Annotated in this window: 51 protein-coding genes and 5 pseudogenes (2 of these 56 cut by a window edge); 30 read left to right on the top strand and 26 right to left on the bottom strand. The window is 60.2% G+C overall.

Annotation, left to right across the window (positions count from 1 at the left end; all coding sequences use genetic code 11):
• The 3 genes from gabT to FIU28_RS05415 all read right to left on the bottom strand — a co-directional run.
• On the bottom strand, positions 1–701 hold the 5' portion of the coding sequence (gene gabT / locus FIU28_RS05425) for a 4-aminobutyrate--2-oxoglutarate transaminase (protein ID WP_143571995.1). Its footprint begins 577 nt before the window's first position; only the first 701 of its 1,278 coding nucleotides appear in the window; the start codon lies at positions 699–701; its stop codon lies beyond the left edge, outside the window.
• Between the two features lie 191 nt (positions 702–892).
• Positions 893–1,918, bottom strand: a complete 1,026-nt coding sequence (locus FIU28_RS05420) for a histone deacetylase family protein (RefSeq protein WP_143571994.1) — start codon at positions 1,916–1,918, stop codon at positions 893–895.
• Entirely contained in the window at positions 1,915–2,622 is a 708-nt protein-coding gene (locus tag FIU28_RS05415) for a GntR family transcriptional regulator (RefSeq protein ID WP_143571993.1), read from the bottom strand. The genes FIU28_RS05420 and FIU28_RS05415 overlap by 4 nt, the downstream gene beginning before the upstream one ends.
• A 122-nt stretch (positions 2,623–2,744) precedes the next feature.
• Here FIU28_RS05415 and FIU28_RS05410 point away from each other — a divergent pair, with 122 nt between their 5' ends.
• The 6 genes from FIU28_RS05410 to FIU28_RS05385 all read left to right on the top strand — a co-directional run bounded on the left by FIU28_RS05410 (position 2,745) and on the right by FIU28_RS05385 (position 9,715).
• On the top strand, positions 2,745–3,518 hold the full coding sequence (locus FIU28_RS05410; protein WP_210245480.1) for a class II aldolase/adducin family protein: 774 nt from the start codon (positions 2,745–2,747) through the stop codon (positions 3,516–3,518).
• A 51-nt stretch (positions 3,519–3,569) separates the two neighbouring features.
• Positions 3,570–5,120, top strand: a complete 1,551-nt coding sequence (locus FIU28_RS05405; RefSeq protein WP_143571992.1) for an ABC transporter substrate-binding protein — start codon at positions 3,570–3,572, stop codon at positions 5,118–5,120.
• 217 nt (positions 5,121–5,337) lie between these two features.
• A complete protein-coding gene (locus tag FIU28_RS05400; protein ID WP_143571991.1) occupies positions 5,338–6,309 on the top strand; it encodes an ABC transporter permease in 972 nt (323 codons plus the stop codon).
• On the top strand, positions 6,306–7,145 hold the full coding sequence (locus FIU28_RS05395; RefSeq protein WP_143571990.1) for an ABC transporter permease: 840 nt from the start codon (positions 6,306–6,308) through the stop codon (positions 7,143–7,145). Before FIU28_RS05400 ends, FIU28_RS05395 begins: the two co-directional genes overlap by 4 nt.
• Before the next feature lies 1 nt (position 7,146).
• The gene (locus tag FIU28_RS05390; protein WP_143571989.1) at positions 7,147–8,763 is read left to right on the top strand and encodes an ABC transporter ATP-binding protein; all 1,617 of its coding nucleotides are present in this window, start codon (positions 7,147–7,149) and stop codon (positions 8,761–8,763) included.
• Between the two features lie 4 nt (positions 8,764–8,767).
• A complete protein-coding gene (locus tag FIU28_RS05385) occupies positions 8,768–9,715 on the top strand; it encodes a 2-hydroxyacid dehydrogenase (protein ID WP_143571988.1) in 948 nt (315 codons plus the stop codon).
• A gap of 186 nt (positions 9,716–9,901) precedes the next feature.
• Here the strand turns inward: FIU28_RS05385 and FIU28_RS27175 are convergent, their stop codons facing one another.
• Entirely contained in the window at positions 9,902–10,027 is a 126-nt protein-coding gene (locus FIU28_RS27175) for a hypothetical protein (protein WP_256365981.1), read from the bottom strand.
• A 98-nt stretch (positions 10,028–10,125) separates the two neighbouring features.
• Here FIU28_RS27175 and FIU28_RS05380 point away from each other — a divergent pair, with 98 nt between their 5' ends.
• Entirely contained in the window at positions 10,126–10,947 is an 822-nt protein-coding gene (locus FIU28_RS05380; RefSeq protein ID WP_143571987.1) for an aldo/keto reductase, read from the top strand.
• 185 nt (positions 10,948–11,132) lie between these two features.
• Here FIU28_RS05380 and nikR read toward each other — a convergent pair whose 3' ends face one another.
• Positions 11,133–11,588, bottom strand: a complete 456-nt coding sequence (gene nikR / locus FIU28_RS05375; protein WP_143571986.1) for a nickel-responsive transcriptional regulator NikR — start codon at positions 11,586–11,588, stop codon at positions 11,133–11,135.
• Positions 11,589–11,681: 93 nt separating this feature from the next.
• Here nikR and FIU28_RS05370 point away from each other — a divergent pair, with 93 nt between their 5' ends.
• The 4 genes from FIU28_RS05370 (at position 11,682) to FIU28_RS05355 (ending at position 17,970) form a co-directional block, all read left to right on the top strand.
• The gene (locus tag FIU28_RS05370) at positions 11,682–13,976 is read left to right on the top strand and encodes a TonB-dependent receptor (protein WP_143571985.1); all 2,295 of its coding nucleotides are present in this window, start codon (positions 11,682–11,684) and stop codon (positions 13,974–13,976) included.
• 262 nt (positions 13,977–14,238) lie between these two features.
• Entirely contained in the window at positions 14,239–15,963 is a 1,725-nt protein-coding gene (locus tag FIU28_RS05365) for a cation:proton antiporter (RefSeq protein ID WP_143571984.1), read from the top strand.
• Positions 15,964–16,139: 176 nt separating this feature from the next.
• The gene (locus tag FIU28_RS05360) at positions 16,140–17,447 is read left to right on the top strand and encodes an ATP-binding protein (RefSeq protein ID WP_246660880.1); all 1,308 of its coding nucleotides are present in this window, start codon (positions 16,140–16,142) and stop codon (positions 17,445–17,447) included.
• A complete protein-coding gene (locus FIU28_RS05355) occupies positions 17,437–17,970 on the top strand; it encodes a response regulator transcription factor (protein ID WP_143571983.1) in 534 nt (177 codons plus the stop codon). The genes FIU28_RS05360 and FIU28_RS05355 overlap by 11 nt, the downstream gene beginning before the upstream one ends.
• A 73-nt stretch (positions 17,971–18,043) precedes the next feature.
• Here the strand turns inward: FIU28_RS05355 and FIU28_RS05350 are convergent, their stop codons facing one another.
• Positions 18,044–18,976 (bottom strand): LysR family transcriptional regulator, encoded by a 933-nt coding sequence (locus tag FIU28_RS05350; RefSeq protein WP_143571982.1) that lies wholly within the window; start codon positions 18,974–18,976, stop codon positions 18,044–18,046.
• A gap of 103 nt (positions 18,977–19,079) precedes the next feature.
• On the opposite strand from FIU28_RS05350, the gene FIU28_RS05345 reads away from it, so the two are divergent.
• Complete coding sequence (locus FIU28_RS05345) at positions 19,080–20,597, top strand: CoA-acylating methylmalonate-semialdehyde dehydrogenase (protein ID WP_143571981.1); 1,518 nt, start codon at positions 19,080–19,082, stop codon at positions 20,595–20,597.
• Positions 20,598–20,807: 210 nt separating this feature from the next.
• Here FIU28_RS05345 and FIU28_RS05340 read toward each other — a convergent pair whose 3' ends face one another.
• From FIU28_RS05340 to FIU28_RS05320, 5 genes are all read right to left on the bottom strand, one after another.
• Complete coding sequence (locus FIU28_RS05340; RefSeq protein ID WP_441351272.1) at positions 20,808–22,148, bottom strand: aspartate aminotransferase family protein; 1,341 nt, start codon at positions 22,146–22,148, stop codon at positions 20,808–20,810.
• A 33-nt stretch (positions 22,149–22,181) separates the two neighbouring features.
• Positions 22,182–23,246 (bottom strand): phosphotransferase, encoded by a 1,065-nt coding sequence (locus FIU28_RS05335; protein WP_210245479.1) that lies wholly within the window; start codon positions 23,244–23,246, stop codon positions 22,182–22,184.
• A gap of 379 nt (positions 23,247–23,625) precedes the next feature.
• Complete coding sequence (locus FIU28_RS05330; protein WP_143571980.1) at positions 23,626–23,883, bottom strand: hypothetical protein; 258 nt, start codon at positions 23,881–23,883, stop codon at positions 23,626–23,628.
• Between the two features lie 475 nt (positions 23,884–24,358).
• Entirely contained in the window at positions 24,359–25,648 is a 1,290-nt protein-coding gene (locus FIU28_RS05325; protein WP_143571979.1) for a PQQ-dependent sugar dehydrogenase, read from the bottom strand.
• On the bottom strand, positions 25,638–26,096 hold the full coding sequence (locus tag FIU28_RS05320; protein WP_246660879.1) for a DUF2231 domain-containing protein: 459 nt from the start codon (positions 26,094–26,096) through the stop codon (positions 25,638–25,640). The genes FIU28_RS05325 and FIU28_RS05320 overlap by 11 nt, the downstream gene beginning before the upstream one ends.
• Positions 26,097–27,503: 1,407 nt before the next feature.
• On the opposite strand from FIU28_RS05320, the gene FIU28_RS05315 reads away from it, so the two are divergent.
• Positions 27,504–28,367, top strand: coding sequence for a DUF3800 domain-containing protein (locus tag FIU28_RS05315; protein ID WP_143571978.1), 864 nt, complete (start codon positions 27,504–27,506; stop codon positions 28,365–28,367).
• A gap of 448 nt (positions 28,368–28,815) precedes the next feature.
• Here FIU28_RS05315 and FIU28_RS05310 read toward each other — a convergent pair whose 3' ends face one another.
• A complete protein-coding gene (locus FIU28_RS05310; RefSeq protein ID WP_246660878.1) occupies positions 28,816–30,045 on the bottom strand; it encodes an IS3 family transposase in 1,230 nt (409 codons plus the stop codon).
• Between the two features lie 419 nt (positions 30,046–30,464).
• Between FIU28_RS05310 and FIU28_RS05305 the strand changes: the two genes are divergently transcribed.
• Positions 30,465–31,193 carry a reverse transcriptase domain-containing protein gene (locus FIU28_RS05305; RefSeq protein WP_143571977.1) on the top strand — a complete coding sequence of 243 codons (729 nt, stop codon included), beginning with the start codon at positions 30,465–30,467 and terminating at the stop codon, positions 31,191–31,193.
• 111 nt (positions 31,194–31,304) lie between these two features.
• Here FIU28_RS05305 and FIU28_RS05300 read toward each other — a convergent pair whose 3' ends face one another.
• Positions 31,305–32,387, bottom strand: a complete 1,083-nt coding sequence (locus FIU28_RS05300) for an IS5 family transposase (protein WP_143571976.1) — start codon at positions 32,385–32,387, stop codon at positions 31,305–31,307.
• Between the two features lie 274 nt (positions 32,388–32,661).
• Positions 32,662–33,453 (bottom strand): hypothetical protein, encoded by a 792-nt coding sequence (locus FIU28_RS05295; RefSeq protein WP_143571975.1) that lies wholly within the window; start codon positions 33,451–33,453, stop codon positions 32,662–32,664.
• Positions 33,454–33,943: 490 nt separating this feature from the next.
• Here FIU28_RS05295 and FIU28_RS05290 point away from each other — a divergent pair, with 490 nt between their 5' ends.
• Positions 33,944–34,705, top strand: a complete 762-nt coding sequence (locus FIU28_RS05290; protein WP_246660877.1) for a DNA N-6-adenine-methyltransferase — start codon at positions 33,944–33,946, stop codon at positions 34,703–34,705.
• Between the two features lie 276 nt (positions 34,706–34,981).
• Entirely contained in the window at positions 34,982–35,617 is a 636-nt protein-coding gene (locus tag FIU28_RS05285) for a hypothetical protein (RefSeq protein WP_143571973.1), read from the top strand.
• A gap of 768 nt (positions 35,618–36,385) precedes the next feature.
• Here the strand turns inward: FIU28_RS05285 and FIU28_RS05275 are convergent.
• A complete protein-coding gene (locus tag FIU28_RS05275) occupies positions 36,386–37,204 on the bottom strand; it encodes a hypothetical protein (protein ID WP_143571971.1) in 819 nt (272 codons plus the stop codon).
• A 219-nt stretch (positions 37,205–37,423) separates the two neighbouring features.
• Positions 37,424–38,047 carry a hypothetical protein gene (locus tag FIU28_RS05270; RefSeq protein ID WP_143571970.1) on the bottom strand — a complete coding sequence of 208 codons (624 nt, stop codon included), beginning with the start codon at positions 38,045–38,047 and terminating at the stop codon, positions 37,424–37,426.
• Positions 38,048–38,227: 180 nt separating this feature from the next.
• Here FIU28_RS05270 and FIU28_RS05265 point away from each other — a divergent pair, with 180 nt between their 5' ends.
• Both FIU28_RS05265 and tnpB (FIU28_RS05260) read left to right on the top strand, forming a co-directional pair.
• Entirely contained in the window at positions 38,228–38,764 is a 537-nt protein-coding gene (locus FIU28_RS05265) for a hypothetical protein (RefSeq protein WP_441351651.1), read from the top strand.
• A gap of 70 nt (positions 38,765–38,834) precedes the next feature.
• Positions 38,835–39,116, top strand: coding sequence for an IS66 family insertion sequence element accessory protein TnpB (gene tnpB / locus FIU28_RS05260; protein ID WP_441351270.1), 282 nt, complete (start codon positions 38,835–38,837; stop codon positions 39,114–39,116).
• Between the two features lie 1,690 nt (positions 39,117–40,806).
• On the opposite strand, the gene FIU28_RS26645 is transcribed toward tnpB (FIU28_RS05260), so the two are convergent.
• Both FIU28_RS26645 and FIU28_RS26815 read right to left on the bottom strand, forming a co-directional pair.
• Positions 40,807–40,992 carry a DUF2188 domain-containing protein gene (locus FIU28_RS26645; RefSeq protein ID WP_210245478.1) on the bottom strand — a complete coding sequence of 62 codons (186 nt, stop codon included), beginning with the start codon at positions 40,990–40,992 and terminating at the stop codon, positions 40,807–40,809.
• 350 nt (positions 40,993–41,342) lie between these two features.
• Positions 41,343–41,483, bottom strand: a pseudogene (locus FIU28_RS26815) (IS3 family transposase); the annotation flags it as partial.
• Positions 41,484–41,487: 4 nt separating this feature from the next.
• Here FIU28_RS26815 and FIU28_RS26810 point away from each other — a divergent pair.
• Positions 41,488–41,676 (top strand): annotated as a pseudogene (locus FIU28_RS26810) (integrase core domain-containing protein); the annotation flags it as partial.
• Between the two features lie 316 nt (positions 41,677–41,992).
• The gene (locus FIU28_RS27170) at positions 41,993–42,118 is read left to right on the top strand and encodes a hypothetical protein (protein WP_256365963.1); all 126 of its coding nucleotides are present in this window, start codon (positions 41,993–41,995) and stop codon (positions 42,116–42,118) included.
• Positions 42,119–42,191: 73 nt separating this feature from the next.
• Here FIU28_RS27170 and FIU28_RS05250 read toward each other — a convergent pair whose 3' ends face one another.
• The 3 genes from FIU28_RS05250 to FIU28_RS05240 form a co-directional block, all read right to left on the bottom strand.
• Entirely contained in the window at positions 42,192–42,932 is a 741-nt protein-coding gene (locus tag FIU28_RS05250) for an outer membrane protein (protein WP_143576047.1), read from the bottom strand.
• 325 nt (positions 42,933–43,257) lie between these two features.
• Entirely contained in the window at positions 43,258–43,506 is a 249-nt protein-coding gene (locus tag FIU28_RS05245) for a DNA-directed RNA polymerase subunit alpha C-terminal domain-containing protein (protein ID WP_143571969.1), read from the bottom strand.
• 408 nt (positions 43,507–43,914) lie between these two features.
• Complete coding sequence (locus FIU28_RS05240; protein ID WP_143571968.1) at positions 43,915–44,103, bottom strand: DUF3606 domain-containing protein; 189 nt, start codon at positions 44,101–44,103, stop codon at positions 43,915–43,917.
• Positions 44,104–44,359: 256 nt separating this feature from the next.
• On the opposite strand from FIU28_RS05240, the gene FIU28_RS05235 reads away from it, so the two are divergent.
• The 3 genes from FIU28_RS05235 to FIU28_RS05225 all read left to right on the top strand — a co-directional run bounded on the left by FIU28_RS05235 (position 44,360) and on the right by FIU28_RS05225 (position 46,288).
• Positions 44,360–44,629: a hypothetical protein gene (locus tag FIU28_RS05235; RefSeq protein ID WP_143571967.1), complete on the top strand. Its 270-nt coding sequence runs from the start codon at positions 44,360–44,362 to the stop codon at positions 44,627–44,629.
• Between the two features lie 53 nt (positions 44,630–44,682).
• Positions 44,683–45,063: a YkvA family protein gene (locus FIU28_RS05230; protein WP_143571966.1), complete on the top strand. Its 381-nt coding sequence runs from the start codon at positions 44,683–44,685 to the stop codon at positions 45,061–45,063.
• 64 nt (positions 45,064–45,127) lie between these two features.
• Positions 45,128–46,288, top strand: a complete 1,161-nt coding sequence (locus FIU28_RS05225) for an IS30 family transposase (protein WP_210247753.1) — start codon at positions 45,128–45,130, stop codon at positions 46,286–46,288.
• A gap of 12 nt (positions 46,289–46,300) precedes the next feature.
• On the opposite strand, the pseudogene FIU28_RS05220 reads toward FIU28_RS05225, so the two are convergent.
• Positions 46,301–46,558: pseudogene (locus tag FIU28_RS05220) on the bottom strand (transposase); the annotation flags it as partial.
• A 668-nt stretch (positions 46,559–47,226) separates the two neighbouring features.
• Here FIU28_RS05220 and FIU28_RS05215 point away from each other — a divergent pair.
• The 4 genes from FIU28_RS05215 (at position 47,227) to FIU28_RS26290 (ending at position 50,033) form a co-directional block, all read left to right on the top strand.
• Positions 47,227–47,766 carry a hypothetical protein gene (locus FIU28_RS05215; protein ID WP_143571965.1) on the top strand — a complete coding sequence of 180 codons (540 nt, stop codon included), beginning with the start codon at positions 47,227–47,229 and terminating at the stop codon, positions 47,764–47,766.
• Between the two features lie 143 nt (positions 47,767–47,909).
• Positions 47,910–49,118, top strand: a complete 1,209-nt coding sequence (locus tag FIU28_RS27430; RefSeq protein WP_246660875.1) for a hypothetical protein — start codon at positions 47,910–47,912, stop codon at positions 49,116–49,118.
• Positions 49,119–49,147: 29 nt separating this feature from the next.
• Positions 49,148–49,675, top strand: coding sequence for a hypothetical protein (locus FIU28_RS05205; protein ID WP_143571964.1), 528 nt, complete (start codon positions 49,148–49,150; stop codon positions 49,673–49,675).
• 211 nt (positions 49,676–49,886) lie between these two features.
• Positions 49,887–50,033 (top strand): hypothetical protein, encoded by a 147-nt coding sequence (locus FIU28_RS26290; protein WP_168202866.1) that lies wholly within the window; start codon positions 49,887–49,889, stop codon positions 50,031–50,033.
• Between the two features lie 1,519 nt (positions 50,034–51,552).
• On the opposite strand, the pseudogene FIU28_RS05200 reads toward FIU28_RS26290, so the two are convergent.
• The 3 genes and pseudogenes from FIU28_RS05200 to istA form a co-directional block, all read right to left on the bottom strand.
• A pseudogene (locus tag FIU28_RS05200) lies at positions 51,553–52,236 on the bottom strand (IS3 family transposase); the annotation flags it as partial.
• A 195-nt stretch (positions 52,237–52,431) separates the two neighbouring features.
• Entirely contained in the window at positions 52,432–53,226 is a 795-nt protein-coding gene (gene istB, locus FIU28_RS05195; protein ID WP_143571963.1) for an IS21-like element helper ATPase IstB, read from the bottom strand.
• Complete coding sequence (istA, locus tag FIU28_RS05190; RefSeq protein ID WP_143571962.1) at positions 53,223–54,722, bottom strand: IS21 family transposase; 1,500 nt, start codon at positions 54,720–54,722, stop codon at positions 53,223–53,225. The genes istB and istA overlap by 4 nt, the downstream gene beginning before the upstream one ends.
• Before the next feature lie 113 nt (positions 54,723–54,835).
• On the opposite strand from istA, the gene tnpA reads away from it, so the two are divergent.
• The 3 genes and pseudogenes from tnpA to tnpC all read left to right on the top strand — a co-directional run bounded on the left by tnpA (position 54,836) and on the right by tnpC (position 57,180).
• Positions 54,836–55,213 (top strand): IS66-like element accessory protein TnpA, encoded by a 378-nt coding sequence (tnpA, locus tag FIU28_RS05185; RefSeq protein WP_143571961.1) that lies wholly within the window; start codon positions 54,836–54,838, stop codon positions 55,211–55,213.
• Complete coding sequence (tnpB, locus tag FIU28_RS05180) at positions 55,210–55,557, top strand: IS66 family insertion sequence element accessory protein TnpB (RefSeq protein WP_143571960.1); 348 nt, start codon at positions 55,210–55,212, stop codon at positions 55,555–55,557. Before tnpA ends, tnpB (FIU28_RS05180) begins: the two co-directional genes overlap by 4 nt.
• Positions 55,558–55,638: 81 nt before the next feature.
• Positions 55,639–57,180, top strand: a pseudogene (gene tnpC / locus FIU28_RS05175) (IS66 family transposase).
• Between the two features lie 29 nt (positions 57,181–57,209).
• On the opposite strand, the gene FIU28_RS05170 reads toward tnpC, so the two are convergent.
• Positions 57,210–57,401: the 3' portion of a hypothetical protein gene (locus FIU28_RS05170; protein ID WP_143571959.1), read on the bottom strand. The gene runs 126 nt beyond the window's last position; the window shows 192 of its 318 coding nt (coding positions 127–318); the start codon falls outside the window, past its right edge; the stop codon is at positions 57,210–57,212.

The following is a 57,401-nucleotide window of genomic DNA, read 5'->3' as shown; positions in this document are numbered from 1 at the left end:
ATGCCGTTCTCGTCGCAGATTTTCCGCAACGCGCGCATCAGTTCCGGCGGCGCCTGGTGGAAGCCACCCTCGCCCTGCACCGGCTCGATGATGATCGCAGCCACGCGCGCCGGATCGATGTCGGCCTTGAACATGAAGCCGAGATATTTCAGCGATTCTTCCACGGTGACATCGAGCTGCGGCGCGGGGAACGGCACGTGCCAGACTTCCGGCAGAGCGGCGCCAAAGCCCTTCTTGTAGGGAAATACCTTGCCGGTCATCGTCATGGTCAGCGCGGTGCGGCCATGGAAGCTGCCGGTGAAGGCGATCACGCCGGCACGGCCGGTGGCGGCGCGCGCTATCTTGATGGCGTTCTCGGTGGCTTCGGCGCCGGTCGTGAAGAACGCGGTCTTCAGCGGGCCGTCGATCGGGGCCAGCTTGTTGAGGCGTTCGGCCAGCGTGACGTAGGGTTCGTACAACAGCACCTGGAAGCAGGTGTGGGTGAAGCGCTCCATCTGCTCGCGCACCGCGGCCATCACATGCGGGTTGCAGTGGCCGGTATTGAGCACGGCGATGCCGCCGGCGAAATCGATATAGCGCTTGCCCTCGACGTCCCAGACTTCCGAATTCAGCGCGCGCTGCGCCGAGATCGGCGTGGAGTGGCCAATGCCGCGCGGCACGGCGGCTTCACGGCGGGCGAAGATTTCAGCATTGGTGGGCATGGGATTTCCTGGTGCTTCTAGGTGGTTTAAAAGAACGATCAGTGTGTAGCCCGGATGGAGCTTCAGCGTTCGCGCGTAGCGCGAAGGCGGAAGCGCAATCCGGGGCCGGCCTATCGGTGGAGCGGCAGGCCCCGGATTGCGGCATCGCGGCGCTGCGCGCCGCGATGCCGCAATCCGGGCTACGCATGGAGTTATCGCGCGGCTTCAAATCCCTTCAGCGTCGAGGTGAGGTTGGCGCCTAGGATGTCGGAGAGGTAGCCGCCCTCCTGGACGAGAACGGTGGGCAGGCCCAGCCGCGCCAGCTCGGCGCCGATGCGGGCGAAGCCCGGGGTGGTGATTTTAAGCGCCGCGAGCGGATCCTGTTCGGAGGCGTCCAGCCCGAGCGCCACGACCAGCGCGGTAGGCGCGAACGCCTGGATGGTTTTGGCGGCGATCTGCATCGCCGCGATGTAGCCATCGTCGCCGGTGCCGATCGGCAAGGGGATGTTGAGGTTGGTGCCGAGGCCGTTGCCCTCGCCGCGTTCATGGGCGTAGCCCCAGACGAATGGATAGTAGCTGGTCGGATCGGCATGGATCGACACCGTCAGCACGTCGGGCCGCGAATAAAAGATACCCTGGGTGCCGTTGCCGTGATGCACATCGACGTCGAGGATCGCGACGCGCTCGTGCTTCTGCCGCAGATGCTCGGCGGCGATCGCCGAATTGTTCATGAAGCAGAAGCCGCCGGCGAGATCGCGATAGGCATGGTGGCCGGGCGGCCGGCACAGCGCGTAGACGGCGTCCTCGCCGTCCAGCACCATCTGCGCGGCGGTGGTCGCCGTATCGGTGGCGGCGCAGGCGCCGGCCCAGGTGCCCGGCCCCATCGGCGCCGACGTATCCACCGTGTGCCAGCCGAGCTTGCCGACGATGTGCGACGGATAGCTGCCCGGCACCCGCACCGGATGCATGTTGGGGATCATCTCGGCGCCGGCGTCCGGCAGCCTCTGCCATTCGTCCCAGGCGTCTTCGAGGAAGCGCAGATATTCCGGCGAATGCACGCGCGCGCGCGGCCCCTGGCCGAATTCGGTGGGGGCTACGATCGTATGCTGGCCGTCGTGAAGGCCCTTGAGCAGGCGCACCGCGCGCTCCGGCTGTTCGGTGGTCCGCTTGATGACGCCGCGCACCAGATAGAATTGCGGGTCATGGCTCGAGTGCTTGTCGCTGTAGACGGCTTTCACGAAGAGGCTCCGTTGCTGGATTGGGGAATGTCGCGGACCAGCCGGGCGACTTCATGCCAGGCAGCCCCGATGTGGTAATCGATCCGTGCGTTGATGATGTCGGGATGGCCCTGCACCAGAGCATCGAGCACCGCTTCATGCGTCTGGGCGATGCGGCGCGGATCGTCATAGAGCCGGCCGATCAGGCCGATCACCATGCGCAGTTCGGACGCCAGATCGTCGAACAGCCGCAGCAACCGCGCGGAGTCGGCGATCTCGCAGATCATGCGGTGAAATTTGTAGTCTTCCTCGACCTGTCGCGCGGGCTCGTCGAGATCGGCGCTCTCATACATCACGTCGATCTGCCGCCGCAGCGCATCGCGCGCCGCGGGAGTCATGTTTCTGGCGGCTAATACCGCGGCGTGGGATTCGACGCAGATGCGCAGGTCGTAGATCTCGTCGATGTCGCGCGCCTTGAGCTTGCGCACGAAAAAGCCGCGGCGCGGATGCGATACCAGCAGGCCCTGCTGCTCGAGCAATCTAGCTGCCTCGCGCACCGGCGCGCGGCTGATGCCGAGTTCGCGCGCCACGCCGGCCTCGACCACCTTGGTGCCCGGCTGCAACTGCCCCTGAATGATCGCCTGCGTCAAAATCCGCGCGACCTGGCCGACCAGATCGGTATCCGCGAGGGCCGTCAGCCCGACTGGTGGCGTAATCAGACGCATGGAGTGAGAAGACCCTTTCAGCGGCTGTACAAGATTTAAGCGCCGATTGTCGACAGTTTAATCTTGCGACCTGCCATGCGTTTGTGTCTTCTGCAGACACCTTAGAAACCGGGATTGCGCTCGTGAATATCCATGCAAGCATTACGCCGACCGTCTCCGATCTTCAGCAGACCCGCATCGATCTGGCAGCCGCCTATCGCCTGATTCACCGGCTCGGCCTCGACGACAGCATCTACACGCACATCTCGGTGCGCGTGCCCGGCACGCAGAATCGCTTCCTGATCAATCCCTACGGCATGCGCTTCGAGGAAGTCACCGCGTCGAACCTCGTGACCGTCGATGTCGATGGCAAGGTCGTCGATGATCCGCTCGGCCTCGGCATCAATCCGGCCGGCTTCACCATTCACAGTGCAGTGCACGCGGCGCGTCACGATGCGCACTGCGTGCTGCATACGCACACGGTCGCGGGCGTCGCCGTATCGTGCCAGAAGGACGGGCTGCTGCCGCTCAACCAGTGGTCGATGCAGTTCACCGAGCGGCTCGCTTATCACGATTATGAAGGCATTGCGCTCGACCTGTCCGAGCGCGAGCGCCTGGTGCGCGACCTCGGCGACAAGATGGTGCTGGTCCTGCGCAACCACGGCATGCTGACCTGCGGCCGCTCGGTTGGCGAAGCCTTCAAGCTGATGCACAATATGGAGCGGTCCTGCCGCGCGCAGTTGGCGCTGCAGGCCGCGGGCGCCGAGATCGTGATGCCGTCGCATGCAGTGGCTCTGCATACCGCGAGCCAGTACGATCGCGGCTACCAGAAGATCGAGGTCGAAGGACAGCCGGACAGCGAGTGGGCGGCATTCAAGCGCATGCTGGATCGCACCGATCCCGGCTACAAGAACTGAGCGACTTCACAACACGTTGTAAAAACGCGCCATTAGGGCTGGGGGAATACCATGCTGAAGCACTTCTTGTTGGGGCTGGCTTTGACGAGCAGCCTGTGTACGGCGGCGATCGCGCAGCAGCCGAAAATGGGCGGCGTCATCAACGCGGTGATTCAGCCGGAGCCCCCCGGCCTGATGCTGGCGCAGGTGCAGAACGGCCCGACGCAGATGGTGTCGGGCAACATCTATGAGGGCCTGCTGCGCTACGACCAGAAACTGGTGCCGCAGCCCGGCCTCGCCGATAGCTGGACCATTTCTGACGACCGCAAGACCTACACTTTCAAGCTGCATCCCGGCGTCACCTGGCACGACGGCAAGCCGTTCAGCTCGGCCGACGTGCTGTTTTCGATCGAGATGCTGAAGCAGACCCACGCGCGCGCCCGCAACAATCTGGTGCAGCTCGACAAGGTCGAGGCGCCCGACGATCTCACCGTGGTGTTCACGCTGAAGCAGCCGTTCGGCCCGTTCCTCGGGATTTTCGAGGTCGGCTCGATGCCGATGGTGCCGAAACATCTCTATGAAGGCACCGACTTCAAGACCAATCCGAACAACAATACGCCGATCGGCACCGGCCCCTTCATGTTCAAGGAATGGAAGAAGGGCTCGTTCATCCGTCTGGTGAAAAACCCGAACTACCACGTCAAGGGCAAGCCCTATCTCGACGAGATCTACTGGCAGATTATCCCGGACGCCGCCGCGCGGTCGGTGGCCTATGAGACCGGCAAGGTCGATGTGCTGCCGGGCGGCTCGATCGAGAATTTCGACGTGCCGCGCGTCTCCAAGCTGAAGAACACCTGCATCACCGGCGAGGGCTGGGAGTTCTTCTCGCCGATGGCCTGGATGTGGCTCAACAACCGCCAGGGCCCGACCGCCAACAAGCTGGTTCGCCAGGCCATCATGTACGCGGTGGACCGCGAATTCGCCCGCGACGTGATCTGGAACGGTCTCGGCAAGGTCGCCACCGGCCCGTCGGCCTCGACCATCAAGTTCTACACCGACGACGTCAGGAAATATCCGTTCGATCCCGCCAAGGCCAAGGCGCTGCTCAAGGAAGCCGGCTACAAGGGCGAGAAGCTGCGCATGATGCCGCTGCCTTACGGCGAGACCTGGCAGCGCTGGGCCGAAGCCATCAAGCAGAACCTGCAGGATGTCGGCATCAACATCGAAACCATCGCTACCGACGTGCCGGGCTATAACCAGAAGATCGGCGAATGGGATTTCGACATCTCGTTCAGCTATCTCTACCAGTACGGCGACCCCGCGCTTGGCGTCGGCCGCAACTACGTCTCCAGCCAGATCCAGAAGGGCCAGCAGTTCAACAACGTCGAGGGCTATTCCAACCCCGAGATCGACCAGTTGTTCGCCGATGGCGCAATCGCAACCCCGGATTCCAAGCGCAAGGAGCTCTACGACAAGGCGCAGAAGATCCTGGTCGAGGACGTGCCGATCGCCTGGATGCTCGAATTGCAGTTCCCGACCATCACCAACTGCAAGGTGAAGAACCTGATCACCACCGGCATCGGCGTCAATGACGGCTTCCGCGACGCCTGGATGGACAAGTAAGACGCGCCTGCGTGGCTTCCTGCGATGACGGGCGGAGACCTCTCCCCGTCATTGCGAGGAGCCACTTGGCGACGCGGCAATCCAGAGGCCGCAAGCTCGGCAAGTGCTGGATTGCTTCGTCGCTCCGCTAAGAGGAAAGTTGGCAAGCCAACTTTCCTTGGCCTCGCCATGACGGGGAGAGGCCTATTCAAAACATGACCTTTAAATTGGACCTCTGATGCTGTCATTTGTTGCCCAGAGGATCGTGAAGGGCGTCGTCGTCCTGTTGGCGATCGTCGTGATGAACTTCTTCCTGATCCGCCTTGCGCCCGGCGATCCCGCCGTGGTGATGGCCGGCGAGGCCGGCGCTTCCGATCCGCAATTCGTCCAGCAATTGCGCGAGAAATTTTCGCTCGACAAGCCGCTGCCCGAGCAATTGGCGTCCTACGTCAAGGGCATCGTCACACTCGATCTCGGCTTCTCGTTCCGCCAGCAGATGCCGGTGTCGAAGCTGATCTCGGAGCGGATCGGCGCGACCCTGCTGCTGACGCTGTCGGCATTCGGCATCTCGCTGGCGCTCGGCATCTTCTTCGGCACGCTGGCGGCGCGTTTTGCGGGGAGTTGGGGCGACAGTGCGATCACCGCCGCAGCATTGATCTTCTATGCCACGCCGATCTTCTGGCTGGCCCTGATGGCGATCCTGTTGTTCTCGGTCTATCTCGGCTGGCTGCCGAGCTTCGGCTACGACACCGTCGGCGCCAATTACACCGGGCTGGCCTATGTCGGCGACGTCGCTTTGCATCTCATCATGCCGGCGATGACCATCGGCCTGTTCTTCATGGCGACCTATACCCGCATGACCCGCGCCTCGATGCTCGAGGTGAAGCGGCTCGATTTCGTCAAGACCGCGCGCGCCAAGGGGCTGCGCGACAACGTCATCCAGCGAAGACACGTGCTGCGCAATGCGCTGTTGCCGGTGGTGACGCTGGCTGGCGTGCATTCCGGCACGCTGATCGGCGGCGCGGTGATTACCGAGACGGTCTATGCCTGGCCCGGCATCGGCCGGCTGATGTACGAGGCGCTGCTGCAGCGCGACTACAATCTCTTGCTCGGCGTCTTCGTGGTCTGCTCCGCCATGGTGCTGATCTTCAACCTCATCACCGACCTGGTCTATCGGCTGGTCGATCCGCGCATCGAATTTGCCTCATGAAACAGTTCTGGAAATCGATGCTGCGGCATCCCGGCGGCGTCATCGGGATGGTGATCCTGTTCATCGCCATCTTCATCGCCATTCTCGGCCCGACCATCTTCCCGAATTCGCCGTGGCGGATGGTGCAGCGGCCGTTCCTGCCGCCCTTCACCAATCCCGCGGTGTGGCTCGGCACCGACGCGCTCGGCCGCGACGTGTTCGCCGGCATCATCTATGGCGCGCGCGTGTCGTTGCTGGTCGGCCTCGTCTCCACGCTGGTGGCCTTGACCGTCGGCGTGCCGCTCGGCGCGCTCGCCGGCTATTTCGGCGGCCGGGTCGATGACGCCCTGATGCGCTTCACCGAATTCTTCCAGACCATCCCGAGCTTCGCGCTGGCGATCGTGCTGGTAGCGATCCTGCAGCCGTCGATCTATTCGATCGTCGCCTCGATCGGCATCGTGTCGTGGCCGCCGGTGGCGCGGCTGGTGCGCGCCGAGGTCTTGAGCCTGCGCACCCGCGAATACGTCCAGGCCGCGATCGTCACCGGGCAAAGCAATAGCTGGATCATCTGGCGCGAGATCCTGCCGAACGCGCTGTCGCCGGTGATCGTGCTGGCATCGCTGATGGTCGCCACCGCGATCCTGCTGGAATCATCATTGTCGTTCCTCGGCCTCGGCGATCCCAACATGATTTCCTGGGGCTACATGGTCGGCGCCGGCCGCACCGTGATCCGCCAGGCGTGGTGGATCACCGTATTCCCCGGCGTCGCCATCCTGCTCGCGGTGCTGGCGATGAACCTGGTCGGCGAAGGCCTCAACGACGCGCTCAACCCGCGGCTTGCCAAGGACGGACGCTGACATGACCGCACCCGCTGTCTCCATCAAGAATTTGCGCATCGGGCTGCCCAAGGGCGCCGAGCGGCCCTACGCCGTCGACAGCATCTCGATCGACCTGATCCCGGGCGAGATCGTCTGCGTGGTCGGCGAATCCGGCTCCGGCAAGTCAATGTGCGCGCATGCGCTGCTGGGCCTGTTGCCCGACACGGTGTCGACCGAGACCGGCGAGATCCTGTTCGAGGGCCGGGACCTTCTGAAGATGGACGAAGACGGCTGGCGCGACGTGCGCGGCCGCCACATCGCGATGGTGTTCCAGGAGCCGATGACGGCGCTCAATCCGTTGATGCGGATCGGCGACCAGATGATGGAGATGTTCGAGGCGCACGATCTGCTGACGCCGAAGGAGCGCCGCGCCAAGGCGCTGGGGCTGGCGCGCGAGGTCGGCCTGCCGGATCCGGAGCGCATCGTCCGCGCCTATCCGCACCAATTGTCCGGCGGGCAGCGGCAACGCGCGATGATCGCGATGGCGCTGGCGCTGGAGCCCGCGGTGCTGGTCGCCGACGAGCCGACCACCGCGCTCGACGTCACCACCCAGGCGCAGATTCTCAAGCTGATCCGCGACCTGCAGCGACGTCGAAACATGGCGGTGATGTTCATCACGCATGATTTCGGCGTCGTCGCCGATATCGCCGACCGCGTCGTGGTGCTGCGCTATGGCAAGGTTGTCGAAGAGGGCACCGCCGCCGAAGTGCTGACGCGTCCGCAGCACGACTACACCAAGGCGCTGCTGGCGGCCGTGCCGTCGGTACATCCGCCGGTGCGCGCGCCGCTGACACACCGCGCCAAGGCGCTGGAAGTCGTCGGCCTCGACAAGACCTATGTGACGTCCGGCGGCTGGTTCAAGCCCGCGCGTTCGGTGCGCGCCGCCAACGAGGTCTCGTTCGACATCTTCCAGGGCGAGACGCTCGGCCTGGTCGGCGAATCCGGCTCCGGCAAGTCGTCGGTGGCAAGGCTGGTGATGCAGCTCATCAAGCCCGACCGCGGCACCGTGCGGCTCGGCGAGTCCGATCTCATGCTGCTCAAGGGCCGCGCGCTGCGCGACGAACGCCACCGCATCCAGATGATTTTCCAAGATCCGTTCGCCTCGCTCAATCCGCGGCGCCGCGTCGGCAACATCATCAGCGACGGCCCGATCGCGCATGGCGCCGATCGCAAGGTGGCGATGCAGCGCGCCCGCGACCTGCTCGGCATGGTCGGGCTCGACGCCGGCGCGATGGATCGTTACCCGCACGAATTCTCCGGCGGCCAGCGCCAGCGCATCGGCATCGCGCGCGCGCTGGCGCTCGATCCGGAAATCATCGTCGCGGACGAGGCCGTCTCCGCGCTCGACGTTTCCGTGCAGGCCCAGGTGCTGGCGCTGCTCGAGGATCTGAAGGCGCGGCTCGGCCTGTCGATGCTGTTCATCACCCATGATTTGCGCGTTGCGGCGCAGATCTGCGACCGCATCGCGGTGATGCAGCGCGGCGTGATCGTCGAATTGAAACCGACGGCGGAGCTGTTCGCGTCGCCGGAACATCCCTATACGCGCGAGCTGCTGGCGGCGGTGCCCGGCCAAAGCGCGCCTTCGAAAGCCGCCTGATCCCATGTCGTCTGACGTCTCGCACTGCGTTCTGCTCGCCAAGAATCTCGACCTGCGCCGCCACCTCGCGTCTGAAATCGAAAGGCTCAAGGGCCGCGTCCATTTCGTCGATCACCGTTCCGGCCACGAGGACGACGTCACGCTCGCCGTCGCCTGGTATCCGCACGACGATGCGTTCGCGCATTATCCCAATCTGAAGGCGGTGTGTTCGATCGCCGCCGGCGCCGACAGCATCGTGATGAACCCCAGCCTGCGCGACGGCATCGAGGTGGTCCGTGTCGTCGAGCCGGCGCAGGCCGAGATGATGTCGACCTTCGTGGTGTGGCACGTGATCTGGCATCAGCGTCGCTTCGCCACCTATCTGGCACAGCAGCGCGACCGCGTCTGGCAGCGGCTCGGCCAGCGCATCACCAGCGAGGTCAGCGTCGGCCTGCTCGGCTATGGCGCGATCGGCGCCCGCGTCGCGGCGGATCTCGCCGCGCTCGGCTTTCCGGTCAAGGTATGGAGCCGCAGCCCGAAGCCTACACCTTCCGGCATTATCGGCTTCCACGGCACCGGGGGCCTGGCTTTGATGCTGGCCGAAACCGAAGTGCTGATCAATCTGCTGCCGCTGACCGCGGAAACCGCCAACATCCTCAATGCCGACAATTTCGGCCGCATGAAGCGCGGCGGCTACCTGATCCAGGTCGGCCGCGGCGAACATCTGGTCGAAGCCGATCTATTGGCCGCGCTCGACAGCGGGCAATTATCGGGGGCGTCGCTCGACGTCTTCGTCGGCGAGCCGCTACGCCGCGACCATCCATTCTGGTCGCACCCCGGCATCATGCTGACCCCGCACGACGCCTGCGACGTCACCCTGCCCGCGGTCGGCGAAACCATCTGGGCCACCGCGCAAGCCGTCAAGGCCGGCGTGCGGCCGAAAGATGCGGTGGACAGGGTCAGGGGATATTAGAACAATCATTGCCGCATCGACGCGCCGGCCATGCGCTCCCTCTCCCCCATTGGGGAGAGGGCTGGGGTGAGGGGGCACCGGCCTATCGATAGTCCGCGCCCCTCACCCGACCGGCCTCGCTTCGCTCTGCCGATCGACCTCTCCCCAACGGGGAGAGGTGAAGAAGAGAGCGCCTGGCGATATCTTTTACTTCGCCAGCCAGAAGCCGCCCAGCACCAGCACGACGGCGAGTGTCACGATAATCCCCATCACCGCGCCAATGATGGTGAGCAGTCCGTGGCTGTCCAGCCAGCCGCGCAACGCTTTCTCCATGCTTAAACCTCCCGCCGAATTGAATGTTGTTTATGTTGGGGCCAGCGTATCAAGCCCTCGCCCCGCCGTCTCGCGCTTTTGCGCCATCAGGAGAAATCATGGAACCGCTGTACACAAAGGGCATCGCCCTGCCCCGCCTCGGCCTCGGCACCTTCCGCCTGCAGGGCGACGGCTGCCGCGCCGCGGTCGAGGGCGCAATCGGCCTCGGCTATCGCCACATCGACACCGCCGAGATGTATGGCAACGAGGCCGAGGTCGGTGACGCTATCCAGGCGTCCGGCATCAAGCGCGCCGACCTGCACGTCACGACGAAAGTCTGGCACGAGAACCTCGCCCCCGACGCGATCCGCAAGGCGTTCGATGCCAGCCTGGCCAAGCTGAAGCTCGACCATGTCGATCTCTATCTGGTGCACTGGCCCTCGAAGACCATGCAGCTCGGCGCCGTGATGGAGACGCTGATGAAGCTGAAGGACGAAGGTCGCACCCGCGCGATCGGCGTCGCCAATTTCACCGTGTCGTTGCTCCGGCAGGCCGTCGAGGAGATCGGCGCGCCGATCGCCTGCAACCAGGTCGAATATCATGTGCTGCTGGAGCAGACCAAGGTGCTGGCCTATCTGCGCAGCAAGGGTATTCCGCTGGTCGCCTATTGCCCGCTGGCGCAGGGCAAGATCACCGACAACGAGGTGCTGCAGAAGATCGGCGCCAAACACGGCGCCAGTGCCGCGCAGGTCGCGCTGAAATGGCTGCTCGACCAGGACAATGTCGCGGCGATTCCAAAAGCCTCGCGCGCCGAGAGCCAGCAGGCCAATCTAGACGCGCTGAACGTCACGCTGGACGATGCCGACCGCGCGGCGATCGCAGCCCTGCCGAAGAACCAGCGCCTGGTGAATCCGGCGGCGTTTGCGCCGGATTGGGATTGAAGTTCTTTCTTCCCTCTCCCCTTGTGGGAGAGGGCGGATCGAACCGCGAAGCGGTTCGAGACGGGTGAGGGGTAGCCACAAGCTCCGAGCCTAGTACCCCCTCATCCGTCACGGCCTTCGGCCGTGCCACCTTCTCCCACAAGGGGAGAAGGAAGAAAGAGACCCGTCGTCAATTGAGACCACCGCTATTTGTGCGTATGCGGCTTCCTGGCTGGCTTCTTCGCCGCTGACTTTCCCCCCGTCGGCATCATCACCACCCGACCATACTTCACGCCGCGCTCGGCGATGATGTGATCGGCGAAATGCTGCACCTCCCGGCCAGGGCCGCGCAGCGCGGTGACCTCCATGCAATTGTCGTCGTCGAGATGGACATGCAGCGTCGCCAGCGCGAGGTCGTGATGGTGGTGATAGGTGTCGACCAGCCGGCTCGACAGGTCGCGCGCCGCATGGTCGTAGACGTAGACCAGCGCCGCGACGCAGTCGCCGCCCTTGTCCTGGCCCTTGTCCTGCGATGCCTGCTGCATCCCGGCACGGGCGAAATCGCGGATCGCCTCGGAGCGGTTCTGATAGCCGTGCGCGGCGATCATCGCATCCAACTCGTCCATCAAATCGTCGTCGAGCGTGATCGTAATGCGTTGCATGGGCTCTCCCGAAAAGTATGATGAAATTTGACATAGATCATACTCTATGTGTCATGATGCGCTTGCCGACCAGCATAGCTCATCGAACACATCATGCATCGCGTCCCGTTGCCATCGGCCGGACTGGGGCTTGTCATCTCGCTCGCCGCTGCCGCGCCGAGCCACGCCCAGAGCCGTACCACTCTATCTCCGGTCGAGGTGATCGCGCCGGACCGGCATGCCGCGCCGCCCCGCAAGCCGCGGCCCCCCATGCAGAGCGACCGACGTGTCGCGCAGCGGGCGGAGCCGACGGCCGGTGCAACCGCCGGCGCCGTCGCAGCCGCGGCCAGGGCAGCCTTCGCGGCGCCGTCTCCGCCAGCCACAGCCAGCGAGAAGCGCGTCAGCGGCGCCGAAATCAATGCGCGGCCGTTCTCGCGGCCCGCCGAAGCCCTTGAAGTCGTACCCGGCCTGATCGTCACCCAGCACTCCGGCGACGGCAAGGCCAACCAGTATTTTTTGCGCGGCGTGAATCTGGATCATGGCACCGATCTGGCGATCTCGATCGACGGCATGCCCGTCAACATGCGCACGCACGGCCACGGCCAGGGCTACGCCGATCTCAATTTCCTGATTCCCGAACTGATCGGCTCCGTCAACATCCGCAAAGGCCCGTATTTCGCCGACGAAGGTGACTTCTCCTCGGCGGGCGCGGTGCATATCGGCCTGCTCGCCAGCGTGGCGCGCACGATGGCTTCGATCACCTCGGGCAGCTTCGGCTACCGCCGCGGCTTCGGCGTCACCTCGACAAAACTCGGCGAAGGCACGCTGCTGGTGGCCGGCGAGGCGCAGACCCATAACGGCCCGTGGGACAATCCCGACGAATTACGCAAACTCAACGGCGTGATGCGCTACAGCCAGGGTACCGCGACCGACGGCTTTTCGCTGACCGCGATGGCCTATGCCAACCAATGGAATTCCACCGACCAGGTGCCATCGCGCGCCATCGCCTCGGGCCAGATCGGCCGCTTTGGTGCGCTCGACCCCTCCGACGGCGGGAATGCCAGCCGTTTCTCGCTGTCCGGCACCTTCGCGCAGAGCGATGACGGCGGCTCGTCGAAGGCGAATTTCTACGTCATCAAGAGCTCGCTGAATCTCTGGAACAACTTTACGTACTATCTCTCCAATCCGGTCGGTGGCGATCAATTCCATCAGCATGACGACCGCGTGCTCGGAGGCTTCAGCGCGTCGCATAATTTCAACCACCAGTTCGCCGGCCTGCGGATGCAGACCGAGGTCGGCGTGCAGACCCGTTACGACGACATCCGGCTCGACCTGAACAACAGCGTGAAGCGCCAGTTTACTTCCGCGATCCGCTCCGATGCGGTGAAGGAAGGCAGCGTCGGCCTGTTCGTGCAGAATACGGTGTTCTGGACCGACTGGCTGCGCACCACCGCCGGCTGGCGCGGCGATGCCTACAACGCCTCGGTCGCTTCGTTCTTCAACGCAGCGAATTCCGGCTCGGCCCGGGCCTTCATCGGCAGCCCGAAGGTCGGCGTCGTCTTCGGCCCGTTCGCGCACACCGAACTGTTCCTCAATGCCGGCGAGGGCTTTCACAGCAACGATGCCCGCGGCGTCACCATCTCGGAATCGCCGGTCGATGGCTCGGCGGTGTCGCGCTCGCCGTTCCTGGTAAAGACCAAAGGCGCCGAAGTCGGGCTGCGCAGCCAGTTTCTGCCGGGCCTCACCAGCTCGGTCGCGCTGTTCATGCTGGATTCTGCGTCCGAGATCCTGTTCGTCGGCGACGCCGGCGATACCGTGGCCAGCCGCCCCAGCCGGCGCGTCGGCGTCGAGTGGACCAATGACTGGCGCCCGCGGCCCTGGCTGTCGCTGGAAGGCGACATCGCCGTCACCCGCGCGCGGTTCCGCAGCGACAATCCCGAACAGGCCGCGGCCTATGACGAACTCGCAGGCTATCCGGCGTCGCAGGTCGGCAATGCGCCGGGCAACCTGATCCCCGGCGCGCCGAACATGGTGGCTTCGGCCGGTATCCGGCTGGGCGAGGCCACCGGCTGGTTCGGCGCGCTGCGCTATCGTTATTTCGGGCCGCGTCCGCTGACCGAGGACGGCGCCTTCGTCTCGCCCGCCGCCGGCCTGTTGAACGGGCAACTCGGCTATCGCTTTGCCAATGGCTGGCGCATTCAGCTCGACGGCTTCAACCTGCTCGGCAGCCAGACCGACCAGATCACCTACGCCTACGGCTCGCTTCTGAAGTCCGATACGCTCTATGGCATGTGCTTCTCCGGCACGCCGACCGCGCCCGCCGCCGTCTGCCAGACCGGCGTGTTGGACCGCGTGCTGCACCCGGTCGAACCGCTGGCGCTGCGGGTGACGGTGGCGGGGACGTTCTGATTCTTCCCTCTCCCCCGCGCGAAGCGAAGCTTCGCTAGGTGGGAGAGGGTGGATCGACCGCGAAGCGGTCGAGACGGGTGAGGGGGTGCCACCAACTCCGAAGCCACGGCCCCCTCATCCGACCGCGCTTCGCGCGGCCACCTTCTCCCACAAGGGGAGAAGGAAGATGGAGCGCCTTCGCACCCAAGACCGCTCTGATTTACCGCTTTGCCCCCGGTTCCGTCGCCTTTACACTGTCGCGACACCGAAAACTGGCAGGCGCATGCACGATCTGATCCGCGACATCACGCTGTGTATCCTGTTTGCGTGGGGCATCGGGCTTGCCGCGCATTTCTTCAAGCAGCCGCTGATCCTGGCCTATCTGGTCGCCGGCTTCATCATCGGGCCGTTCGGCATCGGCTGGGTCCAGTCCGAGGAATCCATTAAGACCATCTCCGAACTCGGCCTGATCTTCATGTTGTTCATGATCGGGCTGGAGATCGACCTCAAGAAGATCATTCGCGCCGGCCGCGTCATCCTGATCGCCGCAGGCGGGCAGTTGATCGTCGGCTGCCTGCTCGGCGGGCTGTTCTTCATGGCGCTCGGCCTGCCGCTGGCCAATGGCAAGTTCGACGCGCTGTATCTCGCCATCGCCTGCGCGCTGTCTTCCACCGTCGTGATCGTCAAGGTGCTGTACGAGAAGCGCGAGCTCGACACGTTGCCCGGCCGCATCACGCTCGGCATATTGGTGCTGCAGGACATCTTTGCGATCCTGTTCCTCGCGGTGCAGCCGAGCCTGGCCGACCTGCAGATCGGCGTCATCCTGCTGTCGATCGCCCGCGTCGGCGCGCTGGTCGCGACCGCGCTGATCCTCAGCCGCTACATCCTGCCGCATCTGTTCCACCAGATCGCACGACGCCCCGAACTGGTGCTGCTCGGCGCGCTGGCGTGGTGCTTCCTGATCGGCGAGATCGCCGAGCGGCTGCATCTGTCGCGCGAGATGGGATCCCTGGTGGCCGGCGTCTCGCTGTCGACCTTCCCCTACGCGCTCGACGTCACCGCCAAGGTCACGACGCTGCGCGACTTCTTCATCACGCTGTTCTTCGTCGCCGTCGGCATGACCATCCCGGTGCCGAACGGCTCGGTGATCGGCCTGGCGCTTCTGATCGCAGGCTTCACCGTGGTCAGCCGCGTGCTGACCACCTTCGTGCCGCTATACCTGATGCGGCAGGGGCTGCGCGCCAGCCTGCTGCCGGCACTCAATCTCGCGCAGATCAGCGAGTTCTCGCTGGTGGTGCTGCAGACCGGTATCGCCGCCGGCCACATCACCACCCAGACCTCCAGCGCCACCTCCTTTGCCTTCGTGCTGCTCGCCGTGATCTCGACCTTCGCGATGGGCCGTTCGGACGCGATCATCCGCGCGCTGATCGGCCCCTTGAAGCGGCTCGGCCTGCGCGATCTCGACCACGGCCAGCAGGACGACGCCGCGCATGCCGGCCACGGCCACGCCCGCCGCATCGTCGTCCTCGGCTTCTACCGCGCCGCCTCGGCGCTGCTCAGCGAGATCGAGCGCCAGAACAGCTCGCTGCTCGAGCAGATCAGCGTGATCGACTTCAACCCCAACGTGTTCCGTACCCTGGCCGAGCGCGGCCAGCACGTGATCTACGGCGACATCAGCAATGTCGATACGCTGGTCCATGCCGGCGTGGGCGCAGCCGAGATCATCATCCTCAGCGTGCCCGACGCGCTGTTGAAGGGCGCCAGCAATGAGAAGCTGGTGCGTCACGTCCGCGCCATCAACCCGACCGCCAGGATCATCGCCACCGCCGACTTCCTGGCCGATGTCGCCGATATCTACGCCGCGGGCGCCGATTACGTCACGGTCACCCGCCTCAGCGACGCCCATACGCTCTACGAGGCGATCGACGCCGCCGACCAGGGCCTGCTTGCTGAAAAGCGCGCCGAACTCGACGGCCAGCTCGCCGAACGCCGCGAAGTGCTGCCGTAGTCTTTCGCCCCGCCTCCCGGCTGTCGACGCGCAGCGCCGCGCCGGCCAAAGGGTGAAAACCGCGCGGGCGGCAAGTCGGTAAGATCAGCGGCCTCGTGATGCGGCCGGCGGCGTGCTAGAGCGTGGGGCCGTCACGCCCTGCCCCGCCAAACCCGGCCAGATCACCGAGAGCCCCCTTGAGTTCGATCCCCGATTCGATCCAGGAGATTACCAACCGCAAGAACCTGCTGCTGCTCGTGACGCTGCGCTGGGTCGCGGTGGCCGGGCAGATCGCCGCAATTGCGATCACCAGTTTCTGGCTCGAAATCCGGCTGCCGATCTGGCAGATGGCCGCGGTAATCGCGTTCCTGATCACGCTGAACCTGGTGACCCTTTACCGTTATGGCAGCGGCGCCGTCATCACCAATGCCGAGCTGTTCGTCGACCTGCTGCTCGACGTTGCGACGCTGACGATGCTGCTCTATCTCAGCGGCGGCGCCACCAATCCCTTCGTCACCCTGTTCCTGCTGCAGGCGGTACTCGGCGCCGTGCTGCTGCAGCCATGGTCGAGCTGGACCATCGTCGCGGTGACCAGCGGCTGCTTCCTGTGGCTCACGGTCGCCTATCACGACATCGGCTTCACGATGTCGGAACCCGCCGCGGCGCATTCGCGGCTGTTCGACCTGCACATCTACGGCATGTTCCTCTGCTTCCTGCTGGCCGCGGCCCTGCTGGTGCTGTTCATCACCCGCATCAATCGCAACCAGCGCGAACAGGACATGCGTTTTGCCGAACTGCGCCAGCAGACCGCCGAGGAGGAACACATCGTGCGCATGGGCCTGCTCGCTTCCGGGGCCGCACACGAGCTCGGCACGCCGCTGGCGACGCTGTCGGTGATCCTGAACGACTGGGAGCGGATGCCGATCTTCCGGGCCGATGGCGAGATCGCCACCGAGCTCTCCGAGATGCAGGGCCAGCTCAATCGCTGCAAGACGATCGTGTCCGGCATCCTGCAATCCTCCGGCGAGGCGCGCGGCGAGAACTCGGAGCGCACCAGCATCGTCGACTTCATCGACGGCGTGGTCGAGGACTGGGAAGACAGCCGCAATCCGGCCCGGCTGGACTACAACAATCGCATCGAGCCGGATTTCGCGATCGCCTCCGACCTCCTGTTGCAGCAGGTGCTGTTCAACGTGCTGGACAATGCGCTGGAAGCCTCGCCCGGACTGGTCTCGATCGACGTCGACACCCGGGACGACCTGCTGCTGATCGCGGTGCGCGACGCCGGCCCCGGCTTCAAGACGGAAATGCTGGCGGAATTCGGCAAGCCGTACCGCTCGACCAAGCAGCGGCCGGGCAGCGGGCTCGGCCTATTCCTGGTCGTCAACGTGCTGCGCAAGCTCGGCGGACAGGCGCGGGCCGCCAACCGGCCCGCCGGCGGCGCGGTCGTGGAACTCAGCCTGCCGATCGCCGCTCTATCCGTCGAGGTGGCCGATGGAGAATGACCGCACGCTGGTGATCGTCGAAGACGACGCCTCGTTTGCGCGCGCGCTGAAGCGCTCGTTCGAGCGACGCGGCTATTCCGTCACGCTGTGCGAAGGGCTCGACGGTGTCGCCGCGCTGCTGGCAGCATCGCCGCCGGATTATGCCGTGGTCGATCTCAAGCTGAACGGCGGCTCGGGGCTGGAATGCGTCAAGCTGCTGCACGCCGCCGACGCCGAGATGCCGATCGTGGTGCTGACCGGCTTTGCCAGCATCGCCACCGCCGTCGAGGCCATCAAGCTCGGCGCCTGTCACTACCTCGCCAAGCCTTCGAATACCGACGACATCGAGGCCGCCTTCAAGAAGGCGACCGGCGACAGTACCATCCCGCTCACCAGCCGGCCGACGTCGATCAAGAGCCTGGAATGGGAGCGCATCCACGAGACGCTGGTGGAAACCGAATTCAACGTCTCGGAGACCGCGCGGCGCCTCGGCATGCACCGCCGCACGCTGGCGCGCAAACTCGCCAAGCGGCCGTTGAACTGAGGCGCGAGGCGCTGCTCTCTCCTGTCGTCCCGCGAACGCGGGGGCGACAAGACGTACGTGGCAGCGTTCTCGACTACTTCGAAAATCCGTCCTGCAACTTTTCCCGCAGGAACGCGACAAGCGCGTGGACCGTGCGCGGCACGTGGGTCGCGTAGGGCCGGATCGCGAACAGGTGCTCGCCGAAGGCGCCGGTGACCCGCCAGTCCGGCAGCACGACCTGCAGCCGGCCGCGCGCGATGTCGGCCTGCGCGGAGAAGTCCGGCAACAGCGCAATGCCGAGTCCCGCCAATGCTGCTTCGCGCAGCGCCTCGCTGTTATTGGCCGCGAAGCTGCCGGCGATCTTGACGGTGACGCGTTCGCCGGCGCCGGCGCGCGGCGCGACGGTCCAGGTCGGTGTCGCGCTGCCGCGCAGATAGTGCAGGCAATCATGGGTGGCGAGATCCGCGGGCCGCAGCGGCGCGCCGCGTCGGCGCAGATAGCCACGGGTCGCCACCAGCAGCGAGCGGGTATCGCATAATTTCCACGCCACATGCGTATCCGGCACGCTCTGCACGTGGCGCACCGCGAGATCGAAGCCCTCCTTGGCCAGCGAGCTGAGATGATCCGACAGTTCCAGCTCGATGCGGATGCCCGGGTGCAATCGCAGGAAGTCCGGGAGCACCGGCACGATCTGCTGCCGGCCCAGCGCCACCGGCACCGTCACGCGCAGTAGCCCGCGCGGCGCGGCGGCGAGATCCTTCGCCGAGGCAAAGCTGCGCTCGATCTCGGCGAAGTTTCCCCGCGTCGAATCGACCAAATGCTGGCCGGCCTCGGTCAGCCGCACGCTGCGCGTGGTGCGGCGGACCAGCGGCACGCCGGTGGCCTGTTCCAACTCGCCGATGCGGTGGCTCATCGCTGCCTTGCTGACGCCGAGCCGGCCCGCCGCCGCCGTGAAGCTGCCGGCTTCGGCCAGCACGCCGAGCCAGTGCAGATGCGACCACAGCGATTCCACCTTCTTCGTTTTCATGGCTGCATTGTTCAATATTATGAACAGTCCGTCCAATCCTTTGAGCTGTGGCGACAGGCCCCGCGCCGCTAAACAGGCGCATCGCTTCAACCGGGGATCCCGCATGACCACGCCCGCCTTCACTGCCTCCCACGACGTCGGCAATTTCATCGACGGCGCGCCCGTCCACCTCGCGTCCAACCGCAAGCAGGCGGTCTACAACCCGGCGACCGGCGCCGTCGCGCGCCAGCTGGTGCTGTCGACCGTGCAGGAAGTCGATGACGCAGTAAAAAGCGCGCGCCGCGCGTTCCCGGCCTGGGCCGACATGCCGCCGATCCGCCGCGCCCGCATCATGAACAAGTTCCTGGCGCTGATGAACCAGCACACCGACGAACTGGCGGCGATGATCACCGCCGAGCATGGCAAGGTGTTTTCGGATGCGCAGGGCGAAGTCGCGCGCGGCATCGACATCATCGAATTCGCCTGCGGCATCCCGCAGCTCCTGAAGGGCGACTACACCGACCAGGTCTCCACCGGGATCGACAACTGGACGATGCGCCAGCCGCTCGGCGTCGTCGCCGGCATCACGCCGTTCAACTTCCCGGTCATGGTGCCGTGCTGGATGTTCCCCGTCGCGATCGCCGCCGGCAACTGCTTCATTCTGAAGCCCAGCGAGCGCGATCCCTCGCCGGCTCTGTTCATGGCCGATCTCCTGATGAAGGCCGGGCTGCCGAAGGGCGTGTTCAACGTCGTGCAGGGCGACAAGGTCGTCGTCGATGCGCTGCTGCAGCATGACGGCGTCTCCGCCGTCTCGTTCGTCGGCTCGACCCCGATCGCGCATTACGTGCACCAGCAGGGCTCGCAATATGGCAAGCGCGTGCAGGCCTTGGGCGGCGCGAAGAACCACATGGTCGTCATGCCCGACGCCAACCTCGACCAGGCGGTCGACGCGCTGATCGGCGCCGGCTATGGCTCGGCCGGCGAGCGCTGCATGGCGATCTCGGTCGCGGTACTGGTCGGCGACGTCGCCGACAAGATCGTCCCGATGCTGGCCGAGCGCGTCAAGAAGCTGCAGATCCTCAACGGCATGGAAGCCGCGGCCGAAATGGGCCCGGTCGTGACCAAGCAGGCGCTGGAGCGCATTGAAGGCTATATCGGCCTCGGCGTCGAGGAAGGCGCCACGCTGGTCTGCGACGGCCGCGGCATCAAGGTCAAAGGCCATGAGGAAGGCTTCTTCACCGGCGGCACATTGTTCGACAACGTCACGACGGAAATGAGGATCTACAAGGAAGAGATCTTCGGACCGGTGCTGGCCTGCGTCCGCGTCAAGGATTTTGCCGAGGCGCTGCAGATCATCAACGACCACGAATTCGGCAACGGCGTGTCGTGCTACACCCGCGACGGCAATGTCGCCCGCGAGTTCTCGCGCCGCGTCCAGGTCGGCATGGTCGGCATCAACGTGCCGATCCCGGTGCCGATGGCCTGGCACGGCTTCGGCGGCTGGAAGCGCAGCCTGTTCGGCGACATGCATGCTTACGGCGAGGAAGGCGTGCGATTCTACACCAAGCAGAAGTCGATCATGCAGCGCTGGCCGGAAAGCACAGACCACGGCGCCGAGTTCGCGATGCCGGTGTCGAAGTAAACCTTACTCGCCCGCGAAGCGAAGCGCCGGTCTTCACCACTCCCCGTTGGGGAGAGGTCGACCGGCGAAGCCGGGCGGGTGAGGGGCATTGGCGCCGTCGATCAGCCTGCGCCCCCTCACCCGGATTGCTTCGCAATCCGACCTCTCCCCAACGGGGAGAGGTGATTGAGAGCACGGCGCGAGGGCGCCTTCGCTTACCCTGCGATCTGGCTACAGCGTCGCGAACACCTTTTCGGTTTCGCTCAGCAGCCGGTCCGCATGGGCTTCCGAGAACACCAGCGGCGGACGGATTTTCAGCGTGTTGGCGGCAGCACCCGTTGCCGAGATCAGCACACGGCGGGCGCGCAGGCCGTTCACCACCGCCGCAGCTGCCGCGGCATCCGGCTCCTTGGTGGTGCGGTCCTGCACCATCTCGACGCCAACATAGAGGCCGGATCCCCGGATATCGCCGATCTGCTCAAAGCGCTTCGCCAGGTCCGTAAAGCCATCGCGCAGCAGTTTTCCGACGCGCAGCGAATTCTCCAGCAGCTTCTCGTCCCGAATGACATTGAGCACGGCCTGTGCCGCGGCCATCGCCACCGAATTGCCGCCGAAGGTGTTGAAGTAGCGGTTGTCGCGGCCGAAATTCTGCACGACCGAAGGCGACAGCGCGACCGCGGCCACCGGATAGCCATTGCCCATCGGCTTGCCCATCGTGACGATATCCGGCGCGATATTGTGGCGCTGGTAGCCCCACAATTTCTCGCCACTGCGACCGAAGCCGGACTGCACTTCGTCGGCGATGAACAAGCCGCCGGCCTTGTGCACGACGTCGCGCACCGGGCCCAGCACATCGGTCGGATGCGAAAAGATGCCGTCGGAAGAGAACATCGAATCGGCGATGAAGGCGGCGAGGCCCTCGCCGCGGCGCTCCAGATCCTCGATCTCCTTTGCGACGTGCGCCGCCATCATCGGGCCGATCTGGTCCGGCGGCACGCGGTAGGAATCCGGCGCCGGCACGCGGCGCACCCACGCCCCCAAGGGCGACTGCGCGCCGAGCGACGGCGAGAAGCTAGCGGTGAGGTCGGAATTGCCGTGATAGGCCTCATCGGTGACGATGATGCCCTGCTTGCCGGTGTAATGCCTCGCGATGCGCAACGCGAGGTCATTGGCTTCCGATCCGGTGCAGGTGAACATCACATGCTTGAGGTTGTCGGCATGGGTGCCGAGCAGGTCCTCGGCATAGTTCAGAATGCCTTCCTGGATGTAGCGCGTGTGCGTGCACAGCGTGCCGAGCTGCTCGCTGATGGCGGCGACGACGCGCGGATGGCAGTGCCCGACCGAGACGACGTTGTTGTAGGCGTCGAGATATTCATGGCCTTCGGAATCATACAGCAGCACGCCCTTCGCGCGCGCGACCTCGACGGGGTCCTTGTAGAACAGCCGGTAGGCGGGACCGAGCACCGCGGCGCGGCGCTCGACCAGCTGACGGCTGCGCTCGCTCAAGCCCGCCGCGCTGGCGGGATCGAAGGCGTTGTTCATCTTGCCGCGCGGGGCCGTGATGGCGTTCATGCGAAATTCCTCTGTCGCTTCGAAGCCGGCCTGTCAGGCGGCATGGTTGGCAAACTGGCTGGATACTTCATCCGAGGAGCGGCTCAAAAACCAGTCGAGCTGCGGCCAGCAATGCGCGGTGAAGCGCGTTACATAGGCCGCGTTGGCCGGTACCGCATTGGCCAGCGCGATCGACAACAACGCCCGCGCCACCACCCGCCCCATCACCAGATGGGGAAGCAGATGCAGCTCTTCCGCGGTGAGGTCGGCGACGCCGAGATAGCCCTCCAGCAGGTCGCGGCCATGGCCGAAGAACTCGCCGTCGCTCTGCCCGGGCCGCTGCCCGAGCAACGCGGTGGAGACGTCGATCGCGACCGAGGTCCGCACCGCGTCGCCAAAATCGATCACGCCGCTGACGAAGCCCGGCAGCGCGGCATCGACGACGATATTGGACTGGCTGAAATCATTGTGCAGCACCTGCCGGCGGGTGCCGGCCAGGCGGGTTTCGATGCTGGCAAAACGCGCCAGCGCGGCCTCGAGCTGACGGCGCTGCGCGGGGTCTTCGACCCCTGCGAGCAGGCTTTGCAGGCCGAGTAAATGCTGGATGTCCCACGCCAGCACGCGGGAATCCGCGGGATGGCTGAAGTCCGCCAGCGCCAGCCGCAGCCGCGCCAGCAGCCGGCCGATCTGCTGCCGGCCCGCCGGCGTCGACGGCACCTCGCTGAGCGGCTGGCCATCCATATAGGTCATCATGCGGACCGGCCGGTTCTGCCCGGCCTGGTCGTGACAGGCAAACAGCGCCTCGCCGTTCAGATTGGCGACGACGCGCGGCACGGGAAGCGTGGGCGCCGTCGCGGCGAGATGGTCGAGAATGCGCAGTTGCAGGTCGATCTCCGCCACGCCCTCGGCCGGATTGGCCACTTTGAGAACGAAACGCTGCCCGTCGGCGGCGGTGATGCGAAACGTATCGTCCTTCTCGGTGGCGAACCGCGTCGCCCGGCCCTCGATCCCGAAGTGACGACGCACCAGATCGACGGCTTCCGCCTCCGCCATCGCGACATAGGGCGCGGCAAGGCCCCCCTGCAGGATGCTGGACGCGGGCAATGGATCGTTGGCCACGAATCTACCTTCGCTCGGCTGCGTACGCCCGGCGGGCGCGTTTCGCGAAGCGGTATATCTGCCATCGATTGCCTTGGGAACATAGCGCCGCGATCATCCGGCATGCAGCGTCGGAGTGCCGCTCGCAATCCTGGAATGAGCAGCAGCGGCAAATCAAGCAGGACGATTCAGACCGCCAGCACCCCTACCGAACCTTGGACGCCAAGACTATGTCGTCTGGAAATGCGACACCGAAACGATCTGCCAGGCTGCCGGTTTGCACAGCAACCTATCGCCGTGAACTTCGTTCAAACGGCATGGGAAAGATATTCTTGATCATTATCATACTGGGAATCGCAGTGCTGCTGATCACAGCCGTGCTGTTTGTCAGCCTGTAGGTTCAAACGTAGGAGCCATCGTTGCGTTGCGCCCCGCGCGGCAATGCACGCTCGGCATCCGCCAGCTTTGCCCGGTAATTGGCTCTTGCCGCCCGCTTGCCGATCAACGGCAGACCAAGCTTGCGGGCCCGGATCGTAATCGAGCTGATCGGCTTGTTCAAAGCCGCCGAGCATCTTGCGGGAGATGCCCCCTCCATGACGAGCTTCTTCAGGCGGCTCGTCTCGTCATCCGACCATGGACTGGTGATTAGCTTGCGCATTTCTCTTCTCCATTCTGGCCTGGATGACGCTATGTCCGGGACCGGCCCCGGCCCGCGCCCCCTTCCAATCCAGCCCTCACGATGTTCATTGAAAAACCGCGATAACCAAATTTCGTTCCGCGAAACGACGCCGCGGGATGGCCGCTTGCGCGAGCCGCCGGCACTGCGCTGGCCGGGCGGGAGTTGTTCGACAACGACCGTTACCGGATGGGGCACCGGGGCGCCGGCCTCGTCGCGTTGCATCTCCGGCGCTGCGAAACAGCGCTCGATTTCGGCAACCTCATTATGGGTGGGGATCGCAATGGTAGCAGGACCGTGCAGATCCGCGCGCGTCAGAAGCGGGAATGAGGACTGCACGGAGGTACGCCCCTTTAGTGGGGCACTATCACTTAGGTTCCCGCGAGCGGCGGCCCGATGCCACCGGGGAAACGAGGCTGGCCACCGCATGTTGCGATGGCCAGCCTGCCTTGCAGCTTTACGGACGCGGCGCCGTCACGCGCCAGATCGTATTCGACAGATCGTCGGCGACCAGGAGCCCGCCGCGCCCATCGACCGTGACGCCGACCGGCCGGCCGCGCGTCTTGCCATCCTCGCCCATGAAGCCGGTGACGAAATCGACCGGCGGACCGGACGGACGACCATTGCTGAACGGCACGAAGGAGACCTTGTAGCCGGACGGGGTTTCCCTGTTCCAGCTGCCGTGCTGGCCAACGAACACGCCATCGGCAAATTTGGCGCCCATGGCCGGCGACGAGAACGTCACGCCGAGGGCTGCGACATGCGAACCCAAAGCGTAGTCGGGACGAATGGCCGCCGCGACCCGTTCCGGATTTTGCGGCATCACCCGTGTATCGACGTTCTGGCCCCAATAGCTGTAGGGCCAGCCGTAGAACCCGCCGTCCTTCAGCGTGGTCAGATAGTCCGGCACCAGCTCTGGGCCGATCTCGTCGCGTTCATTGGCCACGGCCCACAACTGGCCGCTGCCCGGCTGGATCGTCAGCGCGGTCGGGTTGCGCAGCCCGGTGGCGTAGGGCCGATGGGCGCCGGTCGCGGCATCGATTTCCCAGACCACGGCGCGATCGACTTCCGCGATCATGCCGCGTTCGGTGATGTTGCTGTTCGAGCCGATCCCGACATAGAGAAAACGGCCATCGGCACTGGCCGTCAGCGACTTGGTCCAGTGGTGATTGATAGCTGACGGCAGATCGGTGACCTTGACCGGCGGTCCGCTCGCCTTGGTCTGTCCGTCGGCATAGTCGAACCGGACCAGCGCGTTCTGGTTGGCGACATAGATCTGGTTGCCGATCATGGCCAGGCCGTAGGGCGCGTTCAGGTTCTCGGCGAACACGGTGCGAAGCTCATAGACACCGTCGCCATCCTTGTCGCGCAGCAAGGTCAGGCGATTGCCGCCGGCCACCTGGGTGTTGCCCTGCGCCTTGATGACACCGGCAATAAAGTCCTTCGGCGTCAGCTTCGGAGCCGAGCCGCCGCGCCCTTCGGCGACCAGAATGTCGCCGTTCGGCAGCACGAGGGTCTGACGGGGAATTTTCAGGTCGGTGGCGATCGCCGTAACCGAATAGCCTTCCGGGACCTTCGGACGCGCGTCACCCCAGATCGCGGGAGACGCAATCTTCATGGTCGGCAACAGGCCTCGATGGGGCTCGGGAAGCTTCGGGTCAGCCCCGTATTGCTGGGCGCTGACCTGATGACCGGCGCTGAGCAGAGCCAGGAAAGCGAGAAGCGAAATCGATTTATCAAACTTCATAGTCGACGCCTGTCGTTCGCATGGTGGAAAAACCGAGCACGGTCGCGATCACAGCCAGCACGGCGACGATGGCCGAGACGAGTAACGCCTCCGGCATGCTGGCCCAGGCATCCTTGGCGTGAAGCAACTGGTTGACGAAAGAGAGGATCCAGACCGTCAGCATCAACATGAAATAGATGACGCGCGGACGGCGGTCGGCACCGCCGCGGAACATGTCGATCAAGGCCCACAGGGTCGCAAAGCCGCCCAGCACCAGACCGCCCATGATCAGCCAGCCCGCAAAATTCTTCCACTGGATTTCAAGCGTCGAGAAGTAAGCCCAGTCGCTCGCCAGCCCGATGATGAGAAAGCACGTCATGCCCGCGAGCAGAAACGCGTGGAGCGGATGTATCGATCGGTGATAAACATCCCCGACACGGTGGGACGAAGCAGGCGTTGACAGGGACAAAGACGATCTCCGAATATCCGCGGCGTGATAGCTCGCGGTGCGCCATAAACGCCCCGCATCGCGGATGGTTCACCGCTGGTTCATTTGAATGGCGGTCACGATGACGCGATTTCAGCGTCCGGAGATCAGGCGATCGCATAAGGGCAGCGGTGAATTTGGCGAAAGGCGGGATAGGTCGCCAAGGCGTCGTGGCGTGATCGATGATCCTGCCGGGCAAGATTTTGGAAAAATTCTGGACGCTATGGGGCGGTTTCGATCACGGCGTGTGTGGCTGTGGTTAGCGCGCAGTGCGTGAGCGGAGGGGGCGGTGCCGGGAAATTCCGCGGCAGATCCGGCAATTGCACCGAATTGGGCAATTGGTCGGAGTGGCAGGATTTGAACCTGCGACCCCTGCGTCCCGAACGCGGTTCACTTCTTCCAAACTATTGATATTGCTAACGTGGTGCTCCAGTGCGCCACGTTTTGTTCACGCCGGAATCGACCATTTCATTGCGATATCGTTGCAGCGTTCTCCGAGTGTTCATTGTGAACATGCGGCCACGATACAATTGGCTCGTTTGAGTTCATGCGGGCGTCTGCTCTAGGCTCTTATGAGACGGAGAATGGATAATGCGGTGTTGGATCGGGGCTGCAGCGATCTTTGCAACAGTGTCGGGATGTGCGCGAGAGCCGCCACCTCTGACCCAAGGAACAGCAGCGGGCTACAAGAAAGACATTGAGGACCAGCTTGGGATTACGCGCGCGAAACAGACACGAGAGCGGTGCTCTCAATTAGCAAAACCGGCCATTGGAATGACCGCTGCGCAGGTCTTGGCCTCCTGCTGGGGAAAGCCCGACCACGTAGCCGAGACCATTACCGCTCGGGGAAAAGTCGCTGGGTGGGGCTCCCCGGAAGGCAATATCCTACTATCAGACGGCGTTGTCATGAAGATCGAAACCATCCAATAGAAGCCGACCGCTGGGCGGCCTCTTTCCGCTCATTAGAGCGTTTTGCCTTTTCCCTTGCAAAATCAGTACAGCCTTCTGCAGATGTTCTCAGTCTGTGCACGCCTTTATGAGGCGTTTCTGGTACGTAACTGGTACGCCGCGTCAGACTGCTGAGATGCCGAGCATCGAAATTAGCTGTGCTGATGTAGATGGTCTGGAACAATGCTGGTGGCCTCTCTCTGATCATCAACATTTACCAGCGACCTGTTTAACGAATTCTGCCAGACCCAGCGCAGCCGGCGCGCTCTAGCGACGGGGTACCGTAAAGCTTGCGCCATGCCAGCGCCTGTGGACTGCGATCTTCGCGTCGCAGCCTGAGGCCCGTTCCCGCTATCAAAGTCCGGAGAAACTGTGGGCATCTTGTTCTATTCGCTGCTGGACGATTGATTTATTGCGCTGAAGCTCGCGAGAATTGCGGCCATGAGAGATGAGAACGTACCAGACCACTATTATGCGGCTTACATCGATGAGGCCGGAGACCCTGGCCTGCGGTCAGTACGTCCAATCGATGAAGTCGGCGGCACAGAATGGCTCTGTTTAGGCGCCGTAGTTATAAGAGCATCCCAGAGTTCGAAAGCCGTAGGTTGGGTGCGCTCGATGCTCGAAGAAGCCGGGGTACGTAATCCATCTGATCTGCACTATCGCAACTTGCCCGGTTTCCGCAGGACATCCATATGTTCTGCGACCGCGCGGCTTCCAATAAGAGCCTTTGTCCTCGCTTCTAATAAGAAGAATATGCGGCAATATCGCAATCTGAGAGCCGAGCGCCTCAAATCTCAACAGTGGTTTTATAATTTCTGTCTTCGGCTTTTATTGGAGCGCGTCACTCATTTCTGCTTTGAGCATGCCAAGGCGGAGAATGCACCTGGCAGGCTCCTCAAGATCGTTTACAGCGAACGTGGCGGCCATTCTTACGGCCAGACGACCGCCTACCAAGAGCTACTAAAGTCGCAGTCAAAGGCTGGGACAATGTTGCTTACGAAGCGGCGAATCTATTGGGAAGTGCTCGACTGGCGACTTGCGGAGGCGGCATCACACAAATCGAGCGCTGGGGCTCAGCTAGCTGACGTTATCGCGAGCGCATTTTACCAAGCCGTCGATACCCTACCGCCTACCAAATTGGATAACAGCTTCGCGAAACTCCTTAAGCCCATCATGGCAAGGGATGACGGATTGTATATGAATTACGGCTTAGCCCTGCAGCCAACTCCACCCTCTAAAGCGAAGCTGACGGATCAACAAAAGGAGATATTTGAATTCTACGGATACAAGTTTTGGCCATAAGCGGCGGGCCCCCGGCCTCCGATCCCCACCGAGCATATAGACTACCATCCATCGGGTAGCCGCATCGGTAAGAGGCCGCCACCAGAGCAGCGACCCAAGAGGGTGTTCCGGCGTAGCCCGCCGATAGAGATTCTAGGTCAATCCGAATCTGCTGCAACCTTTTTTATTTTTCCTACTGCAATGCTGTTGCCTTTGGCGTAGCCGGGTTGCATGTTCGCCGAGACCTTTCGGCACTGACGCCACGACATGAGCTGCATGACGTTTCCGGACGCCCCAGCACGCTTTTAGGACGCTGCGGGCTCTTTGGGCCTTAAGGCACTCCTTCGGATGACGGCTTCTAAGATGAAGTCGTGGAATAGCCGGCGGGTTAGCTAATGGAGGCGTCTATGGATAAATTTATCCGCCGGGCGGAGCGTGTCAACGATTATGAGACAGTCCAGTTTTGTATTTAGGCTTGAATTGGATGTCGGTCCGCGGGCGGATTGATCCAGGTCGCGATCGGCTTTGCAGGCGGTTCAGGCTGCTTTCTGACGAAACGTTCGGGGTTTCTGCTGAAGGCACCGTTGAGCGTGATTTGGCGGGCAGCATGGACCTGGTCGGCCTGACCGAAGTGCACTTGGTCGGGCGTCATCAGGCCTATTCCGGCATGGTGATGGACCTGATTGTACCAGTCGAAGAAGCCGCGGCAGAACGCCTTGGCGTCCTGGATGCAGCCGAAACGTTGCGGAAACTGCGGCTGGTATTTCATGGTTTTGAAGTGGCTCTCCGAGAACGGATTATCGTTGGAGGTGTGCGGCCGACTGTGAGACTTGGTGACGCCGAGATCTGCGAGCAGCAGCGCGGTAGTCTTGGCTCGCATCGGGCCACCACGGTCGGCATGCAAGGTGAGTTGACCGATGGGTACCGAATGTTTGGTGATGGCGTCCTTGAACAACGCCGCGAATAGCGTGGCGCTTTCCCGATCGGCGACACACCAGCCGACAATACGCCGGCTGAAAATGTCGATGATGACGTAGAGATAGAAGTAGGACCACTTGGCTGGTCCCATCAGCTTGGTGATGTCCCAGGACCAGACCTCGTTGGGCGCTTGCGCCAACAGCTCGGGCTTTTTGTAGATCGGATGCCGCAGCTGGTTACGACGTTCGCGGACTTCCTGGCTTTGAACTAGGATGCGGTACATGGTCCGGATCGAGCAGTGGTAAATGCCTTCGTCGAGCAGGCCGGCGTAGATCTCGGCGGGAGCCTGATCGGCAAAGCGTGGGGCGCGCAGCAAATCCAGCACGTTCTGGCGTTCGATGGCGGCCAACGCGCGTGGCGGCTTTGGTCTCGGCTGACGTAACGTCGGCGGCCTCGCCAAATGCGCGCGCCGACGATAGACGCTGGCACGCGACACGTTCAGAGCCCAGCACGCGCCGGCGGTGAGACGAGGCGTTACCGCCAGGGCGACAATTGCGTCGACCATCATGCGTCGTCGCTGTCTGCTGTCGCCAGCAAGGCCGCCACTTTTTTTTGGATCGCGATGATGGCTTCGGCGTGCTCGAGCTTGCGTAACAGCCGCGCATTCTCTCGCTGGGTCTGCGCCAGTTCCTGTGCCATCGGGTTGCGTATCGCGGGCTTGGGTCCACGTTTGACCGGATGCTGTCCGCCGAGCATGCCAGCGTCCCTCAGTCGGCGCCATTCGCTCAGGGTCGACGAGTACAGGCCCTCTCGGCGCAGGATCGCGCCGGTGCCGCCCGCGGGGGCGCGGTCGATCTCCGCCAGAACTCGCAGCTTGTCCTGCAGGGTGAAGGTTCGACGCCGCGGGCGATCAGACAGTTCAGGCGTCGTCGCCGCGGGGGCTGGCACGGCGGCCGGCCTCCGGCCTTCCGCCGCACCAGCCCCCGCGGCCGCACCCAACTTCACATCTCTATTCGGCATAACCATGTGATCTCTGTCCTACGCCCCGAGGCTAAACTCTTCGGACTCAGATGTCTCATGGTCATTGGCACGGAGGGGGGCGCGTCGAGTTCGCGATCTTGTAGCCCTCGCTGCTTTCTTTTGGAAAGTTGCAAAGTGGATCTATGAGAACGTGATCTCGACCGTCATCTGGCTCCCAAAATGTACACAAACTACTTACTGCGATACAAAACCAAGGGACGTTACGTCTTTTCGCCGACGGACGAGTGCAGAGAATTTGGCAACCGCCTGCTAGACGAGTGTCGGATGCGGGTCACTTTGCCAGACTACCACTATCATTATACGTCGGGCGGGCACGTTGCGGCGCTACACCGCCACATCGACAACAAGTTTTTCTTTCGGATCGACATCCAAAGTTTCTTTTACGCGATCCGCCGAAATCGAGTTGCCGCGGCCCTTCGCCATTTCAGCATTTCAGATCCTCGTGACCGAGCGAAGTGGTCGTGTGTGGCCGATCCATATGGAAGTGGCGGATACGTCCTGCCTATCGGATTTGTTCAATCTCCGATGCTGGCCAGCCTGGTTGTGCTTCTTTCGCCCGTGACAGACTCGATCGAACTCGCGAGAACGCGAGGCGCGTTCATTTCCATGTACTTCGACGACTTTATCGGATCGGCGCCTGATCTGGTCCTGCTGAACGAAGTTTTTGACGATCTCTGTCTAGCATGCGAGAGGGCAGCACTTCCTATAAACGACGGCAAGCTCGTCCTGCCCTCCCCGATCGCCACCGCCTTTAATTGCTCTCTGGAAGAGGGAGCTGCAGAGGTGACCCCGGGTCGAAAAGCCGAATTTTTTGCCCAACCAAGGTTGCCAGCCTCCATTGCGTCGTTTGATGCCTACTGCGATAGAGTCGCCAGTCAAAACCGTTAGCAGTCCGCTGAAAAACCCAAAATCCGACTATTTTCTTGCCAGCGGACAGGCGCGATGCTGGTGTAGTGAGCTGATCGGGCGTCGCGCGTCGTCGCCTGGACGGCGGGGAGGCTATGCGGCGAGCAGTTTTGGAATGCGGATCAGGTTGTAGGCGATCAGGTTGAGCAGGAAGTCGGCGGCGACAGCGCCGATGCCGCGATGTTTGGTCTTGCGCATCGTGCCGTGTTGCTTGCCCCATCCGAAGATGCATTCGATCATCGCGCGCCGTGTCTGCGACATACCATAGCCCTCGTGGCGGGTGGTTCGCTCGTCGATCGCGCTGCGACGGCTGCGGCCGGTCTTGCCGATTGTATTGTTCTGCGTCACATGCGGCGTCACCTCGATGGCGCGCAGATTGGCGACATGATCGGCGGTGTCATAGGCCTTGTCCGCGCCGGCGGTGATGCGCCGGCCGGCCTGTTTGGCCTTGGCCTTGAGCATCTTCTCCGCGGCGCGACGCTCGGCGGTGCCGCTGGCATGCGTCACCATCCCGGCGACCGCCAGACCATTGCGGTTCTCCATGGTGGCATGGCCCATGTAGCAGAGCCTGGCCTCGCGGCCGGTGGCCTTGCGGTAGAGCCGGCTGTCGGGATCGCTGGTGGAGGCATGGGTGTCGTTCTTGCGGGTCTGGCCATGGAAGTTGGTGCCGTCGTCGCCGTCACTGCCGTCCTTGGGGCGGAAGCTCTTGTGGGAAGCCCAGGCTTCGATCAGCGTGCCGTCCACCGAGAAATGCTCGTCCGACAACAGCGCCTTGACCTCGGCGAGGTTCAGAAGCCTGGTCATGAACTTCGTGAACACGTCGCCGTTCTGCAGTCGCTCGCGGTTCTTCGTGAAGGTGGTCGGGTTCCAGACCCGGTCGTCCGGCGACAGCCCCACGAACCAGCGATACAATAGATTGTAGTCCAGTTGCTCCATCAGTTGGCGTTCCGAGCGGATGCCATAGAACACCTGCAGCAGCAGCGCGCTGAGCAATTGCTCAGGCGGGATCGACGGACGACCTTCCTTCGCATAGAGGCTGGAAAAGCTGCGGCTCATCTCGCCCAGCACATCACGGACTAGCGCCCGGACTTTCCTCAGCGGATGGTTCTGGGGCACCCGCGCATCCGGCGAGATATATGAAAACAGCCCGCCTTGATCCTCGAATGTCCCGCGCACGCCGACCTCCACCGATTCTCGATCAAATTGAATCAGGAAATGAACGCCGCCGCGAGGGATTTTTCAGCAAACTGCTAGACGAGAATGATTTCTCTCGGTCTTAAAAAGGAGCACGAAAGCTTCCGAATTTGACAGCACACTCAACTCCACAGAACCGTTCTCCATGGGTTTGTAATTTGCGCATTTAAACGACTGCACATCGGATTTTCTCACGATGAATAGCAACTTTTTGAAAAGCGATGGTCGACCGCGCGTTTCCCCAAATAGATACCAATCAACTAAGAGCCATTTTTGCCAAAAGCTGGTCTTTTTCCTTCGCGAAGGACAATAGCTGCCGTCCGTCGAATAGGTTGTCGATCGTGAAGCGATAGACAGATTGATTGTTAAGCATCTCTACTGCGGTCATTATATCGTGAGAAGGCTGGTCAATGATCAGTGAGAGCCAGCTCTCTGTTTCGAGTGGAGATGGCATCCAGAAGGTGTCTCCAAAGGTTTCGCGTGCCCCGTTCTGAAGCCGCTTCATCGCTCTGCTATTACGACGCCCATTTGTCGTATAAAGTTGGCAACCGTTCTTGCCGGTCAAAGGTGATCCCAGTCCCTTCAAATAGTGAGTTGGGACGATCTGATCGTATACAATATCATTTGCTCTAGATTGAGGAATAAAGTGAGCGAGGACCACTTCGATCTTTCCGTCGATAGGCATGTATTGCGGAGGCCATCTAAGTGCACGCGCCATCTCAACATTTATATCGAGAGGAATAACTGTTCCCGGAGCTTTGGCGGGTGGACGAGCTGCCAAGCTTCTCTCAATGTCGCTTAGCGTTTGATGACTCTGCCGGGCGATCCGTGACACCTCTGCTTGCAGCGTATGGATCGAGGCAATGCGCTCCCTCACCTCGGCCATTTTGTTCGTAAGGACAGCTACCTCACGGTTATATTGGTTTCGCCATCCCTCACTTGGGCAGCTATTGCTCGTAGCAGCGGAATTGTTAAAAACATTCGGCAACGCTGTCGCGGTTGCGATCACTTCGAGACACTGGACTTCGGTTGTATCAACTAGAGACATTAAAAACTTCCTTTATATAAGTATGAATTAGTAACCTTATTAAGCAGAACGTGATTGCTAAGTGCAATTTGTTTCAGCGAGCACGTTGGTTCGCTTGAAATGTCGCGGCTGCGAGACTCGGAAATCGACGATTGAGGCTTGCTCCAACTTTACGGATAAGACTGGTCAATCCGGTTCACCTGACCTTCCCGTTGGCTCAATGGCGCTCGCCGCGTTATCCTGCTCACTTCACGACCAAAGATTTTGCGCGACGATTGCAACAGCGTTTTCGGAAGTGGCGCGGCACGAAAATTTAGGCTAGGTCACTAACGTATTAGCCGAATAATTTCCGGGGAAGTGGATGGAGCTAGGTGACGCAATCCGTCAGGCGCGTACAGCGTCTGGTCTCAGTCAAACCACTTTGGCGCAACGGGCTGGAGTTAGCCTCGATGCTGTTTCAGCTTTGGAAGTGCACGGGGCCGGAACTGTACGGTTGCTTTCCGCTGTCGCTATGGCGATCGACTTGCGCTTCACGGGGCTACCCCGTGGTCGCTCTTTCGGCGATCAGGTTCGTATACTCCGCAAGCGGCGCATGTGGTCCCAGGAAGAGTTGGCTCAGCGGGCAGAAGTTTCAGCGCCGGCTATTGTCCGGCTCGAACGAGGGAACGCTCGGGTGGCGACTCTTCAGGCCGCTCTGGATGTACTCGCGCCAAAAGCTCGCCCTCGGAAGTCCGAGATCGCGCGATGGGGCAAAGGAACGCGAGACGTCCGATTCACGCCGCCTGAAATCTGGGAGCGGATCGTGCATGTGCTCGGGCGGGTCGATCTTGATCCCTGCGGTGATCTCGCCAGCCCGGTTGGTGCCCGTAAAACCTTCACAGAACTTGACGATGGCTTGACCCAGCGGTGGTTCGGTCGCGCGTATGTAAATCCGCCCTACAGCATGGCGATGAAGTTCACCCGGAAGGCGTACGAGAGCTTTGCGGCAGGCCATTGCTCGGCCGTGATGCTGCTACTTCCTAACAGCGTGCTGCACACTCAAGCCTTTCACGAATTCGGATACGGAAAGGCGGACGTCTTCATCCTTCAGGATCGGATCAGGTTCCTAAGCGCGAACGTTCAGTATAAGGCGCCGTTTGGCAATAGTGTGGTTCTCTATGGCGCAGATGATCTGATGATCAAGCGAACGCTGGAGGTGTTCCCGTGCGTCCATCTTCAGAAGGCCGCTTCTCTTGGACTGGGCCGGCCCCTCCACTTGCGGCTTTCGCGATAACGTCCACGCCATTCCCAGCGCGGTCAAATCGCGGCACGTCTTACGCCATCCAGGCAGGTGCGCCAGTGTTCGGCATCTGTGACGGGCTGCAGACTCATTGTGATAAGGGACAACGAGGTCTGCAAAAATGCTTAAAATCCGGCCTTATCTGGTCGGCGTGGCGCTTTGAATGGCTGAGCATGACCTTTTGGCCAATCTGATGCAGTGGCCTCCAAATTCTTGAACGTACATTTTGTCCTTCGCCCGTGGCCATCCGGCCCAGGCTGGAGACACGACATGAACCACGACCAAAAGATTCTAAATGAAGAACACGGCATGCAGCATGCGTGTGACGTGCGCCACGACCTTTTGATCTCCGCCTTGCAGGAGATCAAAAATGAGGTATCTCGCATTTCGCAGAAACTGATGTCCCGCTCGCTCATTCTCTCGAACGGTGCTGGCGACGCCTACCCGCAGCTGTCCAGAAGGCTCTTGAGCCCTCTTGCTGACTACCCTGACACGTTTGAAGTTGTACGCGCGCACTTCATCCCACAGTGTCAGAAGGAACATACTGCATACCTCCAGATGGTATTGAAGCGCTATCTAAAGGCGTACGGCACTGAACCGATGTTAGCAAAGCACAACGGTCACTTGTACGCAAAGCATCACGGTTTCCTCGATAGTCGTGCCTCATCGCATCTTGTCACTCAGGCCAATATTGAAGGCGATGTGTTCTGGGTGCCAGACCCAGCAGACCATCAGATATGGCCTGCATTGGTGATGGACGCCTCCGGCGAAACGCCGGCGGATCTGCGGGCTAGAATCGAGCCGCATCTAAAAGGGCAGTTCACAGTTGAGGGCTTCGGTCCGAAGTTCGTACTATGTTTTGAGACCGAAAGAGACTTCATCATAGCCAAACTACATCTTGGGTAGGTGGCACACATGAAGTGCGATGAACCTCAAGCATAGCGCCTTGGCACCTTGGGCGCGGCGAACGATACGACTCGATTTTGTCATCCATCATTTTGGCCTTGCATTGGGAGGCCGGCCCGCAGCGAAGTTTGCACGCCGACTGATGCTGCCGGTGAGCAATGATACGCTGCTTTGGGTCGTTCGGCGGCGCAGGGCGATCGGTTCGACTTGTTGTCATGGCACGCCGCGTCCGCTGCCATACTATCAATGACTTGCGCCTGTCTTCGGGCGAATGGTGATCGCGGTCGTGGCGCCTTCACAAACTGCGGTCTCTACTTCAAATCCGTCAGGGACCAGCACTGACGGACGCAAGGCGTGCTGCATGATGCTGATTCCTTTGTGAAACCAACACGAGGCTGCGCGCGAACTTCATCAAAAGTGAGTCAGAGCCCAATTTGCACCCCTGAGCGGCCGGTTTTGAGGTATCCCTCGTTTCGCACAAGCTTTGAATTGAGAAAATCATTTTCGCTCATCGCTGCGGTAGCCATGACAGTTTGCCCACCTCGTGACCGCCGTTAGGTTTTGTCACCAGATGCGAGCGAAGGCACGAAAGCCAAGCTTTGGTGCGGGAGCCGTTTGTTTAGATCTTCTGCTATGAAGGTTTTGTGAGCAAATCTTGGTCAGCCGCGATCGGGGATCAGGCCGCAACACAAGCCGCCTTCGCTTTCAAGATAAGCGAGTTCATCATTTCGACCGCATCAGTGGCGTCGCCATCGTCCGAACAGATCGTCATGCGCGAGATGGTCGTGCCAGTTCGTCGGGATGCAGCTTCGGCTTGTTCGTATGCCAGTCTTTGACGAATTGGCGCAGATCGTTAATGTGCCCTTCGTGCTCCTCCTGAACACTGTCTTCTTCGTCCTCCCATTGGCCAAGCGTTTTGATCAGCAGATTCGTCGCGCGATCAAGCCAGAGTGCGGGATCGCGCGCCGTGGCGACCGGGGCGGATTTGATCGCATCATCATATGTCGTTTCGGCTTCGTCGGCATTTTCGAGCGCCTCGGCAATCTTGCCGTCATCGCCGGGAAACATTTCGCGTATCTGCTCTATTTGCGTGGTGCACCCTGACAGTGCGCCGGCAAGATCGCTGGTGATCTCGCGCCACAAAGGCGAAGGCGCAACGGGGAGTGCCAGCAAAGCAGCCGCGGCTGTTCGAGCATTTGCTGAGCGATCAAGGGTGGCGCGTTGTCCTTGTAATTTGGTGTTGGACGCGTTGTCAGCATCGGAGTCGAGCAGTTCGCGCATCACCGCGCGCCAGTCAAGCGCTGGTAAAGCAGGAAGAGGTAGCCTCTCGCCCTTATAGGCTTCGTTGCCAGACCATGCGCCGGTCACGTACTCGAGGCGGGTTGTTTGATAGTCGGCTTTCTGGTAGTTCCAATTGTTGTTCTGGACGTCGAGTTCCAGCGCGTTGGCAAGTGTCTCCGCGTCGTATGTCGCGAGACGAGAGTGCGGGACGTCGTAGGAGCGTTCGATTGTGAATACGGGCACGGATGTGTTTTCTTTCTCGGGCGCACAATTGCGCGGGTTCGGTGTTAGGCGCAGCCGTTTCATCGCAACCGTCGTCGGACAGGATAGTCGTCTTGACGCGGCTCGCCCCGGTGTGGACCTGTTGCGCTAACTCCAGCGGCTTGTATGCGAAATTTCTGATATGGCACTGCAAAACTAACCGCAGCAATGAACGATAAGAATCATTTTGACGTAAGAAGAGATCGTAATAGATGTGTTTGAAGTCTCTTGCTTCAACGTAATAAAGCAGCAATGCGGCTTCTCTTATGGGTTCTTGTTGAAGCTGTTCGTCGAAGAGAACTTTTCGGCTAGCGCGCGGCCGATCACTGCGCAAATGACATCCGGGACATCACTCGAGATATTTGCGAGTAAAGGCGGGTTCTCCATAGCTTTATAGTAGTAATCCCACTCGTCGTCGCATTCTGTCCACGCAAGCTGCGTAGCTAAATGGCGCCTACCGCTCATCTGTGCGGTTGTTTCGAAGCCATCATAAAGAATGTGCAGATGGGGGTTCTGTTGTTGGATAAGCAGCGCTGCTTCAAACGCATCCACGAACTTCCGAAAATACGCAGCAAGGATCGGCGGCGAAGTGGCTTGACCAATCGATAACTCATTGCCCTGGCAGGCCGTGATGCAAGCCGTCATCGTGTGGTTGGGAATATCGCAAGTAGGTCGCAATGTGAGATATGTTGCCAACGGCACCAGATTTAAGTCACGTTTTTCGAACCAAAGCGCTTTACTGAAGTAAACCGGATCCGGTTGAAGATTCGGCATTTGGGTGCTCTCTTCGTTTTCATTCGTTAGAGTCATTGGATACTTCCTTTCAACCAGCAGGACGCCGGCAGTACGAATACGCACGGAAGAGTTTGTGAGCGCAATATTTTTCACGAATACTTCCAATCATTGCGCGATAGCTATCGCGGCGACGGAAGTCCGAGCGCGGCTTCATCGAACCGTTTTCGTCGGTATAATTCTATAAGCTTCGAGCGCAAGCAGCCTGGGATGGCGCCGCACGAAAATGCGAGCTAATGCAAATACGTTTTAGCCGAAGAAGTTCCGGAGAAACGGATGGATTTTGCCAGCGCTGTCCGACAGGCGCTTACAGGTCTGAGTCAAACGGTGCTAGCGAACAAGGCTGGCGTTAGCGTCGATGCTGTTTCAACTCTTGAGGGTAAAAGGGGGCGGAACGCCCGCGTGCTCTTTGCTGTGGCTAGAGGTGTTCACCGGTGCGGGTCGCCGGCGGACGTGGAGCGACGAGGACAAGGCGCGGGTGATCGCGGCGATCGAGAGCAGTGGCAAGTCTGTTTCCGGCGTGGCTCGGCGGCATGGATTGTCGCCGCAGCAATTGTTCGGTCGGCGACGGCAGGTCAGAGAAGCTCAGGCGGCGTTTCCAAGGATGATGAACCGCGTCTTGTCCCGGCGGTTGTCGATCCGGCACATCCGACACGGCGGGCCATCGGCAGCGCAAGACGCCGCGCCGGCAGCTGGAAGAACCCTGCTGGAACGATCCAGGTCGCCATTGATGGCGTGACGGTGCGCATCGGCGCTGGCGCCCCGGCGGGCACGATCGCCGCGGTGTTGCGGGCTTTGAAAGCCGGCGCGTGACAGACCCGATTGGCACGGTCCGCGTCTGGGTCGCGAGCAAACCTGTGGACGTCCGCAAGGGCGCGATGGATTGGCGGCACTGGTGCGCGAGAGCATGGCGGCGGATCCGTTCTCCGGCGCGGTCTACGTGTTCCGCGCCAAGCGCGCGGATCGGATCAAGCTGGTGTATTGGGACGGCACCGGTCTGTGCCTGTTCGCCAAGCCGCTGGAGGATAGCATCTTCCGCTGGCCGAAGATCGAAGACGGCGTGATCCATTTGTCGGCCGCGCAATTGTCGGCGCTGCGCGAAGGGCTGGACTGGCGGCGTGTCCACACGGCGCGCGATGGTGACGCCGGCATAGCCGGGTTGTAGGCAAAAAGAGATATTGCGTTCGCGGCGGCATAATAGATAAATAGAATTGAAATTCGGTGGGCGCTCCTTATGGAGCTCGGTGGCTGCCCGGCTAAAACTCTGACGCGGGAAACGAGACCGTATTAGGAGCAGGCTCCGAGGCCAAAACGCTGATCAGTCGTATAAAGCTGATCGAAAGAGAGCCGCAACGTCCTAACGATGACGACGGCTCGTGACATCCTGGTCGCGTGACTTGGCTTGGGTGACACGCTGATGTTGGTTATACCAACTTCTAACCGCCAGAATGCTTGCATTCAGAGACAGCAACTAAAGACAGGGCTACGGGTGGCCACCTGTTACGAATAAAACCGTTACATTGCTGGAAGTCACTGTCGAAGACTCAACGAAGGAACCGACGATTATCTCCCCCTGCTTCTTTCAAAGACGCCTCCACCGAAATGGTAGGCTGTTCAGCTTTGATAGGAGCAGGGGGATAGAGTTGTGTCCAGTTTCTAACGAATGGATACGATCGCAAGCTTACGCTTGCTCTCTCCATCGTGGCTCTCTAATAAAACGAAACCGGCTATCAATTTATATGATAAAAGCATGGATCTCTTATACGACTGGCGACCTGATCCATTAGCAAAAGAGACATCAGCAAACACTCATGAACTTAGCCCGGGAAATCGATATAGGACACGGGTGAAGTTTATGGTGAAAGAGCGAACGATAGTGAGCGAGAGAGCCAGAAGCGAACACGAGTTCGAATGAGCAAAGCCGAAGGCGCATGCGAGTTCGGACTTTTAATAGATGTTAAATGCTTCGCTCATGTCGCAGCACGAAGTCCTCAGACACAAATGTCACAACCCGCTCACGTGATTAAATAGTGACGGGTCTGCAGACAATCACCTATAAAGGAATGATATCAACAACGGATGCATTCGCTTGAATATCAAAGAATCCTATTCCACATTCTGCTATCACTACTCCATGACCGTCTCGGCTGATGGCACAGAGCATTCGGTGATGCTAGAGGCATACCTAGAAGCGAAAAGTTGTTTGGATATCCCGTTTTGGAAAAATAACGTAGATCTAATCGACGAAAATCATTTTCTGGCGTGGGCTGACAATGCCTTAGCCAGCGGACGACTTACTTCTTATGATCATAAGTTCTATGTGAGATGCTCTGAGACTATAGCGCGCTTTCGCCAAGAGCCTAAAACGCGGTGGGCGAAGTTTGGTGTTATCGAGGACCAGCCCGGTTACGCCGATAACCCATGTCGGTTCATCATGGCTTATCAACTCGAGGACGGGTGCATAGAGTGCCACGTCGCGACCGATACTAGAGTACTGACGTGTAAGCGGATCATCATATGATGAGCGCAGATAGCTTGGCACAGGTCGTCGCAAATTGATTGAGTTGTAATACCTAGAGAAGAGTTCTGAAAGCCAGCAGGCAAAAGCTAAGGGTATTACCCCGGCCGGAGCAAATGACGCGCTTGAATCGGTTGAAGTGGGAAGCCCGTGTGTTACATATGAGTGGTATCAGAAGCGAGTAAAGCGCTCTTATGAGTCTGTACCAGCGTTTTATTTTTTGCGTTGTCGAGTACAGCTTGACTGTCACCGGCCCAACCCTCGGCGGTAAATCGCCACCAGTCGTCTGGGATCTCGAAGGGGCCGTGCTGGCCTGGTAGTTAGAACTGCAACGGCCTTAGCCCTTGGACGAACGAGGCTCGGCACTGCGTGGGAACGTGCGCTTTTCCTGGAAAACGCCGTCCATCTTCTTGATTTTCACCGAGCCCCCATGCTGGCCGATCGCAGCCGACAGGCTACCTCCAGCGGTCGCATCATCTCGGACTAACTCGATCGCCGGTTGAGGCTGGCCGCTCCAGGTCATCTGATAGACGTTTCCTTGAGCCACTGACTGGACCGCGTGGGGAGCCGGTGCGCAGAATATAGAAGATCGCTTTGATGAATGACACCTAATCATTGTTTTATCAAATTCCCTGACCCAATCAGACCCACTGATTTCTCCGCCCCAGACGGCCGACCCAACAACGGCATGAGGGGAGTCCTGGATTTGAGGACCGTATCACTACGGTTCGCATTATTATCAAAATCGGCAGAATCGCAGAAGTAAGTTGGATCGAGACCGCCGACCGATCAATCAAACTGTCCGTCGTCAGGCAATTTGAGACTGATCACGTGTTTCGAGAAGAGAGCCTCTGGCTCATCAGCGGTTAGAGTTTAAGCAGCCTGCAGTCGGTGCTGCAAGCGACGGTTTGCGATGGTGGCAAGTTTGATGCGTCTGCGTTCTGCGATGATCGCCTCCGCTCTGCCGTAGTAGACGTCCGCCGGCGTGACGTTTTCGATGCTTTCATAATAGCGGACGTCACTGGCCGAGGCTAGGATCGTAACTGAAGGTTGGCGTCGGCATTAGAACACCGGCCGTCCTCACGGCTCGCTGGGTTATAGGCCACCAGCCCCCGAGGTCTTCGTGCCCGCAAGGACCGCGCGGTCGGCTTCGCAACCCCCACCAAGTACGCCGACCGCGCTGGCACCCAAGGCGCCCATGCCCTAACATTCCAACTGGACCAGTCAGTGGGGACCGATCAGGCGCTGCTGAGAACAGGGAAATACTCAGCCACTTAGGTCCATCCACGCCCTTGCATGAACCGGCGAATACTACGAAATTCTTACTTTGCCGAGGTCGCGGAACTTCCACATAGCAAGTCGCGTTAACGTAGCAGCGCGGAAAGTTATGATGTTACCTCTGATACCAGATCGTCCCGTACATGAAGAGCAAGTTTGACAGTCTCGGCTATCATATCGTTGTGATTAGAGTTTCTAAATTTCCCGTATCGTGGCGGTGGCGCATTGTTCGTCGCGGAGCGCCGATGGGTGTGAATCTGGAAGCTGAGGGTTTCAGCGACTACCTGATGGCGCGCCTTGCCGGCAACCGAGCCTTAGGCGAGTTTTTGGAAGAGTTAATGACGGAGCGACTCCGTTTCCCGAGTGAATAGCGATATCGCTACACGCAAGCAGAAAAAAGGCCGACCTCTCGGTCGGCCTTTTGCTCAAATATTTAGATAAAGATCAATACTTAGCCATAACGGGGCCGCCGAGATTGAACCGATAATTCAGACCCGCCTTGACTGTGTGTTCGTCGTTACGGAACGATCCAAGAGCAACCAAAGCCGCCGGGCCAGCAGTAAACTGTGAGTTACCAAAGTTAAAGTACTGATATTCAATTTTACCCGACCAGTTTTGGGTGAACAGATATTCCAAGCCGCCGCCAACTGTGTAACCGTCCTGACGACGGTTGTAAGTGAATGCGACGGGCGCTCCACCAACCGTGATTCCGATATTGCTACCATTGTCGCGGAATCCATAGCCGCCCTTAGCGTACAGAAGCGCAGGACCCCATGCGTAGCCGAGTCGACCGGTCACCGAACCAAGGCCACGGCTGTTAGAATTATTGGTCAGGATACCAGCGCCTGCCGGATCGGCAAAAGCATAGCCGTTGTTACTATTAGTGTTCGGCTTGAAGCTGTAATTAGCTTCGATACCGACAACCCAACTCTGAGCGAACTGATAATCCGCGCCGCCCTGAACACCAACGATAAATCGACCGCTGTTACCGTTTCCGAAGGTGCTGTTGCCACGCCAATCGCCACCAACGTGGCCGCCGATATAGAAGCCGGTCCAATTATACACCTGCGCGGCAGCATAAGCCGGAGCCTTCGTGTACGTACGAGCCGCCATATCTGCTGCAGAGACCGGCGCTGCCAAGCCGATCGTAGCAAGGGCTACGGTCCCGAGTAGAAATGCCTTCATATCAAAAGTCCCCCAAAAAGTTTTGTACATGAACTCACGAATACGCCAGCCGTAAAATGCGATTCTCGTTGTCGCCAAATTGCAACACTTTATGATTAAAAAACTTCCAGATGCCTAACAAATGGTATTCAAGTGCTTAATTTCCGCGCCCGACGGTTGCGTCCCGTGTTGTGGCGGCTTTGACGTCTCACTAGGATCGGCAAAAGAATCCGCTGCTGGCGAAGCAAACTGCCAGAATCGAGAAAACGATATGGCAGCTTTATCGGCTAGAGGATAATTAGCTAAAGGCGGGATCGGAGCTCGTGTCAGTTGCTTGGGCCTGCAGTCATAAGGCGTCGCCGGCATGACCGGATGGACGCACGCCGTCCTCTGAAGCCAAACCAAGGCATTGACGGAGATAATCGACGGATCCTGATCCCATGTCCTGCAAGCTTAGAAGGGTTTTATTGGAGGCTTCACGAACATCACCGACGGTCTTGATGCCGCCGTGGATCAGAGCATTTCGCACTCGGGTCGTCAGGCGCACTTCATCGATCGGGATGTCGTCTTTTAACTCGGGTGTTGGATCGCGCATGACCGGCTCACTTTAATTAATTGATCCAGAATTTTATCTGGCAAACGCCCCCACAAACTAAAAGGTTCTAAACGGCCCGGCCGCTTCTCTCGCCAAAACGAGCCTGGGCCTGACCTGCAGGGACTTGGGGCGGTCAAAATGGCCGGCAAATGCAAAAATAACGCCGCTCTACGATACCATTCAGCAGCACTAACTCTCGGACTTCCGACGGTACAAGCGGGGCTTTTGTCGAGGATCAGCCTTACTTCGAATGGCGTTCCAACGATTATCGATCGCAGAGCCCGTGCGCTGCAGGCGCGACGAAATCTCGTAAATTCCGACCCCCGCTATTTTGAGCTGCATGAGCAGTTCGTCGTCTTCGGGCGTCCACGGTGTTCTTTTCCTGGTCACCGGTGATTCAATAGAAAATCAGGGTCGGTCGGCGTCGCGATAGAGCTCTTTTCGAACGGAGGCCGCGGCATTACCGACCTTGCCAACGGCCCGATGAAGGTCTTCCCGCGTCACCTTCAAGTGGCGGCACCAATTGCGGACTTCAAGGTCATCGTCCATCTGTATGTGGCTGCCCTTCTGGCCTCGATTTCCAAGCTCGTCAGACATCTTCTTTTGACCCTTTAAGCAGTACCGCCTTCGCAGCCCACGATCCGTTTAAGTGCAGGGCAGAACTCGGCAAGCGAGATTTAGTTCAATTTCGGCTCAGCGTCATGTTCGATCCGCGCATAAGACGTCATGTGCAGGCCTTCGTCTGGCGGGCTCAACAACCTGCTCATCCGACTGGCAACAGCCGGCGCGATCGGGAACACGACCTTAACGTCCCTGCGGTGACGCTGGCCCGGCCCCGCGCTAGACTGACGCAATGCCCTTTCTGCTTGTCCGCCGCGACGCAATTGTTCGAGCCTACCCCGACGAGTTCCGCGTCATCCTGGTAATGGCGGATGGCTACGAGTTTGAGGTCGGCGGCATTGCCAAGCAGACCGGCGCCAAAAATCGCGTATTCTGGCAGTGGTCATGCCCGGGTGGCGCCGGCCAATCCGCTAGAAAAGGGATAGCCTGCGCCACAGCGAGTGCGCTGGTTAAAAACTTTCGCGATGAATGTTTCGCAATCCACAACGGCGACGATGGATAGCTGGTCGAAATGAAAATTGAGACTAAGAAAGAGACCGCCAACTGAGTCGGTATATGCTCGCATTGATAAAAATATGGGCCAGAACGTTAAAGCGAGACGCGCACGCATTGTATCTTGCGGCGCGTGATCCGCGTGTCCCATGGTATGCGAAGGGGCTCGCAATCGCGGTCGCGGGATACGCTCTTTCACCAATCGATTTGATTCCAGACTTTATCCCGGTCATTGGGTATCTGGATGATTTGATTATCGTTCCACTTGGAATCGCCCTTGTAGTACGAATGATCCCGCCGGGGATCATGGCGGAGCACCGCGCTCTGGCGGAAGCTGCGCAAGAACGGCCTGTGAGCCGGGTTGCGGTAGCGGTCATTGTGGTAATCTGGATAGCGTCCACTGTTGCGGTCGGCTGGATCGCGTGCGGATACTTTTCAAACTAAGCCACGGTGGATTCAACTGGTGAACGCAACATGATTAATTCATGTCGTTTCTGGAGGGATCAAGATGCCGCAGATGGGTCGCCCGGGGTTATCCCAACAGCAAAAAGCAGAGCTATGGGCGAGATGGAAGGCGGGCCAGTCACTGAGCGATATTGGGCGAGCCCTTGGAAAGCATGCGGCTTCGGTGTTTGGGGTGCTGCTGGCAAAGGGTGGAATAGCTCCAATCGCCCGGAAACGATCGTCGCGGTGTTTGACCCTTCAGGATCGGGAGGAGATATCTCGCGGATTAATTGCCGGCCTGTCTCTGCGCAGGATTGCCGAGCAGCTTGGCCGATCTCCCTCAACCATTAGCCGGGAGGTGGATCGTAATCGAGGCCGTTACAAATATCGTGCTACCATGGCTGATGAGCGGGCATGGCAGGAAGCGTCACGTCCAAAGCCTTGTCTCCTTGCAGCGAATAGATCTCTTCAGAGGGTAGTGGCAGCGAAGCTGCAGCACCATTGGTCACCTCAGCAGATATCGGGATGGCTCATGGCCGAATATATGGACGATAAGACAATGAGAGTATCCCATGAAACGATCTATAAAAGCCTGTTCGTCCAAGCGCGTGGTGTACTGAAAAAAGAGCTGATATCGCGTCTACGCAGCAGGCGGATCATGCGCCGTGGGAAGACATCGACCACGCAAGGACAGACGCGCGGTCAAATAGTTGATGCTGTGTCGATTAGCGAGCGCCCCGCCGAAATCGAGGACCGCGCGATACCAGGGCACTGGGAAGGCGACCTGCTGTCGGGAGGAAACAACACACACATTGCAACCCTGGTCGAGCGCCATTCCCGATATGTGCTCTTGGTCCGTGTAAAGGAAAAAGACACAGACAACGTCGTGACCGCCTTGGTTAAGCAGGTCAAACAACTACCAGAAGGATTTATGTCGTCTCTGACCTGGGATCGAGGAACCGAACTTGCTGCCCACAGGCGTTTTACCGTTGCCACTGATGTAAAAGTCTACTTCTGCGACCCGCGCAGCCCGTGGCAGCGCGGCAGTAACGAAAACACCAATGGGTTATTGCGCCAGTACTTTCCAAAAGGCGCGGATCTATCGGTTTACAGTCAGGCCGATCTAAACGCCGTGGCGCTGAAACTCAACACCCGGCCGAGGAAAACGCTTGGCTTCATCACACCGGGCGCTAAGCTTGCGCAACGTGTTGCGTTCACCGGTTGAACCCACCGCGGCTTTTTTTAGGATGTCGCGCTCAGCCTTCAGTTTGGCAACCTCGCGCCTGAGACGCGTGATCTCCTGCTGCTCCGGCTTCATCTGACCTTGGCCGGGAAACGCATGTTGTGGGTCGTCGGCGAACTTCTTCACCCATTCACGCAGCTGCGTCGGATGAACGCCGAGATCTTCGGCAGCCTGAGCGTAGGACACGCCCCGATCCTTGATCAGCTTGACCGCCTCAAGCTTGTACTCTCGCGTAAACTTCCGTCTCTCCATGGCACACCTCCAGCTCCATAAAACACCTAACTTGGTGTCTTCGGAACCGGGTGCAGCTCACTACGGGTGGCCACCTGTTACGAATAAAACCGTTACATTGCTGGAAGTCACTGTCGAAGACTCAACGAAGGAACCGGCTAGCTATCTCCCCCTGCTTCTATCAAAGACGTCCCGTTAGTTGGGGGCTATTCATCTTTGGTAGGGGCAGGGGAATAGAGTTGTGTCCAGTTTCTAACGAATGGATACGATCGCAAGCTTACGCTTGCTCTCTCCGTCTTGGCTCTCCAATCAAACGAATCGATCATCAACTTGTATGATGAAATCATGAATTGCTTATACGAATAGCGACTTGATCCATTAGCAAAAGAGACATCAGCAAACATCGTCGCAATGAACTTAGCCCAGGAAATCGATATGGGAAACGGGTGAAGGTTCTGGTGAAAGAGCGAACGATAGTGAGCGAGAGAGCCAGAAGCGAACACGAGTTCGAATGAGCAAAGCCGAAGGCGCATGCGAGTTCGGACTTTTAATCAATGTCAAATGCTTCGCTCATTTCGCTGCACTAAGTCCTTTGACAGAAATTTAACAACCCGCTTACGTGATTAAATAGTGACGGGCCCATAGACAATCTCTTACAAAGGAATGGTACCAACAACGGACGCATTCCCTTGAATATTAAAGAAGCCTATTCCACATTTCACTATCACTACTTCCTGACCGTTTCGCCGGATGGCACAGAGTATCGTCATTGTTTTTCCAACTGGACCATCGGAAACTTTGAATTTGCTGTCTGGCACGAGCAGCGTAACGATGATCTCATTCAAATGAAAGAGTATCCAGAATTCATGGAATGCCGAACAACAGCGGCGGCACTTGCTCAGAAGCGCAGTGAAAAATTCCGCGAACGTGTCTCGCCATGCACTTTTCAGCAGGTCAATGTCGAGAAGGCAGAATTTGCGGGATCAATGATGAAAGAGGAATATAGATCATTGCGGCGATGGGTTTTGGCACAGGGGCTGCCTCAAGCTGATTTTGTCATCACGTTTCATCGCGATTACTATCAGCTCTCGTTTCGGGCAATGAATTCGACCCTAGAGAAAGTGATCCTGTTCTTAAAAATGAATGGCGTCGTTAGCAATCGCGGATCGAGTGATCTCATCGTAGAGCAAGACGGCCGACTGGAGGACCTCCCAGGGTATAAGGCTTGAATAGTAGTCGCCGTGCTTATGATAATATCTTAGCTGTCGCTTTCGAATCTCACTAGAATCTGATGCGACGGAGTCTGACACGTGGGTGATTTAGGATCGACATCGACAAGAATGATAATCCGGCCTTAGCGCCGGCGCGCATCTTGTCGTTTGTCGATCCTGATAACCTTATGTCTGTATTCGGCGTTCCAAAAATATTTTGCCAAACGCTTGCGCAATCTGGGTTTCATGAGAGAATCCCTGGCATGAAAACTCATACGCTTGGCACGTTCACCGCCCTTCAGCCTCGTTCTGTATCCGGATGGCCGCTCCGAATGGTCCATCATCTTGACACGGCGTCCCCCCACTTTCACAGCCACGTCTTGACGGCATCCGAACTGAAGCGGCAATCCGTGTTTGCAGCCGTGGCAGAGATGGCGCACAACGCTCGGACCCTTGCAGAGGCTCTCGGAGCGGTGTCTGGCGTCCAGTGCCGCGATCCGCTCGCCCAATCGGCCCGGTCGTTGGTTCTTCTGAAGCCTGCTCAAGTCCTCAGGGCAATCTACAACAGCGTTCCTGATGCCTTGCTCGGGACGCTGAAGCGAGTTGGACCCGACCCTTTCAGTCGGCTCGGGCTTTATCGGGACCTCTTCCGCCTTTTCGCTGAGCCTGAGGAACGCGAGCGAGCCGACCTCATCCGGCATTATCCGGGCAAGCTAACAGAGGAGCGGCTGGAGATCGCTCTCGTTCTCGATTCGGCGCTTCTCCATCAGCGGGTATTTGAGCGTGTGACTGACCTGGACGACGCTGAGCAGGCGAACGCGGCGGTCCGCCTGATCCGAGCGACCGTCTCGACCGCCACCACTACGGAACTGCGGCGGTCGGTTTCTGTGTTGCCCCAAGTTATTGGGCTGTCAACCTGGGCGGCATCCTGGCTCCGGAGGCTTGACCGGCCGCTCGCAGCACCACCGGCTCTGACTGATCCCGACCTCATCGTACTAGGCGTGGCCGACCTTCGAGCGGCGTCGATGCAGCTACGAAACTGTCTTCGCGAACGGGTACTTCATGTGGCAACCGGCCGAGACTGTTACGTTGTCTCGCCGGGTGCTGTCGCTGAATTGCGACGTACCTCTGACGGCCGATGGGTTTTGTTCGACATGTGGGGTCCCGGCAACGAGCGTCCGGATGAGCGCATTGCGGGTGAGATGCGCCGGAAGCTGGAGGCCGCTGGTGTGGTCTCGCTCGCGGCGGCGGTCCCGCAAGCTGATCTGGAGCCGCTGGCCGAATTTTTCAACGCCTTCGATCTCCTGAGCGGTTGGCCGACCCCAGGACGAGCCCGACACCGGCTCCAAGCCAGGCAGGAGGCCGCCTGAGCATCCCCCCAATGCCCCGGGGTTCAAGTTTGGCTCAGCCATCGGCCCTCTCCCTGCCTCAGCAGAGCCTTGTAGAACGGCTCAGGGAGGCCGAGTGCCGACGCGATGCAATAGAGCAAGAGCTTGCCCGCGTCATTCGCGAGAGCGAAGCTGAAGCGGAGATCGCTGCCTCGGCTATCGCTCGGCTAAGCGTTGCTTTGGACAAGCAAAGGGCACGGGCAGACGAGTTCGAGCGGATCATGAGCGCGATAGGACGCGAGTTTGCCATCTTGAACGCTACCGCGACCACGTTGGCTGAGCGCGCAGGGGTCTCGCCAGCAGATTTGGTGGACCTAAAGAGCATGTGGGCGAAAGCCGCCGCCGATCCTGATCACGCGACTGTTGGGCTGCATCAATCAGCACCCGACTTCCTCGTCAGGGCAGCCCGGACTGCCTTCCGGAAGGCGTACCACCCCGACACCAAGCCGGAGAACGAGAAGCTTGGGGCTGAAACGATGTTTAAGCGGAAGGAGGCAGCGTTTGATCACCTGTTCCGAATGCGAGGTCTGTCCAGGTGATCGCGAACCGATTCAAATGGAAGCATGCCTGCAATCATGTTTTCGGTAGTTGGGCTCGCGTTCTGGGCAATGTTCGCCGCCGCCATTCGAGTGATATTGAGAACCTTAAAAAAGACGGTGATTTTCCAAATTGGGCTTTGGGTCGGTTACACGACTTTCTCCCGAAACAAGCTTGGTCGCAGCGCTAGAATTCAAATGGGGATGCGGACGCATGAATACCTATACCGCCACGGTGAAGCTGAATTCAGGTATGCAGAAGGTGACCATCCAAGCTGATAGCGCTCAAAAGGCTAAGGAGATGCTGGAGCGCCAATATGGATCGGGGACTGTTCCGACGTTGCCGATGAGGGTCGATTGAGCGTTAGCACGCCGCAATGTCTGATGCAGTCACGATGCACTACCTTACATAGCTTGGCCGTATCGCGTCGTCTGAAGTGCCATCGGCACGCCACTGACGCTGCTAGTTTTATCAGCAGGTTGCTCTTCGCGAACGGTTACGTCACGTAACGAACTTTCAGCGACGAGCGTGAGAGGCTTATGAAGCCGTTCACCAGCGGGCGTTTAGAAGGCGATTAGCGCTGCGAAGTTCTAGAAAGACTACGCAAGCTGTTCCGCTCTCCAAAAAACCTGATTTCGCGTCGGATGCTATCCCAAAACCGTGCTGCATTATAAATACTGGATGCAACCTTCCTACTGTCTTTACCCGATAACTACTGCTGACGCCCTTGAGGTAGCCGAGCAGATCAATCTGGACCTTATCCAAACCAACATTGAGCCTAGCCGGTTCCAGGGCTACCTCTTGGAGGATCTGAGCAGCGCGGTATTCCTGATGTGTAGGTTTGACGCTAAGCGTTGGCCCACGAAAAACGACGATCTCTTCTTTATGTACGTTGAGCGCTCACCCGATGTAGCGGCGTGGATAGGATCATGTGGTTGTGAGTTCAAAAATGTTGAGATAGCTGCTGTCCTGTTTGCGTCAGATGAGGATAGGGAGAGCTTCGAGAAGGTACTGTGGCCTCATCGCGCCCCCGAAGGGGCCTAAATCTGCTGCGATTTGGCCACTTAGAAGATGCACGGCATAGCGGCAATCTCGATTGCTGGCTCCATCGGCTCGCAATGCTTGACAGGACCCAAAGCTTGCAGCCTCCGTGGTCCGATGCTCAAGCTGATGGATTGATACCGCCGCCCATTCGGAACCACCGCAATCCTGTCCGCGTGCAGAACGCGATACACCTCCTCGCGAAGAGTGTCAGGCGCAATGGGTCTCAGCGTCGTTGGCCAGCGTTTGAACGCCTCGACAAGCTCTGCCTCTTGAACACACCCGAGCACTAGGATGCCTCGCGCTCGATTGTCGTGACCCAGCCACACGGTAAGGCTCACTTCGTTCCACCACATCAGCTGTGCGCGTTGATACTCGACCACGTTCCGGACGCGGGACGCCCATGAGCGGAAGCTTGCATCGCAGATGTCGATCTCAGCGGTAAAAAACTTCCGAGCTTCTGGCAGAATACGGCGCGTGATCTGGCCAGCGTATCGCCATCGGCAGGTGTCGCACTGAACGGAGCGACATCGGTTTTCAGAGTGACATGACATTCCTCTATTTATAAGACGCCTAAATCTCCTTTTGGAGAGCGGCGCGTGATTGAAGAGAGACACCCGGTCCAAAGCGCGCAGCCTGATAAAACACTCCATCTAGAACGCGTAGCGCCACAATGGCTGGCAAACTGAAAGCAACGCGCTCGTGTGCGCGTTGGGTTATTTCCTAGTAATGGCAATCTTAAAAGACTTGACGAGGGGATGCTCAATCTTGAGATTAATAGTGAGAATGCGCCGCAATCGTTTGACCTGACGGATATTTTGGACCAGCAGGATAGAGACTACTGCATTGGGACGCTCCGATCTAGATGGTAGGTGTTAGGTGCTGATGTCTGTGGTGCAGGTGGTCGGTAGTTCAGTGAGGAGTGCGGTCGGACCGTGTTGTAGTGATTGCGCCATTGCTCGATGACAACCGTGGCTTCCTTCAGGCTGTAGAAGATTTCACCGTTCAGGCACTCATCACGCAGCTTCCCGTTGAAGGACTCGCAGTAGCCGTTCTCCCATGGACTGCCTGGCTCGATGTAAAGTGTTTTCGCCCCGAGCTTTGCAAGCCAGCTACGCACGATCTTGGCCGTCATCTCCGCGCCGTTGTCGGATCTGATGTGCTCGGGCACTCCCCTGGTTAGCATCACGTTGGCCATCGTCTCAATAACGCCAAAGCTGTTGATGCGACGAGCTACCCGGATCGCCAGGCATTCCCGGGTGAACTCGTCGATTAAGGTCATCAGCCGGAGCTTTCGCCCGTCGTGGGTTTGCGCCTCGACGAAGTCGTAGCTCCAGACATGGTTGCGACGCTGCGGCCTCAGGCGGATGCAAGATCCGTCGTTAAGCCACAGGCGGTCCCGTTGCCTCTGTCTCCTGGGTACTTTCAGCCCCTCACGGCGCCAGATCCGCTGAACCCGGTCGCAGCCAACCTGCCAGCCGGCAGTGACCAGCAGCGATGTGATCCGGCGATAGCCATATCGTCGTAAGCGTCCGGTCTGGCCGACCTGCCGCGAGGGGGAGAGATTGCGTAGTGTCCACCTTTGGTAGTGAATACTCAGGAACACTCTTTCATGTGTCAACGCCGGAGAGATTTTACAGCGGCTGGCCGGAGTAAAAGTGCAGCACGGACGCAAGCAAGAAGGCCCCCGATCGGGGGCCTTCTTGCTTGTCGCGTTTCATTCCTGAGGGGCCGCGTCCGACGGCGGTTCTGACCGCGCTCGGCGTGACCGGCGTCTGGAGTCGGCGAGCCTGAAGCTATCGCCGTTCATTTCGAGGATATGGACGTGATGCGTGAGGCGGTCGAGGAGCGCGCCGGTGAGCCGCTCGGAGCCGAACACGGACGTCCACTCGTCGAACGGCAGATTGCTCGTGACCAACGTGCTGCCTCGCTCGTAGCGCTGGCTGAAGACCTCGAACAGCAGCTCGGCCCCGGTCACAGAGAGTGGTACATAGCCGAGTTCGTCGATGATCAGCAGCTTGTAGCCGGCGAGCTGACGCTGAAGACGCAGTAGCCGTTTTTCGTCGCGCGCTTCGAGCAGTTCGTGGACCAGAGCCGACGCCGTGATGAAGCCAACCGATAGACCCTTCTGGCAGGCCGCCAAGCCGAGCCCGAGCGCGATGTGGCTCTTGCCCGTGCCGCTGTTGCCGACAGCAATGATGTTTTCGCGCCGCTCGACGTAGTCGGAGCGCGCCAGTTCCAGCACCAACATCTTGTTTAGCGATGGCAACGCCAGGAAGTCGAAGCTGTCGAGGCTTTTAACGGTCGGGAACCGCGCCACCTTGATCCGGCGCTCCACCATACGTCGCTCGCGATCAATCATCTCCATCTCGGCCAGCCGCATCAGGTAACGCGGATGGTCGACGCCTTCAGCCGCACACAGCCGGGCGACCTTGTCGTACTCTCGCAGGAACGTCGGCAGCTTCAACGCCTTCAGATGGTGGGCGAGCAGGATCTGCGGTGTGTCGGTCATGTCGCCACTCCGGCCAACAGATCCATGTACGACCGCGCCGATGTTGTCGCGACCGTCGCTTTGGGCAGATACGGATAGATCGTCATGTCGAGGCGTGGCGGACGCCGCTCGATACGGCACAGCACCAGATGCTTCACGGCATCGAAGCCGACCGCACCGCGCGCGATAGCGTCGCGCACAGCGGCGGCCACGTCGTCGACCTTGAACACCTCGATCAGCCGCAGCACCTGCACAAACTCGCGCTTGCCGGACCTGCCCATACGGGCCTCAAGCAGGCGGCGCAACGTCGCGAACTCCTCGGGCAACTTCCAATCGGCGAGCGGGGCTGCCTGGTCGAGCGCATTGGTTTTCTGCTCGATGAGCGCCAGGTAATGCAGCGGATTGAACACGAAGTCCTCGCGCGCGTAGGAGCGGGGATGGCGCGCAATCACCTCGGCTCCGCAGGCGATGATGACCTCGTGCACGTAGCCACGGACCAGAACCTTCTGGTGCCCATAGGCCGTCGGCACCGAGTAGTCATTCAGCCGATAGCGCACCAGCGAGAGCGAGTTGACGCTGCCCGGCTTCTTGTCGCAAGCGTCGTAGGGTGCCGGCAGCGGCTTCTGGAACGCGGCGAGATCGTGCTGCAGCCGCTCGCCAATCGTGCCGTCATGGCCGCGCAGCCGTTCCGCAAGGCGCCTCCGGCACCCCTCCAGAAGATGCCCGTTCAAGGCCTCGAAGTCAGCGAACACGGGGATCGGCACCAGGAAGTTCCGCCGCGCATACCCCACAAGCCCCTCGACCTTGCCCTTGTCGTTACCCTTGCCAGGGCGGCCAAACCGATCCGTGAACAGGTAATGCGATTGCAGCTCGCTGAACACGCGCGTGCGCTGACGCTTGCCATCGCCGAGAATGCGGGCAACCGCGATCCTGGTGTTGTCATAGAGGATCGACTGCGGCACCCCGTCGAAGAACGCGAATGCTCGCACGTGCCCGTCGCAGAACGCTTCCGTCGTCTCCGCCGGATAGCCCACCACGAAGATCGCGTCGGAGTGCGGCAAGTCCATCGCGAAGAAGTGGATCTTGCACTCGACGCCGCCGATGACGCCGATCGCTTCGCCGAAGTCGGCCTGGGCATGCCCCGGCGGATGCGCAAGCGGCACGAACATCTCCTGCGTCCGCTGCCGCCAGCCGGCAACGTAGTCCTTCACGATCGTGGTCTTGCCCGTAAACCCGTGCTCGTCGCGGAGCCGCTCGAAGATCCGCTTCGAGGTATGCCGCTGCTTCTTCGGCCGGTCCTTGTCGGTCGCCAGAATCGCATCAATAACACCGCTGAACTCGTCGAGCTTCGGCCGCAACGGCGGCTTCCTGCGCACGTACCCGGGCGGCACCGAGAACTTCAGCATCTTCGAGACCGTCCTGGCGTTGATGCCGAACCGGTCTGCCGCAGCGCGCTCGCTGATCCCCTCGATCAGAACGGCGTGCCGGACCCGCGCGTAAAGCTCCACTGTCTTCATCCCCCGTCCCCTGCCGTTCCTGACAAAGAACTCTAACTGCCGCAGTTTTACTCCGGCGCAGCCAAGCAAATCGGCCGCTTCAGTGAGGCAGTATTGCTCCGGCTTTTACATTCATGGCCCGGCCTCGCAAGCACCGGCATTGGAGCGACGAAGAAAAGCGTTCGATTTGCTGTCAGAGCAAGACAGCCGGGATTTTCGTGGCGCAGGTCGCACGGCGGTATGCGATGAGCGCGAACCTGATTTTCAAATGGCTGAACGATCCACGTTATGCACCTGACAACGTTGTTGAGGATACACAGACGTTTTTGTCGGTCGAGATCGAGGCAAATGCCTCTGCCGACACAGTGTCGTTGGCAGAACCTCCGGCAACGACATGTTCGGGCGGGGCTGGACGATTTGAGATAATCTTGCCCGATGGCCTTCGGCTGAAGGTTGATGGCGAGTTCGATGGAAGTGAGCTTGCACGGCTGATCAAGGGTCTGATGGCGTGATCCCGGTCCCCAGCAATACGCGCGTTTGGCTGGCTGCTGGCGCGACGGACATGCGGCCTGGATTCCACACATTGGCAGCGCAGGTGCAGGGTTCGCTGGCCGAAGATCCATTCTGCGGCCACATGTTCGTCTTCCGGGGGCGAGGTGGTGATCTCTTGAAGATCATTTGGTGGGATCAACAGGGGGCATGCTTGTTCTCCAAGCGTCTGGAGCGCGGCCGGTTTGTTTGGCCGTCTGCAAAAGGCGGGAAGGTGTCGATGTCGGCGGCGCAACTGGCAATGTTGCTTGAGGGGATTGATTGGCGGACACCGCAGAGGACGTGGCAGCCACTGACGGTTGGATGACGCAATAAAGTCAATAAAAAGCAGAGGTAATATACACGTCATGGATTCCCATGAATCGCATAATTTGCTAGACAATTGATGATGAAGCTCAGTCCTGCAAACAGCTCACAGAACAAGCAGATTGACACTGCTGCCCTTCGCGCGCTGCTTGCCGAAAGAGACGCAGAGATTGCGGGCGTCAAAGCCGAACTTCACAGCCAGAACATTTTCATCGAGAAGTTGAAGCATCAACTCGCCGGTCTGCGCCGCCACCAGTTTGGATCAACCTCCGAAAGCCTCGATCGGCTCGAACTGACCCTGGAAGATGAAGAGATTGCGCGCGCAGCGAAGACAGCTGTCAGCCATGATCCTTCGTCAGACACGCCAAAAGAGCAGCCCAAGCGCAGGGCGCTGCCGGAACATCTGCCGCGCAACGAGACTGTGCTTTCTCCCGGTGATGCTTGCCGTGCCTGCGGCGGCAGGTTGAAGCGTCTTGGCGAAGATGTTACGGAAGAACTTGAATATGTTCCCGGTCGCTTTGTGGTCAATCGCATTGTCCGCCCGCGCATGGCCTGCGCCTGTTGCGAGAAGATCCAGTAAGCGCCTTTGCCATCAAGACCGATTGAACGGGGCCGTCCCGGTCCGGGTTTGCTCGACCATGTTATGGTCAGCAAATACGACGATCATTTGCCGCTTTACCGCCAGAGCCAGATTTTTGGCCGTGACGGGATCGATCTGGAACGCTCCACCCTGACCGGCTGGGTTGGCCATGCAACGGCCCTGCTTGAACCTCTGGCGGATGCCATTGGCCGCCATGTCCGGCAGGGTTGCGCCATTTTCGCTGATGATACACCCGTCAAAGTGCTGAGCCCGGGCGCAGGTGGTACAAAAACTGCGCGCCTCTAGGTCTATGCCCGCGATGAACGTCCCTGGGCGGGCCCGTCCCCTGCGGCAGCCTGGTATCAGTTCTCCAGCGACCGAAAGGCCGGACGTCCGCAGGGTCACCTCAGCACTTACAAGGGCTGGATGCATGCCGATGGCTATGCCGGGTTTAAAGAACTCTATCGCAGCGGCCGGATCAGGGAGGCCGCCTGCATGGCGCATATCCGCCGCAAGTTTGTCGATGTCCATCAATCCCAAGGTTCTGTCATTGCCGAAGAGGCCATCAAACGCATTGCCGGACTTTATGCCGTCGAGAAAGAGGTGCGGGGTCAACCGCCCGATATCCGCCAATCAATCCGCCAGCAAAAAGCAAAGCCGATCCTTAATAACCTTGAGGCATGGCTCAGCCAGCAATTGCCGAAAATCTCTGGCAAGACGCCACTGGCGGCGGCCATCCGCTATGCTCTGACCCGGATCAAGCGTCTGCGGTCCTATCTCGACCACGGTTTTCTGGAGATTGATAATAACACGGCCGAGCGCTCCATGCGCCCTATTGCCCTGGGCAGAAAGAACTACCTCTTCATGGGCACCGAAGGCGGCGGCAAGGCCGCAGCCATTGCCTACACCTTGATCGAAACCGCCAAACTCAACGGTGTCGATCCCCAGGCCTGGCTCACGGACATTCTTGGCCGCATCGCTGACCACAAGATTACCAGGCTCGACGAGCTGCTGCCCTGGTGTTACGCTGCAAAGGCAGCGTAACAGACTCAACGTCCATTACGTCAGAGCGCCTAGACCGGACGGTTACGATTGGTTGGGCTATCGAGGTGGAAGACGATGAGGGGCGGCTCGCCTTTGAACTGCCAGTTGACCGATGCCACAAAGGCATCGCTATAACGTGTTGCAATCGTAGCACGGGCAGCGTCAAATGTGGAAGCCAATGGCGTCGTCAATTTCTGCGATGAAGCAGTTTGCTCCATCTC

The organism is Tardiphaga sp. vice154 (genome assembly GCF_007018645.1).
In the GTDB taxonomy this organism is placed as follows: Bacteria; Pseudomonadota; Alphaproteobacteria; order Rhizobiales; family Xanthobacteraceae; genus Tardiphaga.
The sequence above is the reverse complement of the archived record's forward strand: the minus strand, read 5'-3'. Positions and strand labels throughout refer to the sequence as shown.

Coding starts and splice junctions, on each gene's coding strand:
- FIU28_RS05400 (WP_143571991.1), top strand. CDS start 5,338: ATGCTGTCATTTGTTGCCCAGAGGATCGTGAAGGGCGTCGTCGTCCTG.
- FIU28_RS26290 (WP_168202866.1), top strand. CDS start 49,887: ATGAATACCTATACCGCCACGGTGAAGCTGAATTCAGGTATGCAGAAG.
- istA (WP_143571962.1), bottom strand. CDS start 54,722: ATGAAGACAGTGGAGCTTTACGCGCGGGTCCGGCACGCCGTTCTGATC.
- FIU28_RS05265 (WP_441351651.1), top strand. CDS start 38,228: ATGGATTTTGCCAGCGCTGTCCGACAGGCGCTTACAGGTCTGAGTCAA.
- FIU28_RS05315 (WP_143571978.1), top strand. CDS start 27,504: ATGAGAGATGAGAACGTACCAGACCACTATTATGCGGCTTACATCGAT.
- FIU28_RS05370 (WP_143571985.1), top strand. CDS start 11,682: ATGCATCGCGTCCCGTTGCCATCGGCCGGACTGGGGCTTGTCATCTCG.
- FIU28_RS05355 (WP_143571983.1), top strand. CDS start 17,437: ATGGAGAATGACCGCACGCTGGTGATCGTCGAAGACGACGCCTCGTTT.
- FIU28_RS05250 (WP_143576047.1), bottom strand. CDS start 42,932: ATGAAGGCATTTCTACTCGGGACCGTAGCCCTTGCTACGATCGGCTTG.
- nikR (WP_143571986.1), bottom strand. CDS start 11,588: ATGCAACGCATTACGATCACGCTCGACGACGATTTGATGGACGAGTTG.
- FIU28_RS05365 (WP_143571984.1), top strand. CDS start 14,239: ATGCACGATCTGATCCGCGACATCACGCTGTGTATCCTGTTTGCGTGG.
- FIU28_RS05405 (WP_143571992.1), top strand. CDS start 3,570: ATGCTGAAGCACTTCTTGTTGGGGCTGGCTTTGACGAGCAGCCTGTGT.
- FIU28_RS05305 (WP_143571977.1), top strand. CDS start 30,465: ATGTACACAAACTACTTACTGCGATACAAAACCAAGGGACGTTACGTC.
- FIU28_RS05275 (WP_143571971.1), bottom strand. CDS start 37,204: ATGAAACGGCTGCGCCTAACACCGAACCCGCGCAATTGTGCGCCCGAG.
- FIU28_RS05245 (WP_143571969.1), bottom strand. CDS start 43,506: ATGCGCGATCCAACACCCGAGTTAAAAGACGACATCCCGATCGATGAA.
- FIU28_RS05390 (WP_143571989.1), top strand. CDS start 7,147: ATGACCGCACCCGCTGTCTCCATCAAGAATTTGCGCATCGGGCTGCCC.
- FIU28_RS05345 (WP_143571981.1), top strand. CDS start 19,080: ATGACCACGCCCGCCTTCACTGCCTCCCACGACGTCGGCAATTTCATC.
- FIU28_RS05385 (WP_143571988.1), top strand. CDS start 8,768: ATGTCGTCTGACGTCTCGCACTGCGTTCTGCTCGCCAAGAATCTCGAC.
- FIU28_RS05395 (WP_143571990.1), top strand. CDS start 6,306: ATGAAACAGTTCTGGAAATCGATGCTGCGGCATCCCGGCGGCGTCATC.
- FIU28_RS05225 (WP_210247753.1), top strand. CDS start 45,128: ATGCCGCAGATGGGTCGCCCGGGGTTATCCCAACAGCAAAAAGCAGAG.
- FIU28_RS27170 (WP_256365963.1), top strand. CDS start 41,993: ATGGGTGTGAATCTGGAAGCTGAGGGTTTCAGCGACTACCTGATGGCG.
- FIU28_RS05325 (WP_143571979.1), bottom strand. CDS start 25,648: ATGAAGTTTGATAAATCGATTTCGCTTCTCGCTTTCCTGGCTCTGCTC.
- FIU28_RS05285 (WP_143571973.1), top strand. CDS start 34,982: ATGAACCACGACCAAAAGATTCTAAATGAAGAACACGGCATGCAGCAT.
- istB (WP_143571963.1), bottom strand. CDS start 53,226: ATGACCGACACACCGCAGATCCTGCTCGCCCACCATCTGAAGGCGTTG.
- FIU28_RS05330 (WP_143571980.1), bottom strand. CDS start 23,883: ATGCGCAAGCTAATCACCAGTCCATGGTCGGATGACGAGACGAGCCGC.
- FIU28_RS05415 (WP_143571993.1), bottom strand. CDS start 2,622: ATGCGTCTGATTACGCCACCAGTCGGGCTGACGGCCCTCGCGGATACC.
- FIU28_RS05230 (WP_143571966.1), top strand. CDS start 44,683: ATGCTCGCATTGATAAAAATATGGGCCAGAACGTTAAAGCGAGACGCG.
- FIU28_RS05350 (WP_143571982.1), bottom strand. CDS start 18,976: ATGAAAACGAAGAAGGTGGAATCGCTGTGGTCGCATCTGCACTGGCTC.
- FIU28_RS05295 (WP_143571975.1), bottom strand. CDS start 33,453: ATGTCTCTAGTTGATACAACCGAAGTCCAGTGTCTCGAAGTGATCGCA.
- FIU28_RS05340 (WP_441351272.1), bottom strand. CDS start 22,148: ATGAACGCCATCACGGCCCCGCGCGGCAAGATGAACAACGCCTTCGAT.
- FIU28_RS05240 (WP_143571968.1), bottom strand. CDS start 44,103: ATGTCTGACGAGCTTGGAAATCGAGGCCAGAAGGGCAGCCACATACAG.
- FIU28_RS05290 (WP_246660877.1), top strand. CDS start 33,944: ATGGCGATCGACTTGCGCTTCACGGGGCTACCCCGTGGTCGCTCTTTC.
- FIU28_RS27175 (WP_256365981.1), bottom strand. CDS start 10,027: ATGGAGAAAGCGTTGCGCGGCTGGCTGGACAGCCACGGACTGCTCACC.
- FIU28_RS05310 (WP_246660878.1), bottom strand. CDS start 30,045: ATGGCGCCGACTGAGGGACGCTGGCATGCTCGGCGGACAGCATCCGGT.
- tnpA (WP_143571961.1), top strand. CDS start 54,836: ATGGCCCGGCCTCGCAAGCACCGGCATTGGAGCGACGAAGAAAAGCGT.
- FIU28_RS26645 (WP_210245478.1), bottom strand. CDS start 40,992: ATGACCTGGAGCGGCCAGCCTCAACCGGCGATCGAGTTAGTCCGAGAT.
- FIU28_RS05235 (WP_143571967.1), top strand. CDS start 44,360: ATGCCCTTTCTGCTTGTCCGCCGCGACGCAATTGTTCGAGCCTACCCC.
- FIU28_RS05380 (WP_143571987.1), top strand. CDS start 10,126: ATGGAACCGCTGTACACAAAGGGCATCGCCCTGCCCCGCCTCGGCCTC.